Genomic DNA, 57,671 nt, shown 5'->3' on the forward strand with positions numbered 1-57,671 from the left:
GTCGGCACGGCGTGGTTGTTGGCTTGGTCGGGTGGTTGTTGGGCGGGTTGTGGTGGGGGCTGCTGCGGTGGGTTGGTGGTGCTGCCACCTACAGTGACATCGCCGCGAGGGGGTGGGGGCAGGCCGGGGGCGGTTTGTCGTCGGGCGGCGCCTGGTGGGCGGGCGCCGGTGTCCGCGTGAATGGCCGTCCGGTGGGAGCGTGTAATGGTGATTGCTTACCGTGACCATTTTCGGTTCGACCTGGAGGGATTGGCCGCCGCCGAAACTCGGTGCCGCGTGGTGTGACGGCGGGATGGGCGGCGCGTGGCGGGCACGGCCATTCGGGCGCGCGGCGGGATCATGAAAACTTGTCGGGTTTACCCGGCGTAGTGATCGGCGCGTGATAAAACGCGAACGTTATTCATGCCTGCGGTCGTGTGATCGTGGATGGCGCCTCTCATTACGGCCCCGGCGGCGCCTCGGGAACGGCGCGGGGAAACCGCTCGGTGGGAGGGTCGGAATGCCCGCGCCGACAGCGACCACGGCGGCGTCCGGCAGCGGGATCGGCGGCCGCTCCGGCTGCCGTGAATGTGCAGGAGCGGGTGCCCGGGCGCTCGGCGTCGCCAATGGCTAGCCAATGGCGCGTGGCCGTCGTCTGTGTGAACTCGACCTCGGGGGACGCCGGGCCCGCCCCGTCCCGGAATCGGCCTTACCGTGGATCGGCGTCGCGGAGCTGTTCCCATCAGACCAACCTCCCCCGCGGTGACGCCTGCGTCCCGGCCGCCCCTTGCCTGCGTCCTCCCAAAGGGAGACGCGTGCGCGCTGACCTCCGCCGATGCGCTGGCCGGTCCCGGCCACACGGGCCCGCGGTAAGCCCGCCGACACGCCGTCCGGGCGCACAAATCCCCTGGTCACAGGCCTGTCGCATGTCGGCGGCGGTACTCGGCCGCGGCCGTCGCGGTCAGCGCACGTGGCCCGGAGGTTAGCGACCGGTAAGCGGATGTCGGAGACGATGACCGCATGCTCCCCGGCCACAGACGTCATCGCCCAGATGCGCTCGCGCTCGCCGCGAGGCGCCGGCGGCGTCCATCGCCCCCGCCCGGTCGCCCACGGGCGTGTCCCGGCGCCAGGACCGACGGAGCCTTCCGCCCACCGCACATGTAAACGGCCGACCCCCGCGCGGCGCAACCAGATCCTGGGAAGTCTGTGAACGGGGGTTGATATGCGGACCGCAAAGGCTCCGCACCAGCGATGCACCACGATAGTGCGTCGCTTTTACGTGTTTCCGCGATAAATCACAAGCGCGCACCCCCGCAACCACCGCGCGCAATATTTCACCTGCTATTTAATCGACCGTTCCCTGACCGCACCGACCGTCCGCACGCACCCGCTAATTCGTAGATGCGCGAATACCGAACGTAATGCCTACCGGCCGGTTTTCACGCCGTGCGAATGCCTGCTCACGGGTCGTGCAGACCCAATCAGCGACGGCAAAGCAAACGCACTTGCCAGCAGTCGTGATCACGTTCTAGAAAATAGGACTAGGGGGAGTGTAGGGGTCCCCACGGATTAGGGGTCCCAATAGGCTGGCCGCGATGCCGTGCCCGGAATGTCCCGAGGGCTCCGGGGCGCCCGGCCAGAGATCCAAAAGTACGAACGACAGCCGAGCGAAAGTGAAAGCAACGGGGATGTGGACTCTGGCGGGACGGACGGGCCGAGCGCCGGCACCCGGCGCGCGCGACGCGCGCGCCGCGGCCGGACGACGACACCGGCACGCCGCGGGGCAGACCGGCCTCGCGGCGCCGCAGCTTACAAAGGGGGAAGCTCAGCGGATGTTGGTCAGAAGAGCAGAGACTCTTGAGAACCTCAACGACCTACTGATCAGTTCCGCCCGGGGGGACGGGGCCGTCGCCGCGATCAGCGGCCCGACCGCGATCGGGAAGACCGCCCTGCTCAACGCCGTCGCGGAACGGGCGGCGGGGTCGGGGAGCCTGGTGCTCAGCGCGCTCGGCTCATGGGACGAGCGCCATGTGCCCTACGGCGTGCTCGGCCAGCTGTTCCCTTCGCTGGAACTGGGCCGCCCGAAGGCGCGGCGTCCGGCGGAGCCGTGCTCGGGGGCGCGCACGCCGGACGCAGGCGACGACGACACGGCCGACGAGGGGCCGACGGCCCCCGGCACCGGCGGTCCGAACACCGATGCCCTGGACACTGGCAGCAAGGCCACCGGGGGCAAGGAGGCGAGCGACGGGGACCCGCTCACGGTCGCCCGCGCCGCGCACGAGATCATCACGCGGCTGACGCAGCAGCACCATCTGCTGATCACCGTGGACGACGTCCAGCACGCCGACGCCGCCTCCCTCTGGTGCCTGCGGTACGTGGCGCAGCGCCTGTCGCCGCTCTCGCTCGCGCTGGTGTTCACGCACGGCGCGTCCATCGAGGAGAAGCCGCCGAGCATCCTGCACGACCTGCTCTACCGGCCGAACGTCCGGCGCTTCCACCTCGAACCGCTGTCGCTGGACGACATCGCCCACCTGGCCGAGGACGAGGGCCGGACGTCGTGCGGCCACACGTCCGAACTCGTCACGGAGATCCACGCGCTCACCGCCGGGAACCCGCTGCTGGTCGAGGCGCTGCTCGAAGAGCACCGGTTCTGCGGCGAGCCGGGCGGCGCCGCGGACGAGCCGCGCGAGGTCGGCCTCGGCGCCGGGCCGGGTCTGCCCACCGGGCACGTCTTCCACCAGGCGGTGCTCGCGTGCGTGCACCGGCTCGGCCCGAGCGCGGTCCGGCTCGCGTACAGCATCGCGCTCCTGGAGGACTCGGCCAGCACCCTCCTGCTCAGCAGGCTGAGCGGCATCGACCCGGACCTCGTGGACCGGCTCGTCCGGATGCTCACCAAGATCGGCGTGCTGGACGGCCCCCGGTTCCGCCGCGTCGCCGTCCGGCAGGCGGTCCTGCACGAGATCCCGCCGGGCGACGGGGCGGGCCTGCGGCACCGCGCCGCCCGGCTCCTGCACGAGGCCGGGGCGCCCGCCCGGGTCGTCGCGCCGCACCTGCTCAGCGCGAGCCCGCTGCGGGAGGACTGGGTGCTGCCGGTGCTTCAGGAGGCCGCGCACGAGGCGCTCGTCGAGAACGACGTGACGCGGGTGATCCGGTACCTGGAGCTCGCCAACGAGTGCTGTACGGACGAGGCGCAGCGCACGGCGGTCAAGGTGCAGTACGCGGGCGTCCAGTGGCAGCTCAGGCCCGCCGCGTCGGCGCAGCACTTCGCCGCGCTGAAGGCCCCGCTGCTCGCCGGGCGGCTCCCCGCCGACGACACGCTGCAACTCGCGCAGGGGATGCTGTTCCACCTCGACTTCGACGACGCCCTCGCGGTCATCGAGCATCTCGGCACCGGGAAGCACGCCGACTGGGAGTCCGACATCGAGCTGCACGGCACCCGGCTGCTGCTCGCCGCGGAGTATCCCGGCGTGCTGGAGCGGATGAGGCGTCCGCTGCCCGGGGTCGAGGTGTCGGTGACGTCGCCGTCCGGGCTGCGCGCCTGGCACGCCCTCGTGCGGATCCTCGAACGGGGCGCCGACGAGTACGCGATCGCCATGGCCGAGCAGGTGCTGCAGAGCACCGAGAAGCGGCCCCCGGCGATGACCAGGGGACGCCGCCTCTCCGCGCTGCTGTCGCTGATCTACGCCGACCGGCTGGACGCGGCGGGCGACTGGTGCGAGCGGCTCACCGCCGAGGTCGGCGAGCACGACGCGCCCGCCGGGCGGGCGGTCATGGACTGCGTGAGCGCGCTCGTCGCGCTGCGCCGCGGCCGCCTCGCGCACGCGGTGGAGCAGGCGACCACGGCGCTGGCCGTCCTGTCCGGGCAGAAGTGGAACGTCAGCGGCGCGATGGCGGTCGCGATCCTGGTCGAGGCGCACACCGCGATGGGCGATCACCAGGCGGCGGCGCGGCAGCTGACGTTAGAGGTTCCGCCGGAGCTGTTCCTCACCCGGGCCGGGCTCCACTACCTGTACGCGCGCGGACGCCACCTCCTCGCCACCGACAACACCTACATGGCGCTGTCGGACTTCATGAAGTGCGGCGAGCTGATGCGGCGCTGGAACATCGACACGCCGGCGCTCGTCCCGTGGCGGCTCGGCGCGGCGGAGGCGTGGCGGCGGCTCGGCGACCACGAGCAGGCGACCCGGCTCGTCGAAGAACAACTCGCCCGGGCCGACTCCGGCCTGCGCCGGTCGCGCGGGATGGCGCTGCAGTCGCTCGCCTCGGTGCGGACGGCGGCGCAGCGTCCGACCATCCTGCAGGACGCGCTGCAACTGCTGGAGGCCAGCGGCGCCCGGTACGAGACGGCCGGGGTGCTCGCCGACCTGAGCGGCGCGTACCAGAAGCTCGGCGACAAGGCGAAGGCCCGCCGGACCGCGCGCCGCGCCTGGCGGATCGCGAAGAGCTGCAACGCGGAGGCGATGTGCCAGGCGCTGCTGCCGACCGCGTCGCCGCAGCCCGCCGGGACGAGCACCACCGGCGGCGACGGCGCCGCCGCGGGGTTCGCCACCTTCGCGCGGCTGAGCGACTCCGAACGGCGCGTCGCGATGCTCGCGGCCCAGGCGTACACGAACCGTGAGATCGCCGACAAGCTGTTCATCACGGTCAGCACGGTCGAGCAGCACCTGACCCGCGTCTACCGCAAGATGGAGATCAGGAACCGCGAGCAGCTCCTCGCGGCCATCCACATCGACAACTCCCAGGCCGTCTGACGGCCCGGACCCCCTGGTTCCCGACCCCAGCCGCCCAGCCCGCCGATCGCAGCCCCTGCCAGCGCCTCCCGAGCGCGGCGGGGGCCTTCCCATCGGTACCCCGCGCTCGTCGGGCCCTGCGCTCATCGGGACCCGCGCACATCAAGCCCCGCGCACGTCGAGCCCCGCGCACGTCGGGGGCCCGCGGTTACAGTCGGTTGTCGGGGTCGGCGTAGCGGCGGATGTCGATGACGTCCGCGCCGGAGACCTCCGCGTCGAAGAACGGCAGCAGGAAGTCGGTCACCGTGTTGACCACCTCGGCGAAATGGCCGTCCAGGATCGGCGGCCCGCCGGTGAGGATCTTCGTCTGGAACTCGCCGTCGGTGTGCGTTCCCCAGTCCAGGACGTCGCTAACCGGGACGCCGCGGTCGGCGTCCCCGCCGAGCGCGACGATGGCGGACCGCACCCGCGACCGCCGGGCGGGCACCCGCGACGCGACCGCGAACAGCGCGACCGGGTCGACGCCGTACTCCTCCTCCAGCCGCAGCGCCATCTCGAACGCGAGGACGGCGCCCGCGCCGTCCCCGAACAGCGCCACCGGGCGGTCGATGTACTCGCTCAGCCCCTCAAGGACGCAGTCCGCCTGCTCCCCCACGCTCTCCGGCGGGGACCGGCGGGGCGCGCCGCGAGGGGCGCGGTACTGCACGGCGAGGACGCCGACCGACGGGGCGAGCGCGTCGGCGAACGCCGCGAAGGAGTCGGGCCGCCCGTCCGCGCGCGGCAGGCACACCATCAGCACCTTGCAGCCGGTGAGCGGCCGGAACTGTCGGATCCAGAGTCGGGCGGGAGCTGGGCCGGGCATGTCGGCGCGATCCTCACATGGGATGGAGCCCGCCACGGCGGCGGTGGTCTCCGGGGAGGCCGGGCGGGGGGTCACCCCGACGTCCAGGCCCTCGGGGCACGGTACGGGCGCGGGACGCGGCGGCGCGGCGGACGGCGCACCCGCGCCGGTCCGGTCGCGGGATCGGTCGCGGGGGCGGCGCGGGCCGCCGCCCGGCCGCGCAGCACGGCGAGCAGCACCGCGGTGACGGCCGCGAGTTCCTCATCGGTCGGCGCGCCCCGCACGACGCGCAGGACGGGGGCGGTCGCATGGTCCACCGGGCACCTTCTCTCGGCGCCGCGCCTGTCGGCATGACATGGGCGGCGTCACATCGGCTGGTTGCCGTGCTTGCGGGACGGCAGCGGCGCGTCCTTCGCGGCGAGCATCGCGAGGGCGTCGATCAGGACCGCCCGCGTGTCGGCCGGGTCGATGACGTCGTCGACGAGCCCGCGCTCGGCGGCGTAGTAGGGATGCATCAGCTCCTGGCGGTACTCCTTGATCCGCTGCCGCCGGGCCTCGTCCGGGTCGGGCGCGGCGGCGATCTCCCGCCGGAACACGACGTTCGCGGCGCCCTCGGCGCCCATGACCGCGATCTCGTTGGTCGGCCAGGCGAACGACAGGTCGGCGCCGACCGACCGCGAGTCCATCACGATGTAGGCGCCGCCGTAGGCCTTCCGCAGGATCACCTGGACGCGCGGAACGGTCGCGTCGCAGTAGGCGTAGAGCAGTTTCGCGCCGTGCCTGATGATGCCGTCGTATTCCTGGTCCTTGCCCGGCAGAAAGCCCGGCACATCGACGAGCGTCACCAGCGGAATGTTGAACGCGTCGCAGAACTGGACGAATCTCGCGGCCTTTTCGGAGGCCTGGATGTCCAGCACCCCGGCGAGCGCGGCGGGCTGGTTGCCGACGATTCCGACGACCTGCCCGGCCAGCCGGGCGAACGCGCAGACGATATTCGGCGCCCAGCGGGAATGGATCTCGAAGAAATCGCCGTCGTCGACGAACTCGGCGATGACCGCGCGCATGTCATAGGACTGCCGGGGGTCCGGCGGGACGAGGTCGAGCAGCGCCTCGCAGCGCCGGTCGGGCGGGTCGCCGGACGGCTCCACCGGCGGCAGCTCCCGGTTGTTCGACGGCAGCAGGGACAGCAGGTGCCGGACGTCCTCCAGGCACTCCCGCTCGTCCGCGCAGACGATCGTCGCGGCGCCGGACACCGAGCCGTGCACGTCCGCGCCGCCGAGCTGCTCGTGGGTGATCGACTCGCCGGTGACGGACTTCACGACGTCCGGGCCGGTGATGTACATCTGCGCGGTGTCGCTGACCATGAACACGAAGTCGGTGAGCGCGGGCGCGTAGGCGGCGCCCCCGGCGCAGGGCCCGAGGATGACGCTGATCTGCGGGATCACGCCGGACGCGCGGACCGTCCTGCGGAAGATCCCGCCGTACCCGGCGAGCGCGGTGACGCCCTCCTGGATCCGGGCGCCCGCGCCGTCGTTCAGCGCGACCAGCGGCGCCCCGGCCGCCTCGGCGAGGTCCATCACCTTGTGGATCTTCTGCGCGTGCGCCTCGCCGAGCGAGCCGCCGAAGACGCGGAAGTCGTGCGCGAAGACGAACACGGTCCGGCCCATGACCTTGCCCCAGCCGGTCACGACGCCGTCGGTGGCGGGACGCTTGTCCTCCAGCCCGAAGCCGCTGGCCCGGTGCCGCCGCAACTGCTCGATCTCCCGGAACGTCCCGGGGTCGAACAGCAGGTCGAGCCGCTCGTGGACGGTCAGCTTCCCGCGGGCGTGCTGCCGCTCGGTCGCCGCCGCCGACGGCCCCTCCCGCGCCATGGCCCGGGCCTGGAGCAGCTCGGCCACGTTCGACCGCATGTCGGCGGGCCCCGGGCGGCCCGCGGCCGGGTCCTCCCCGGCGGATTCGCCTTCCCCGCTCCCGTTCCCGTTCCCGGTCACGGTCCCGGCCGCGGCCGCCGAGTCCGGGCGAGCAATTATCGTCATACCGCCGCTCCTCCGCGATCTCTTGTCGCTGACAAGGTCACCCGGAGCGGCCGGAGAATTCAACCCCCGCGGATTCTCTTAGGGGAGCCTAGGGGTTGGGGCCAATTACCGCGCGGCGGCATCATGATCCGATGCCACTCTCCTTTCATTCGCGGGGAAGATGACGACGATGGCCCATTCGACCACCACCGGTTCCGGCACGGCCCGTTCGAACACGGCGGGCGACGCCTGGGCCCGGGCCTTTCACCCGGCGCCGGACGCCGCCGCGCGGCTCGTGTGCTTTCCGCACGCGGGCGGCGCGGCCAGCTTCTACTTTCCGGTCTCGGCGGCGCTGCGGCCGGGGACCGAGGTCCTCGCCGTCCAGTACCCGGGCCGCCAGGACCGCCGCGCCGAGGACCCGATCACCGACCTCCAGGTGCTCGCCGACCGGGTGTTCGAGGCGCTGCGCCCCCGGCTCGCCGACCGGCCCGCGTTCTTCGGGCACAGCATGGGCGCGGTCGTCGCGTTCGAGGTCGCCCGCCGGATGGAGCGGGAGGACGGCGTCTCCCCCGCCGTCCTCGTCGCGTCCGGGCGGCGGGCGCCGTCGCGGCGCCGCGCCGAGTCGGTGCACCTGCGGGACGACGACGGGATCGTCCGGGAGCTGAAGCGCCTGAACGGCACGGGCAGCGTCCTGCTGGAGGACGCGGAGCTGCTCCGCACGTTCCTGCCCGCCGTCCGCGGCGACTACCGGGCGATCGAGACCTACGAGTGCCCGCCGGGACCGCCGCTGACCTGCCCGATCACGGTGTTCACCGGGGACGACGACCCGCACGTCACGCTCGACGAGGCGCGGGCGTGGCGCGACCACACGACCGGGGCGTTCGACCTCCAGGTCTTCCAGGGCGGGCACTTCTACCTGACCGCCCGGCCGAAGGAGACCCTCGCCCGCCTCACCGACGTGCTGTCCCGGTTCGCCTAACCCCTTCCCAGCCCCTTTCCCAGCCCGGTTCCTTTCCCATTCCTTTCACAGTGAGGGAGGCGCTCGGCGCCATGCCCAGTCAGTCCGGGACCAGTCAGTCCGGCCGTGCCCCGTCCGGCGCTCCGGCGGCGGACCGCGCGGCCGTCGCGATCATCGGCATGGCGTGCCGGCTTCCGGGCGCGCCGAGCCCCGCCGCGTACTGGCGGCTGCTCCGCGCGGGGGCGGACGCCGTCACCGAGGTCCCCGCCGGACGCTGGGCGGCCGACGCGCCGGGGCTCGACCGGCCCGGCGTCCGGTTCGGCGCGTTCCTGGACCGGGTGGAGGAGTTCGACCCGGGCTTCTTCGGGATCTCGCCGCGCGAGGCGGCGGCGATGGACCCGCAGCAGCGGCTGGCGCTGGAGCTGGCCTGGGAGGCGCTGGAGGACGCGGGCGTCGTCCCGGCGTCGCTGCGCGACAGCGGGACCGGAGTGTTCGTGGGGGCGATGTCGAACGACTTCGCGTCCCTCGTCCAGGACCCGGACGCGATCAACGCGCACACGCTGACCGGCGTGCAGCGCGGCATCATCGCCAACCGCGTGTCCTACGCCCTCGGCCTGCGCGGGCCGAGCCTCACGGTCGACGCGGCGCAGGCGTCCGCGCTGGTCGCGGTGCACCTGGCCGCCGAGAGCCTGCGGACGGGGCAGGCCGACCTCGCGCTCGCGGGCGGCGTCGACCTGAACCTCGTGCCCGGCGGCGCGGTGACGGTGGCCGAGTTCGGCGCCCTGTCGCCGGACGGGCGCTGCCACACCTTCGACGCCCGCGCCAACGGCTACGTGCGGGGCGAGGGCGGCGGGGTCGTCGCGCTGAAGCTGCTGTCCCGGGCGGTCGAGGACGGCGACGACGTCCGCGCCGTGATCCTCGGCACCGCGGTGAACAACGACGGCGCGACGGAGGGGCTGACCGTCCCGAGCGCGGCGGCGCAGGCCGACGCGATCCGGCTGGCGTGCGGCCGCGCTGGGATCGACCCGGGGACGCTCCAGTACGTCGAGCTGCACGGCACGGGCACGCCGGTCGGCGACCCGCTGGAGGCGGCCGGGCTCGCGGCGGCGCTCGGCGACGCGGCGCGGCGCCCGCCGGTCGCGGTCGGCTCGGCGAAGACCAACGTGGGCCACCTGGAGGCGGCGGCGGGCATCGCCGGGCTGATCAAGGCGGTGCTGAGCATCCGGCACCGCGAGGTCCCCGCCAGCCTGAACTTCGAGACGCCGAACCCGCGCATCGACCTCGACGCGCTGGGCCTGCGCGTCCAGACCGAGACGGGTCCGTGGGCGCGGCCCGGCGAACCGCTGCTCGCGGGGGTGAGCTCGTTCGGGATGGGCGGGACGAACTGCCACGTCGTGCTGTCGGACCCGCCGCCGCCCGCGCCGGTCGCCGGAGGCTCCGAGCCGGTTTCGGCGGAGGCCGTGCCGCTCGTCCCGTGGACGCTGTCGGGCCGGACCCCCGCGGCGCTCCGCGCCCAGGCGGAGCGGCTGCGGGAGCGGCTGCTCGACCGGCCGGAGGACGCCGCCGACGTCGGCTGTACGCTCGCCACCGCCCGCACCCATTTCGAGCACCGCGCCGTCGCGCTCGGCGCCGGCGGCGACGACCTGCTCGCCCGCCTCGACGCCATCGCCTCCGGTGCGGACCAGGCGGGCGTGGTCCGGGGCGAGACCGGCGACGGGGCGGGCGGCGTCGCGCTGGTCTTCCCGGAGCCGGGCGATGGGGCGCGCTGGGACGTGGCGGCCCGCGACCTGCTGGGGTCGTCCGCCGTGTTCCGGGAGCGAATCGACGCGTGCGCCGCCGTCCTCGACCCGCTCACGGGCTGGTCGCTGCTGGACGTCCTGACCGGCGAGCCGGGCGCGCCGGAGGCGGCCGACGCCGCCCCCGTCCGGTTCGCGGTCATGGTCGCGCTGGCCGGGGTGTGGGAGCGGCTCGGCGTGCGGCCGGACGCCGTCCTCGGCCGGGGGACGGGGCGGCTCGCCGCCGACTGCGCCGCGGGCACGGTGACGCTGGACGAGGCCGCGCGGCTCGTGGTGTCCGGGCGGGGCGACGCCGCCGATCCGGTGCCGTTCGAGGACGCCGTGCGCGCCCTCGTCCGGGACGGTCACGAGACGTTCGTCGAGGTCAGCCCGCATCCCGTCCTCGACGGGATCGTGCGGGGGGTGTCCGCGTCGCCGGTGGTCGTGGGGTCGCTCGGGCGCGGGGGCGGTCCCTGGGCGGCGCTGCTGGAGGCGATGGCGGAACTGCACGTCCGCGGCGTCCCGGTGAACTGGGCCGCCGTGTTCGCGGGACGGCGCCCACGTCGCGTCGACCTGCCCACGTACGCGTTCCAGCGCGAACGCCACTGGCCGGACGGCGAACCCGCACCGGTCCCCGCCGCCCCGGCCTCCTCAGGGGCCGCCGAGCCTGCCGAGCTGCTCGGACTCGTGCGGGCGCACGCGGCCGACGTCCTCGGCCACGCCACGGCGGACGCGGTCGACACCCGCCGGACCTTCAAGGACCTCGGCGTCGACTCCACGCTCGCCGTCGAGCTGAGCGAGCGCCTCGCGGACGCCACCGGCCTGCCGCTGCCCGCCACGGCCGTCTACGACCACCCGACCCCGGCGAAGCTGGCCGGGCACCTGCGCGACGCGCTCGCGTCCGGCGGACCCGTCGCGGTGACCGCCGCCACGGCGGCCGACGAGCCGATCGCCATCGTCGGCATGGGCTGCCGGTACCCGGGAGGCGTGGCCTCCCCCGCCGACCTTTGGCGCCTCGTCGCGGACGGCGTCGATGCCATCACCGGCTTCCCGGACGATCGCGGCTGGGACATCGACGCCCTGTACTCGCCCGAGCCGGGCGTGCCCGGGAAGACCTACGCCCGGCACGGCGGGTTCCTGGACGGCGCCGACCGGTTCGACGCCGCGTTCTTCGGGATCAGCCCGCGCGAGGCGGCGGCGATGGACCCGCAGCAGCGCGTCCTGCTGGAGGTCGCCTGGGAGACCCTGGAACGCGCGGGCATCGACCCGCTGGCGCTGAACGGCACCGCGACGGGCGTGTTCGTCGGCGCGACGGCCCAGGAGTACGGGCCGCGCCTGCACGAGTCGCCCGAGGACGTCGGCGGATACCTGCTCACCGGCAACACGGCGAGCATCGCGTCCGGGCGGATCGCGTTCACGCTGGGGCTTGAGGGTCCGGCGGTGACGGTCGACACGGCGTGCTCGTCCTCGCTGGTCGCGATCCACCAGGCCGCCCAGGCGCTCCGGCAGGGCGACTGCGCGCTGGCCTTGGCGGGCGGCGTCACGGTCATGGCGACCCCGGGCATGTTCGTGGAATTCAGCCGCCAGCGCGGATTGGCGGCGGACGGGCGCTGCAAGGCGTTCTCAGCGCAAGCGGATGGAACAGGTTGGAGCGAAGGCGCGGGAATGCTGCTCTTGGAGCGGCTTTCCGATGCCCAGCGCAATGGCCACCATGTCGTGGCGGTCATCTGCGGCAGTGCGATCAATCAGGACGGCGCCTCGAATGGGCTCACCGCGCCGAACGGGCCGTCGCAGCAGCGCGTCATCCGGCAGGCGCTCGCCAACGCGCGGCTGACCGGTGGCGACGTCGATGCAATCGAAGCCCACGGCACTGGAACGACGCTGGGCGACCCGATCGAGGCGCATGCTCTGATCGCCACTTATGGGCAGCGCGACGCCGAGAACCCGTTGTGGCTGGGGTCGCTGAAATCCAACATCGGCCACACCCAGGCCGCCGCCGGGGTGGGCGGGATCATCAAGATGGTGCAGGCCATGCGGCACGGTCTGCTGCCGCGCACTTTGCACGCCGAGGAGCCGTCGCCCCATATCGACTGGTCTGGCGGGGCCGTCCAACTCCTTACGGACGCGATGCCTTGGCCTGAGAGCGGGCGTCCTCGGCGCGCCGCCGTTTCCTCCTTCGGCATTTCCGGCACCAACGCCCATGTGATCATCGAGCACGCGCCCGCCGCCGTCCCGCGGGCGGGCGCCTCTTCGCCGCTGCTGCTGTCCGGCAGGACGGAGACGGCGGTCCGAGCCCAGGCCCAGCGGTTGCACGACGCTCTGGCGGGCGAGGTCGAGCCGGACGTCCCGGGTGTCGCGTCTACGCTGGCCACGGCCCGCGCGACGTTCGATCACCGGGCCGCCGTCACGGGTGAGTCCCGTGGCGAGTTGCTGGACGGGTTGCGGGCGCTGGCGTCCGGGCAAGCTCCCGTCCGCCATGTCGCGGGTCCTGGGAAACTGGCGTTCTTGCTGACAGGGCAGGGCGCTCAACGCGCCCGGATGGGGCGGGAGCTTTATGACGCCTATCCGGTCTTCGCCGAGGCTCTCGACGAGGCCGTCCGTCATCTCGACCCACATCTCCCCCACCCGCTCAAGCCCATTCTGTTCGCCGAACCCGACAGCCCCCAAAACCACCTCCTCCACCAAACCCTCTACACACAAACCTCACTCTTCGCCCTCCAAACCGCGCTTCACCACCTCCTCCAGACCTACGGCCTTGCGCCCGACTATCTCCTCGGACATTCCCTCGGCGAACTCACCGCCGCCCACCTCTCCGGGATCCTCACGCTCCCCGACGCCGCCGCGCTCATCGCCACCCGCGCCAAACTCATGCAGCGGCTTCCCGCCAATGGCGCGATGCTGGCAGTGGAGGCGAGCGAGCAGGAGATCCGGCCGCTTCTCGGGAACGGGGACGGCGTTTCGGTCGCGGCGGTGAACGGCCCCCGATCCACCGTCATCTCCGGCGACAGCGACACCGTTCAGGCGATCGGCGCCGCGTTGGCGGAGCGGGGTCTCAAGACGCACCGGCTCCGGGTCAGTCACGCGTTCCATTCCCCGCACATGGACGCGATGCTCGACGAATTCCGCCGGGTCGCGGAAAGCCTTGAATACCGCGCGCCCCAAATCCCGATCGTCTCCAACCTCACCGGAGCCCTCGCCGGACCAGAGATCACCACACCCGACTACTGGGTCCGCCACGTCCGGCAAGCCGTCCGGTTCCACCAAGGCGCACAAACGCTCCACCGCGAAGGCGTCACCGCGTATCTCGAACTGGGGCCGGACGCGGTGCTGAGCGCGCTCGTCCGGGAGGCGCTCCCGGACGCCGCCGCCGTCCCCGTCCTGCGGCGCGACCGGCCGGAGGCGGCGACGCTCGCCGCCGCGCTCGCGCGCCTCCACGTCGCCGGGACCCCGGTCGACTGGACGTCCCATTTCCCGCCCGCGCGGCCGTCCGACACGCCGACCTATCCGTTCGAGCGGCAGCGCTACTGGCTCGACGCGCCGTCCTCCGGCGCGAGCGCGGGCGCGGACGCCCATCCGCTGCTCGGCGCGGAGGTGGCGCTCGCCGACGACCGCACCGCCTTCACCGGACGGATCTCCCGGCGCGCCCACCGCTGGGTCGCCGACCACACCGTCGCGGGGACGGTGCTGCTGCCGGGCACCGCGATCGTCGAACTCGTCCTCGAAGCGGCGCGGCGAACCGGCCGCGACCGGATCGACGAGCTGGTGCTGCACGCCCCGCTGCCCGTCCCGGACGGGGCCGGAGTGGACGTGCAGCTCATCGTGACCGCGCCGTCCTCCGGGGGCGCGCGGGAGTTCACCGTGCATTCGCGGCCGGTGCCCGGTGAGGGCCTGCCGTGGACCCGCCACGCGACGGGCACGTTCAGCGAGGCCGCAGACGACGTCCCGGACGGCCTCGGCCCCTGGCCTCCGAACCACGCGGAGCGCCTCGACCCGGACACCCTCTACGACACGCTCGCGGACCGCGGCCTGGAGTACGGCCCGGCGTTCCGCGTCCTGAGGGAGGGGTGGCGGGACGGCGACGACGTGTTCGCGGAGGTCGCGCTGTCCCCGGAGGAGGAGGCGACGGCGGGACGGTTCACCGTCCACCCCGCCCTGTTCGACGGCGTCCTCCACGCGGCGCTCGGCGTGGACGGGACGTCCACGCTCCGCCTCCCCTTCTCCTGGACGGGCGTCCAGGTGCACGGCACGGGCACCTCGGCGTCGCGCGCCAAGGTCACCCGCACCGGTCCGGACACGGTGACGCTGACCATGACCGACGGCACCGGAGCGCCGGTGGTCTCGGTCGCCGGGTTGACGCTGCTCGCCGCCTCGGCGGACCGGATCTCGGCGGCCGCGAACGCCGACGGCACGGCGCTGTTCGAGGTGCGCTGGCCGGTGGTCGACGCCGGCGGCGTCCCGGCGGAGGGGTGGGCGGCGGTCGGCGCCGACCTGGCCGAGGCCGCCCCGGCCGGCGGGGTCCATGGCGATCTCGCCTCCGTCGCGGACGGCGGCTCGGTGCCGGAGGTCGTCGCCGTCGCGCTGGCATCCGGCGCGGACGATCCGGCCGAGGGCGTCCACGCGTACGCGCGCCAGGCGCTCGACCTCGTGCGGGAGTGGCTCGGCGACGGACGGTTCGCCTCGTCCCGGCTGGCCGTCGTGACCCGGGGCGCGGTCGCGACCGGGGACGGCGGCCCCGCCGACCCGGCCGCCGCCGCGTGCTGGGGGCTGGTGCGATCGGCGCAGTCGGAGAACCCGGACCGGATCGTCCTCATGGACGTCGACGGCCGTCCCGCCTCGTACCGCGCGCTGCCCGCCGTCCTCGCCGGGAGCGAGCCGCAGGTCGCCCTCCGCGACGGCCGGGCGCACGTGCCCCGGCTCGCCCGGACCACGGTCGCGGCGGGCGGCAGGCCGCTCGACCCGGACGGGACCGTGCTGATCACGGGCGGCACCGGGGGCCTCGGACGCCTCGTCGCGCGGCGTCTCGTCGAGCGGCACGGCGTCCGGCGGCTGCTGCTCGCGAGCCGTCGCGGGCCGGACGCGGACGGCGCCGCCGAGCTGGCGGCCGAGCTGGCCGCGCTGGACGCCGACGTGACGTTCGCCGCCTGCGACGCCGCCGACCCCGCCGCGCTGGCCGGGCTGGTCGCCGCCGTGCCCGCCGCGCACCCGCTGACGGCGGTCGTGCACGCGGCGGGCGTGCTCGACGACGGCGTGGTCACCGGGCTGACCGGGGAGCGGCTCGACGCCGTCCTGCGGCCGAAGGCGGCGGCGGCATGGCGCCTGCACGCGCTGACCCGCGACCTGGACCTCGCGGCGTTCGTCCTGTTCTCCTCGATCGCCGGGACGATCGGCAGCCCCGGCCAGGGCAACTACGCGGCGGCCAACGCCTCCCTCGACGCCCTGGCCCGGCACCGCCGCGACCTCGGCCTGCCCGCCGCCTCCATCGCCTGGGGCCTCTGGGACGGCGGCATGGCGGACGGCCTGGACGACGCCGAGAAGGCACGCTGGTCACGTGGCGGGGTTGTCCCGCTGGCCGCCGACGAGGGGCTGGCGCTGCTCGACGCCGTCCTCCTCGGCGGGGGCCCGGCCTCGGTCGTCGCCGCGCGCCTCGACCTCGCCGCGCTCGGACGCGCGGGCACGCCCGGTCCGCTGCTGCGCGACCTGGTCCGCTCGCCCGTCCGGCCGGCCCGCGCGAAGGGCGGCGCGTCCCTGCGCGGGCTGGACGGCCTGACCGACGCCGAGCGCCGCGCGCGCGTCCTCGACCTCGTCCGGACGAGCACCGCCGCCGTCCTCGGGCACGGCCGCGCCGACGACATCGACACCGAGCGCGCGTTCAAGGAACTCGGCTTCGACTCGCTGACCGCCGTCGAGCTGCGCAACGCCCTGAGCGCCGCGACCGGGCTCAGCCTCCCGACGACGCTGCTGTTCGACCATCCGAGGCCCGGCGTCCTCGCCGACCACATCCTCGGCGAGCTGTCCGGCGGCGACGCGGAGGCGCGGGCCGCCGAGCCGTCACGTACGGGCGGCGACGCCGACGACGACCCGATCGTGATCGTCGGGATGGGCTGCCGCTACCCGGGGGACGTCCGGTCGCCGGAGGCGCTGTGGCGGCTCGTCGCGGACGGCGCCGACGTGATCTCCGGCTTCCCGGACGACCGCGGCTGGAACCTCGACGAGCTCTACGACCCGGACCCGGACCGCACCGGCACGTCCTACACCCGCCAGGGCGGGTTCCTGTACGACGCGGCCGACTTCGACCCGGCCTTCTTCGGGATCAGCCCGCGCGAGGCCCTGGCGATCGACCCGCAGCAGCGGATCCTCCTGGAGGTCGCCTGGGAGACCCTCGAACGCGCGGGCATCGCGCCCGGCACGCTGCGCGGCAGCCGCACCGGCGTCTTCACCGGGATCATGTACGACGACTACGGCGCGCGCCTCAACCCGGCGCCCGGCGAGTTCGAGGGGTATGTCGGGAGCGGCAGCATGCCGAGCGTCGCGTCCGGGCGCGTCTCCTACACCTACGGTTTCGAGGGCCCGGCGGTGTCGGTCGACACGGCCTGCTCGTCCTCGCTCGTGGCGCTGCATCTGGCGGCGCAGGCGCTGCGGAACGGCGAATGCGAGCTGGCGCTGGCCGGGGGCGTCACCGTCATGGCGACGCCGACGACGTTCGTCGAATTCAGCCGGCAGCGCGCGTTGGCGGCCGATGGACGATGCAAGGCGTTCTCGGCCCAGGCCGACGGCACCGGATGGGGCGAGGGCGCGGGGCTGCTGCTCCTGGAACGGCTCTCCGACGCCCGGAACAACGGCCACCGCATTCTGGCCGTCGTCCGGGGCAGCGCGGTCAACCAGGACGGCGCCTCGAATGGGCTGACCGCACCTAACGGGCCGTCGCAGCAGCGCGTCATCCGGCAGGCGCTCGCCAATGCGCGGTTGACCGGTGGCGACGTCGATGTCGTCGAAGCCCACGGCACTGGAACGACGCTGGGCGACCCGATCGAGGCTCAGGCCCTCATCGCCACCTACGGGCGGCAGCGCGACGCCGAGAACCCGCTGTGGCTGGGGTCGCTGAAATCCAACATCGGCCACACCCAGGCCGCCGCCGGGGTCGGGGGAATCATCAAAATGGTGCAGGCCATGCGGCACGGTCTGCTGCCCCGCACTTTGCACGCAGAGGAGCCGTCGCCCCATATCGACTGGTCCGATGGGACCGTCCAGCTGCTCAATCACCCGATGCCTTGGCCCGACACCGATCACCCGCGCCGGGCCGCCGTCTCCTCATTCGGGATTTCCGGAACCAACGCCCACGTCATCATCGAGCAGGCCCCGCCGGCGGAGGCCGCACGGGTCGATGGCGCGGATCCGGGAGAACCGCTGCCCTGGATCCTGTCGGCCAAGTCGGCGGAGGCGTTGCGGAGCCATGCCGCGCGCCTGCACGAGCACGTTTCCGCTCGTCCCGAGCTTGAGGCGGCGGACGTCGCCCACACGCTCGCCGCCACCCGGACGACGTTCGACCACCGCGCGGTGGTCAGCGGCGAGACCCGCAACGACCTCCTGGCCGGGCTGCACGCGCTGGCCTCCGGGCAAGCGCCCGTCCGCCATGTCGGCGGCAATGGCGGACTGGCGTTCCTGCTGACCGGGCAGGGCTCCCAGCGTCCTGGCATGGGACGCGGGCTTTACGACGCCTACCCGGTCTTCGCCGAGGCTCTCGACGAGACCATCCGTCATCTCGACCCGCATCTCCCCCACCCGCTCAAGCCCATTCTGTTCGCCACACCCGACAGCCCCCAAAACCACCTCCTCCACCAAACCCTTTACACGCAAACCTCACTCTTCGCCCTCCAAACCGCGCTTCACCGCCTCCTCCAGGCCCACGGCATCGCGCCCGACTATCTCCTTGGGCATTCCCTCGGCGAACTCACCGCCGCCCACCTCTCCGGAATCCTCACGCTCTCGGACGCGGCCGTCCTCATCACGTCCCGCGCCAAACTCATGCAGCAACTCCCCTCCTCCGTCGGCGCGATGGTCTCGATCCGCGCTGCCGAGGACGACGTGGCGGCGACCCTCCGCGGTGACGTCTCGATAGCGGCGGTTAACGGCCCTCGGGCGACCGTCATCTCCGGCGACGCGGAGACCGTCCAGGCCATCGCGGCGGAATGGAGGGAACGCGGCGTCAAGACGCACAAGCTCCGTGTCAGCCACGCGTTCCATTCCCCGCACATGGACGCGATGCTCGACGAATTCCGCCAGGTCGCGGAAAGCCTTGAATACCGCGCGCCCCAAATCCCGATCGTCTCCAACCTCACCGGAGCCATCGCCGGACCAGAGATCACCACACCCGACTACTGGGTCCGCCACGTCCGGCAAGCCGTCCGATTCCACCAAGGCGCGCAGACGCTCCACCGCGAAGGCGTCACCACCTACCTCGAACTCGGACCGGACGCGGTGCTGACCGCGCTCGCGCAGACCGCCGTGGCGGACGCCGACCCCGAGGCGGACGCGGTGATGCTGCCGCTGCTGCGGCCGGGACGGTCCGAGCCCGGCACGCTGCTCGCCGCGCTCGCCCTCGTGCGCGGCGACGCGCACCGGCCCGCCGCCCTCCCCGCCGGGGGGCGCCGCGTGGACCTGCCGACCTATCCGTTCGAGCGGCGGCGCTACTGGCTGGAGGCGCCCGCCGCGACCGGCAGCGCCACCGGCCTCGGCCTGGACCCGGCGGGGCATCCGCTGCTCGCCACGGCCACCGAGCTGCCGGGCGGCGGCCGCCTCCTCACCGGGCGGATCTCCCTGGACGCCCAGCCCTGGCTCGCCGACCACACGATCATGGACGAGGTGCTGCTGCCCGGCACGGCGCTGGTCGAGCTGGCGATGCACGCCGCGTCCCTGACCGGGTGCGACGAGATCGAGGAGTTCGTCCTGCACACGCTCGTCACGTTCGACGCGCGCGGGGCCGTCCTGCTGCACGTGGCGGTCGGCCCGGCGGACGGGACGGGCCGCAGGTCCGTCACGGTCCGGTCGCGCGGGGAGAACGACACGTCCTGGACGCAGAACGCCGAGGGCACCCTCGCCGCGACGTCCGCCAGGGAGCCGGTCGCCTGACTGTGACACGCGTCCGCCCCGGCCGGAGGGAGATCCGGCCGGGGCGGACGTCTGTCGGCAGGCGGGCGGTCAGGCGAAGCGGTGCGGGGTGAAGGGCTTCGCGACGTCGGGCAGGGCGCCGGTCGTCAGCGCGCCGACCATGGCGTCGGCGGTGGCGGGCGTGAGCTGGACGCCGATCCGGAAGTGCCCCGTGCACAGCAGCAGCCCGGGGACGGTGGTCTCGCCGAGCACGGGGAGGTCGTCCGGCGCACCCGGCCGCATGCCGACGCCCGCCTCGGCGAACTCCAGCGACGCGGCGTCCGGCAGGACGGTCGCGGCCCGGCCCAGCAGGTCGCGGACGCCTCCGGCGGTGACGGTCATGTCGTCGCCGACGTCCTCGTAGGTGGCGCCGACCGCCAGCTCACCGTCCAGGCGCGGGATGAGGTAGACGGCCCGGCCGTCCACGACGGCGCGGGTCGTGCGCGCGAGGAACGGCGCGGCGGAGCGCAGCCGGAGGATCTGCCCCTTGACCGGCCGGATCTCCGGGACGGCGCCCGGCGGGAGCCCGCCGATGCGGCGCGTCCAGGAGCCCGCCGCGAGGACGACGCGGTCGCCGGACACGGTCCCGCCCGAGCGGAGCCGGACGCCGGTCGCGCGCTCTCCCGCCGTGACCACCTCGGTGACCGCGTCCGCGACCAGCGTCCCGCCGCGCCGCTCGATCGCGGCGGTCAGCGCGGCCGTCATCCGGCGCGGGTCGATCGCGCCGTCGTCCGGGGCGAGCAGCCCGCCGCGGACGGACGGCGCGAGCCGCGGCTCAAGCGCGCGGCAGTCGGCGGCGGTGAGCGCCTCCGTCCGGATGCCGAGCGACTCCTGGAGGGCGCGCAGCCGCTCCAGCGCGGCGAGGTCAGCGTCGGTGAACGCGGCGTCGAGGACGCCGTCGCGGCGGTGGCCCGCGTCCTGGCCCGCGTCCTCCTCCAGCTCCGCGACGAAGGACGGGTAGCGGTCCCGCGAGGCGAGGTAGAACCCGCGCAGCGGGCCGTCCTCGTGGACCTGCTCGGTGAGGGGCGGCAGCATGCCGCCCGAGACGTGCGACGCGCGGCCCGGCTCGGCCGGGTCGACGACGGTCACCCGCAGCCCGGCGGCCAGCGCCCGCCAGGCGGTGGCGAGGCCGACCACGCCGCCACCGGCGATCACCACGTGCATGGAGGGGTCCCTTCGGTCAGGAGAGCAGCCGGTGCAGGTGCCCGGCCAGCCGGGCGGCGCTCGGATGGTCGAACGCGACGGTCGCGGGGAGCCGCAGGCCCGTCCGGGCGGCGAGCCGCCGGTTGAGCTCGACGGTGGTGAGGGAGTCCATGCCGAGCTCGCCGAACTCGCGGGCGGGGTCGAGACCGTCCGGGGACCGGTGGCCGAGGACGTCCGCGACCTGCGCCCGCACGAACTCCAGGACGGCGTCCTCCCGTTCGGCGCCGGACAGGTGCGCGAGCCGCTCGCGCAGGTCCGGGCCGCCCGAGGGGCGGGCGGCGCGGCCGGGGACGGCGAGGTCGGCCATCACCTCGGGCAGCGCGCCCGGTCCCGCGCGCAGCGCGGACTCGTCGAGCCGGACGGGCGCCAGCACGGCCCGGTCCTGGCGGAGGGCCGCGTCCAGCAGGTCGAGGCCCTGGTCGGCGGTGAGCGCGGCCAGGCCGGAGCGGCGGAGGCGGGTGAGGTCGGCGGTGCTGAGGCCGGTGCCCATGCCGTCCTCCCACAGGCCCCAGGCCAGGGACAGGCCGCGCAGCCCGGTCGCGCGGCGGCGGTGCGCGAGCGCGTCGAGGAACGCGTTGGCCGCCGCGTAGTTGGCCTGGCCCGCGCCTCCGGCGGTGCCGGACACGGAGGAGAACAGGATCAGCTCGCAGCCCGGCAGGTGCTCGGTGAGCTCGTGGAGGTTCAGCGCGGCGTCGGCCTTCGGCCGCAGCACCCGCTCGAACCGGCGGGGGGTGAGCGCGGTGACGGTCCCGTCGTCCACGACGCCCGCCGCGTGCACCACGGCGACGAGCGGGCGGTCCGCCGGGATCGCGGCGAGGACGCGTTCCAGCGCGGGACGGTCCGCCGCGTCGCAGGCGGCGACGTCCACCTCAGCGCCGAGGCCGGTCAGCTCGGCGGCCAGTTCGGCCGCGCCGGGGGTGGCGTCGCCGCGGCGGCCGAGGAGCAGCAGCCGCCGCACGCCGTGCGCGCGGACGAGGCGGCGCGCGACCAGCGCGCCGAGGGCGCCGAGCCCGCCGGTCACGAGCACGGTCCCGGCCGGGTCCCAGCGGGGCGCCGCGGCGGACGGCGCGGCGGGCGGCACGCGGACCAGCCGGGGCTTGGCCGGCCGCCCGTCCCGGACGGCGAGCTGCGCCTCCCCGGTGTCCACGGCGGCGGCGAGCGCGGGCCCGGACGACCCGGGGTCGTCCAGGTCGACCAGCGCGAAGCGCCCCGGGTGCTCGGACTGGGCGGACCGCACCATCCCCCACACGGCGGCGCCCGCGAGGTCGGGGACGTCGTCCCCGTCCCGGACGGCGACCGCGCCCCGGGTGACGAACACGAGCCGCGACCCGGCGAGCCGCTCGTCGGCGAGCCACTCCTGGACCAGCACGAGCGCCCGCTGCGTCGCCGCCCGGACCTCGGCCGCCTCGTCGGTGCAGGACACGACGACGGTGCCGGGGACGGCGTCGCCCGCGCGCAGCCCGTCGTCCAGGGCGCGCAGCGACGGGTACAGCTCGACCCGGCGGCCCGCCGCCTTGAGCGCCCCGGTGACGCCGAGGTGGTCGGTGCCGAGGAAGGCGAGCGCGCCGGTGCCGGAAGCGCCCGGCCGGGTCAGCGCCGTCCAGTCGAGGCGGAGCAGCGCGGCGCCGCCGGCCCGGCCGCCGCCCGGCGCGCGCAGCGCGAGGGACGCGACCGAGGCGACCGGCCGCCCCGCGCCGTCGGTCACGGTCAGCGACACCGCGTTCGCGCCGTCCGGCGCCATGCGGACGCGCAGCTCGCGCGCCCCGGACGCGCCGCCCAGCCGGACGCCGCGCCACACGAACGGGACGCGCGGCGCGTCCGGCCCGGTCGCCGCGGGCAGCAGCGTCGTGTGCAGCGCCCCGTCGAACAGGGCGGGGTGCAGCAGGTAGGAGGCCGCCGCGCCGGACAGGCCCGGGTCGAGGGCGATCTCGGCGAACAGCTCGTCCCCGCGCCGCCACGCGGCCCGCAGCCCGCGGAACGCGGGCCCGTAGCGGAAGCCGCGCTCGGCGAGCCGGGCGTAGAGGTCGGCGGTGTCGACCGGCTCGGCGTCCGGCGGCGGCCATGCCCCCGCGGTCTCGGTGATGACAGGCGTCGTCTCGTCCATCGCTGCCTCCGGATCAGCCGCCGGACGGCGGCGGGTTCAGGATCGCGGCGGTGACCTCGCCGTGGCTGTCGCCGCCGTGCTCGTCCCAGAAGCGGCAGGTGGAGCGGATCACGACCAGGGCGTCGCGGATGTCGCTGGCGTCCCACTCGGCGACGTCCGCGATCTGGATCTCGCCCTCGAACAGCCGCCCGCGCATCTGCGTGCGGAACGCGCTGCGCAGGTCGGTGATGAGGATCTCGCCGAGCTGGCGGGTCCAGAAGTCGTCCATGTCCCAGCGGGAGAAGGGCGCGACGACGCGCTCCTTCACCGCCTTGGCGACCAGGTAGTAGAACATCTGGTTGAAGCAGATGTTGAACTCGACCGCGTTGAAGTGGCCGGTGTCGTCGATGTAGCAGGACTCGGGGATCTCGAACGTGCAGGCCGCGCCGACCCGGACCTGGTCGGCGGGCCCGGCCGGGTCGCGCTCGACGGTCAGCTCGGCCGACGTCAGGTACTCGCAGCGCTTCGCCCGGTACGGCCGCAGGACCTGGGTGAGCAGGTCCGGGTCGTCGGGGTAGCGGGCCGGGGCCGGCGCGCCGCCCGGCCGCTCCATCACTTCCGCCATCTCGGTGTCTCCCTCGGGTTCGCAGATGTCCGTTGGCCGGCGCGGGGACGGTCAGCCCGGCGTCGCCCGGCGCGCGGCCCGGAGCAGGTCGTCGACGCCCATGCTCCGGATCGCCTCGGCGGGGTCGCCGGATTCGGCTTTGGGGGGCGGCGGCGGTGCGGCGTCGGCGAGGCCGAGTAGCGTGTCCAGGATCCCCGCCGCGCGGAGCCGGTCCAGCGGGATGCCCGCGAGTGCCGCCCGCACCGCCGCCTCGCCGCTGGGCGGCTCCGGGTCGTCCGGGAGCAGCTCGGCCAGCAGGAACTTCGCCAGCAGCGCGGGCGTCGGGTGGTCGAAGATCAGCGTCGCCGGGAGCCGGAGCCCGGACGCCGCGCCGAGCCGGTTCCGCAGTTCCACGGCGGCGAGCGAGTCGAGCCCGAGGTCGCCGAACTGCGCGCCCGGGTCGATGGACGCCGGGTCCTCGTCGTGCCGGACGGCGGCGACCTCGGCGCGCACCGCGTCCAGGGCGGCGCGCTCCCGGTCGTCCGGGGGCAGCGCGGCGATCCGCTCGGCCAGCCCGGGGCCGCCGGTCGCGGCGCCGGACGCGGGACCGGACGCCTGGCGGCGCGGCGCCGCCGGGACGATCCCGCGCAGCATCGCGGGCGGCTCCCCGCCGCGTGCGCGCAGCGCCGCCGGGTCGAACCGGACGGGCACCAGCGCGGGCGCGTCCGCGGCCAGCGCGGCGTCGAACAGGGCGAGGCCCTCGTCCGGCGGCAGCGCGGGCATCCCGGACTCGGCGGCGCGGCGCAGGTCGGCGTCGCCGAGTCGGCCGCCCATGCCGTCCTTCTCGTCCCAGAGGCCCCAGGCGAGCGACGTCGCGGGCAGGCCGAGCGCGCGGCGGTGCGACGCGAGCGCGTCGAGGAACGCGTTGGCCGCCGCGTAGTTGCCCTGGCCCGCGCCGAGCAGCACGCCACTGGCGGACGAGAACAGGACGAACGCCGACACGTCCGGCAGGTCGCGGGTCAGTTCGTGCAGGTGCCAGGCCGCGTCCGCCTTGGGCCGCAGCACCGCGTCCACGCGGCCGGGGTCGAGCGAGCCGATCACGCCGTCGTCCAGGACGCCCGCGAGGTGCACCACACCGGTCAACGGGCGGTCCGCCGGGATCGCGGCGAGGAGGGCGGACAGCGCGTCCCGGTCCGCGACGTCGCAGGCGGCCAGTTCGACGGCGGCGCCGAGGCCGGTCAGCTCGGCGGCGAGCGCGGCGGCGCCGGGGGCGGACGGTCCGCGCCGTCCGGCCAGCACCAGGCGGCGCACGCCGTGCGCGGTGACGAGGTGCCGGGCGACGAGGGCGCCGAGGCCGCCCGTCCCGCCGGTGATGAGCACCGTCCCGTCGGACGACCACGGCGAAGTCCCGCCGGGTGGGGCGGGTGTCTCGGTAAGACGGGGGACGTGAGGCGTGCCGTCCCGCAGCGCCGCCTCCGGTTCGGACGGCGACAGCGCGGCGGGCAGGGCGCGGAGGGAGGCGTCCAGCCCGTCCAGGTCGAGGAGGGCGAACCGGCCCGGGTTCTCCGCCTGCGCCGCGCGGACCAGGCCCCATACCGCCGCCTGCCCCGGCTCGACGCGCCCGTCTCCGGTGTCGACCCCGTGTCGGGTGACGACGGCGAGCCGCGACCCGGCGAGGCGCTCGTCCGCCAGCCACGCCCGCACCGCCTCCAGGACGGCGGCCGTCGCGGTGCGGGCGTCGTCCAGGGGGTCGGCGGTCGCGGCGGGGCAGGCGAACACCGCCAGGCCGGGCGCGGGCATCGCGCCGGAGCCGACCGCCGCCGCCAGCGCGGCGACGTCGCCGAACGCCGGGACGGCGTCGTCCAGGCCGAGCCGGTCGCCGCCGACGACCGCGCCGACCTCGACCGGGGACGCCGCGCGGGACGCGCCCCACCCGACCCGGTACAGCGTCGGACGCCGTCCGCTCACCAGCTGGCCGGCCGACACGGGACGCGTGACCAGCGCCTCCACCGTGGCGACCGGGCGTCCGGCCGGGTCGGCGAGGTCGATGGCGAGGGTCCCGGAGGCGTCCGTCCGGCGGGTGCGGACGCGGACGGCCGACGCGCCCTCCGCGTGAAGCGTGACCCGCGTCCACTGGAACGGGACGCTGGCGGCGGCGCCTTCCTCCCCCGCGTCGCCGCTCAGGGCGTCGGCGTGCAGGGCGGCGTCGAGCACGGCCGGATGCAGCCCGTAGCGCGCCGCGTCGCCGCGCGCGCCGTCCGGGAGGGCGACCTCGGCGAAGACCTCGTCGCCGCGCCGCCACGCCGAGCGCAGCCCCTGGAAGACGGGGCCGTAGCCGTAGCCCATGCGGGACAGCCGGTCGTACGCGCCGTCCAGGTCCAGGGCGGTCGCGCCGTCCGGGGGCCACTGCGCGAGGTCGGCGGCCGTTTCGCCGGGGTCGGGGGCGAGGACGCCCGACGCGTGCCGGGTCCAGCCCGCCGTGTCGCCGTCCGGCCGCGAGTACACGGCGACGGCGCGCTCGCCCGCCTCGTCCGGGCCGTCGACGACGACGCGGACGGCGTGCCCGGCGCGGCCGTCGAGGACGAGCGGCGCCTCCAGCGTCAGCTCCGCGAGCGCGCGGCAGCCGACCTGGTCACCGGCCCGCAGCGCCAGCTCCACCAGCCCGGTGCCGGGAAGAAGCACCGAGCCGAGCACCGCGTGGTCGGCGAGCCACGGCTGCGTCCCGGCGGACAGGCGGCCGGTGAGGACCACCTGGTCGGAGCCGGGCGCGGCGACGGCGGCGCCGAGCATCGGGTGCCCGACCGGGTCCAGGCCGGCGCGGACCGGGTCGCCCGCGGGCACGCCCGCGTCGAGCCAGTACCGGCGCCGCTGGAACGCGTATGTCGGCAGCTCCACGGGCGGCCGCCCGGAGACGTCGGCGAAGAAGGCGTCCCAGTCGACGCGGGCGCCGCGCGTGAACGCGGCGGCGATCCCGGAGAGCAGCCCGCGCTCCTCCGCCCGGTCGCGGCGCAGCAGCGGGACGAACGCCGCGTCGCCGCCCGCGCAGTCCCGGCCCATGGCCGACAGGACGGCGTCCGGGCCGACCTCGACGAACGTCGTCGTCCCGACCGACTCCAGGAAGCGGATGCCGTCCGCGAACCGGACCGGCTCCCGGACGTGCCGCACCCAGTACTCGGCCGATCCCTGGTCGGCGGGCTCGCCGGTCAGGTTGGACACGACGGGGATCTCCGGGCGCCGGTAGTCCAGCCCTTCCGCGACGCGCCGGAACTCGGCGAGCATCGGCTCCATCAGCGGCGAGTGGAAGGCGTGCGAGACGGTGAGCGCGCGGGTCCGGCGGCCGTCGCCCGCCAGGCGGGAGGCGAGGGCACGCACCGCGTCCGCGACGCCGGACAGCACGACCGCCGAGGGTCCGTTGACCGCCGCGATCGCCACCCCGTCGGTCAGCAGCGGGACGACCTCGTCCTCCGCCGCCTGGACCGCGACCATCGCCCCGCCCCCGGGCAGCGCCTGCATCAACCGGCCGCGCGCCGCGACGAGGGTGGCGGCGTCGTCCAGCGACAGCACTCCGGCGGCGTGCGCGGCGGCGATCTCGCCGACCGAGTGCCCGGCCAGGTGGTCCGGGCGCAGGCCCCACGACTCCAGGAGCCGGAACAGCGCCACCTCGACCGCGAAGAGCCCGGCCTGGGTGTAGGCGGTCTGGTTCAGGAGGTCCGCGTCGTCCCACACCACGTCGCGGAGGGGGCGCTCCAGATGCTCGTCGAGGCGGGCGCAGACGGCGTCGAACGCGTCCGCGAACACGGGGAACCGGGTGTGGAGCTCGCGGCCCATCCCGGCGCGCTGCGCTCCCTGCCCGGTGAACAGGAACGCGACGCCGCCGCCGGTGACCTGGCCCACGACCTCGGTGGCGTCCCGCCGGGCCAGAGCGTCCAGGCCGCGGACGAGTTCGCCGTGGTCCGCGCCGATCAGGACCGCGCGGTGGTCGAGCGCGGCGCGGGTCGTCGCGAGCGCGCGGCCGACCGCCGCCGGGTCGCCCTCGGGACGCAGGTGCGCGCGGAGCCGTTCGGCCTGGGCCCGCAGCGCGTCGGCGGTCTTCCCGGTGACGACCCACGGCACGAGCCGCGCCGTCTCCGGCCGGGGCTCGGCGGGCACGGCGTCCGCGGGGGCCTGCTCGATGATGACGTGCGCGTTGGTGCCGCTGATCCCGAAGGACGAGATCCCGGCCCGGCGCGGGCGTCCGTTCTCCGGCCAGTCGCGGGCCTCGGTGAGCAGCTCGACGCGTCCGGCCGTCCAGTCGACGTTCGGGGTCGGCGCGTCCACATGCAGGGTCTTGGGGAGGACGCCGTGTCGCATCGCCTCGACCATCTTGATGATCCCGGCGACCCCGGCGGCGGCCTGCGCGTGCCCGATGTTCGACTTGATCGACCCCAGCCACAGCGGACGCCCTTCCGGACGGTCCTGGCCGTAGGTCTCCTGGAGGGCCTGCGCCTCGATGGGGTCGCCGAGCGTCGTGCCCGTGCCGTGCGCTTCGACGGCGTCCACGTCGCCGGTGCCGAGCCCGGCGCCGGCGAGCGCCTGCCGGATCACCCGCTGCTGCGACGGCCCGTTCGGCGCGGTCAGCCCGTTGGACGCGCCGTCCTGGTTGACCGCGCTGCCCTTCACGACCGCGAGCACCCGGTGGCCGTTGCGTTCGGCGTCCGAGAGCCGCTCCAGCAGGAGCATGCCCGCGCCCTCGCCCCAGCCGGTCCCGTCCGCGGCGGCGGCGAACGACTTGCAGCGGCCGTCCTTGGCCAGGCCGCGCTGGAGGCTGAAGTCGACGAAGGTGTCCGGGGTCGCCATCACCGTGACGCCGCCCGCCAGCGCGAGCGTGCACTCGCCCTGCCGGAGCGCCTGCATCGCCCAGTGCAGCGCGACCAGCGACGACGAGCACGCCGTGTCCACCGTCACGGCCGGGCCCTCCAGGCCGAGTGCGTAGGCGACGCGGCCGGTGGCGATGCTGCCCGCGCTGCCGTTGCCGAGGTATCCGGCGAGGTCCTCGGGCACCTCGGCGAGCCGGGTGGCCCAGTCGTGGTACATGATCCCGGCGAACACGCCGACCGGCGCGCCGCGCACCGACAGCGGGTCGACGCCCGCGCGTTCCAGCGACTCCCAGCAGACCTCCAGCAGGAGGCGCTGCTGCGGGTCCATGGCGAGCGCCTCGCGGGGGCTGATGCCGAACAGGTCGGCGTCGAAGTCGGCCGCGTCGTAGAGGAACCCGCCCTCGCGGATGTAGCTCTTGCCGGGCACGCCGGGTTCCGGGTCGTAGAGGTCCGCGACGTTCCAGCCCCGGTCGTCGGGGAACTCGGCGATGCCGTCGCGCCCGGCCGCGACCAGCCGCCAGAGGTCCTCGGGCGCGGCGACGCCGCCGGGGTAGCGGCACGCCATGCCGACGATGGCGATCGGCTCGTCCGCGGGCGCGGCCACCCGCACGGCTCGCGGGCCGGACGCGGTGTCGAGCGCCTTGTCCGCGATGTGGCGGGCCAGGGCGCGCGGGTTCGGATGGTCGAAGACGAGGGTCGTGGACAGCCGCAGGCCCGTCGCCGTGCTCAGCGCGTTGCGCAGCTCGACCGCCGCGAGCGAGTCGAACCCGATCTCGTTGAAGGCGCGTCCGGGGTCGATCTCGGCCGCGCCGCCGTGGCCGAGGACGGTCGCCACCTGGGTGCGCACGAGGTCCAGGACGACGCGTTCCCGCTCGGACTCCGGCAGGTCCGCGAGGCGGGCCGCCAGCCCCCCGGCGGGCGCGCCCGCGCGGCGGCGGGACGGCCCGCGCGCCAGCCCGCGCAGCACCGCCGGGACGGCGTCCGTCCGCGCCCGCAGCGCCGCCGCGTCCACGCGGACCGGGACCAGCTCGGGTTCCTCCGTCCGCAGCGCCAGGTCCATGAGCGCGAGGCTCTCGTCCGCCGGCAGCGCCGCCAGGCCGGACCGTTCGGCGCGGCGCCGGGTGACCTCGTCCAGGCGTCCGCCCATGCCGTCGTCGCCCGCCCACAGGCCCCAGGCCAGGGACGTCGCCGGGAGGCCCGCCGAGCGGCGGTGCCGGGCCAGCGCGTCGAGGAAGACGTTGGCGGCCGCGTAGTTGCCCTGCCCGGCCGCGTCCATGACGCCCGCCGCGGACGAGAACAGCACGAACGCCGACAGGTCCGGCAGGTCGCGGGTCAGCTCGTGGAGGTTCCAGGCCGCGTCCGCCTTGGGACGCAGGACGGCGTCCACCTGCTCGCGGGTCAGCGACCCGACCAGGCCGTCGTCCACGACGCCCGCCGTGTGGACGACGCCGCTCAGCGGATGCTCGGACGGCACCGCCGCCAGCACGGCGGCGAGCGCGCCCGCGTCGGCGGCGTCGCACGCGACCACGGTGACGTCGGCTCCGAGCCCGGCCAGCTCCGCGCGGAGGTCGGCGGCGCCGGGGGCGTCCGGGCCGCGCCGGGACGCGAGGACCAGGCGGCGGACGCCGTGCGCGGCCACCAGGTGCCGCGCGACCCGCGCGCCGAGCCCGCCGGTGCCGCCGGTGATCAGCACGGTGCCGTCGGCGCGCCACGGCGCGGAACGTCCGGCCCCGGTCACGCGGGCGAGGACGGGGACGTGCGGCACGCCCGCGCGGACCGCGACCTGCGGCTCGCCGGTCGCGAGCGCCGTCCGCAGCGCGCGGACGGCGTCGGCGGCGCCGTCCAGGTCGACGAGCGTGAAGCGGCCCGGGTGCTCCGCCTGCGCGGCGCGTGCCAGGCCCCAGAGCGGGGCCGTGCCGAGGTCGGGCGCCTCGTCGGCTCCGGCGGCGACCGCCCGCCGCGTCACCACGACCAGCCGGGACGCGGCGAACCGCTCGTCGGCCAGCCAGCCTTGGAGGAGGTCGAGAAGGCGCAGCGTGGCGGCCCGCGCGGCTTCGGGCGGCGGCGTCCCCTCCGCCGGGAGGAACGGCGCCACCACGACGTCGGGCACCGCCGCGAGGTCGTCGATGCCGGGGTGGACCGTCCCGGCGTTCTCCAGTTCGGGCGCTCCCGCGAGGACGGCCCAGCCGTCCCCGGCCGCCGGTTCCGGCGCCGGAACCGGCTCCCACCTGACGACGTGCAGGGGCTCGCGCCCGCGCTCGACGCGTCCGGCGGGGAGGGCGCGCGTCACGATCGAGCCGATGGACGCGACCGGCGCGCCCGCGGCATCCGCCACCGCGACCGTCACCGCGCCGCCGGAACCGGCGGGCGCGATCCGCACCCGCACCGACGCCGCGCCCGTGGCGTGGAGGGTGACGTCCGTCCAGGCGAAGGGGAGCCGGATCTCGTCCTCGGCGGCGTCTCCGGCGAGGTCGGCGGGACGCAGCGCCGAGTCCAGCAGCGCCGGGTGCAGCCCGAACCGCTCCGGGCCGGGCCGCGCGTCCTCCGGCAGGACGGCCTCGGCGAAGATCTCGGCGCCCCGCCGCCAGACGGCGCGCAGGCCCTGGAACATCGGGCCGAACTCAAGGCCGGGGGTGTCGAGGGCGGCGGGGTCGACCGGCTCGGCGCCGGGCGGCGGCCAGGCCGTGAGGTCCGGGGCGGCCGGGTCGGGCGCGTGTGCAGACAGGACGCCGCTCGCGTGCCGGGTCCACGGCTCGTCCGGGAGGGCGTCGCCGGGACGGGAGTAGATCTCCACCGTCCGGCCGTCGTCCTCGCCGGGCTCCCCCACCACGGCCTGCACCGCGACCTCGGTGTCGGCGGGCAGGGCGAGCGGCGCCTCCAGCGTCAGTTCCCGGACGGCGCCGCAGCCCGCCTCGTCCCCGGCGCGCACCGCCATCTCGACGAACGCGGTCGCGGGCAGCAGCACGGTCCCGGCGACGACGTGGTCGGCGAGCCACGGCTGCGTGCGCGTCGACAGGCGTCCGGCGAGGACCGTCCCGCCGCCCCCGGCCAGCCCGAGGACGGTGTCGAGCAGCGGGTGCCCGTCGCGGCGCCCGGCGGAGGCGGAGCCCATGTCCAGCCAGTAGCGCCGACGCTGGAACGGGTAGGTCGGCAGGTCGACGCGGCGGGCGCCGCTGTCGGCGAAGAGCCCGTCCCAGTCGACGGGGACGCCGTGCGCGTGGGCGAGGCTCACGGCGGAGACCAGCTCGCGTTCCTCGTCGCGGCCGGCGCGCATGACGGGCACGAAGAGCGCGTCCTCGTCGTCGGCGGCGAGGCAGTCGCGGCCCATCGCCGAGAGGACGCCGTCCGGGCCCAGTTCCAGGAACCTGGTGACGCCCGCCGAGCGCAGCCAGCGCACGCCGTCCCGGAACCGGACGGCCTCGCGCACGTGCCGCACCCAGTACTCGGCGTCGGGCTCGACGGGCCGCCCGGTCACGTTCGACACGATCGGGACGCGCGGCGGCGCGTACGCCATCACGTCCGCGATCCGGCGGAACTCCGCGAGCATCGGCTCCATCAGCGGCGAGTGGAACGCGTGCGACACGCGGAGGCGGCGCGTCCGGCGCGGCGCCCCGACCTCGCCGTCGGCGAAGAGCGCGGCGACGCGGGTCACGGCCTCGTCCTCGCCGGAGATGACGAGCGCGGACGGGCCGTTGACGGCGGCGAGGCCGACCCGTTCGTCCAGGTGGGGGGCGATCTCGTCCTCGGTGGCGGCGACGGCGACCATCGCGCCGCCGGGCGGGAGCTCCTGCATGAGGCGTCCGCGCGCGGCGACCAGCAGGGCCGCGTCCTCCAGCGACAGGACGCCCGCGACGTGCGCCGCGACCAGCTCGCCGACCGAGTGGCCCGCCACGTGGTCCGGGGTCACGCCCCACGACTCCAGCAGGCGGAACAGCGCGACCTCGACCGCGAACAGCGCGGGCTGCGCGTAGGCGGTCCGGTCGAGCAGGGCGCCGGCGTCCGGGGCGGTGCCGAACAGGACGTCGAGCAGCGGCACGTCGAGCTGGAGGTCGAGGTGGTCGGCGGCCTCGTCCAGGGCGTCGGCGAAGGCGGGGAACGTCTCGTAGAGGCCCAGCCCCATGCCGGGGCGCTGGCTGCCCTGCCCGGTGAACAGGAACGCCGTCCCGCCGGGCGGGGACGCGACGGTCCCGCGCGGCACACCGGCCGCCGCGTTCCCGTCGGCGAGGGCGTCCAGGCCGCGCAGCGCCTCGTCGCGGTCCCCGGCGACGACGACCGCGCGGTGGTCGAAGGACGCCCGCGTCGTCGCCGCCGAGAACGCGGCGTCGAGCAGGGAGGGCGGCTCGTCCGCCGCGAGCGCCGCCCGCAGCAGGCGGGCCCGGTCGCGCAGCGCGGGCTCGGTCTTCGCCGACAGCGGCAGCGGCGTGATCCGCTCCTTGGCCGGCTCGGGCCCCGCCTCGGCCTCGACCTCCGGCGGCTGCTCGATGATCACGTGCGCGTTGGTGCCGCTGGCCCCGAAGGAGGAGATCCCGGCCCGCCTCGGCTCGGCGGCGCCCTCGGGACGCGTCCAGGGAACGGCCTCGGTCAGGAGCCGGACCGTCCCGGCCGACCAGTCGATGTGCGGGGACGGCTCGTCCACGTGCAGGGTCCGCGGCAATACCCCGTGCCGCATCGCCATGATCATCTTGATCATCCCGGCGGCTCCGGCGGCGGCGCCGGAGTGCCCGATGTTCGACTTGACCGAGCCGAGCCACAGCGGCCGGTCCGGGGCGTGCTCGCGCCCGTAGGCGGCGATCAGCGCGCCCGCCTCGATCGGGTCGCCGAGCCGGGTCCCGGTGCCGTGCGCCTCGACCGCGTCGACCTGGCCCGCCGAGAGCCCGGCGTCGGCCAGCGCCGCGCGCAGGACCCGCTGCTGCGACGGCCCGTTGGGCGCCGTGAGACCGTTGCTCGCGCCGTCCTGGTTGATCGCCGACCCGCGCACCAGCGCCAGGACGGGATGCCCCGCGCGGCGCGCCGCCGACAGCCGGGCCAGGACGAACACGCCGACGCCCTCCGAGAAGCCGGTGCCGTCAGCCGAGGCGGCGAACGCCTTGCACCGGCCGTCCGGGGCGAGGCCGCGCTGGCGGCTGAACGTCGTGAACGTCCCCGGCCCGGACATCACCGTCACGCCGCCCGCGAGCGCGAGCGAGCACTCGCCGCGCCGCAGCGACTGCACGGCGAGGTGCAGCGCGGTCAGCGAGCCGGAGCACGCCGTGTCGACGGTCAGCGCGGGCCCCTCCAGGCCGAGGACGTAGGCGACGCGGCCGGACACGACGCTCGGCAGCGTGCCGAGCATCAGGTGCCCGTCGAGCCCGTCCGGCGCCTCATGGGTCTTCGGGCCGTACTCGTGCGGCTCCATCCCGACGAACACGCCGGACGCGGAGCCGCGCAGGTCGGCCGGGTCGATGCCGGCCCGCTCCAGCGCCTCCCAGCAGGTCTCCAGCAGGACCCGCTGCTGCGGGTCCATCGCGAGGGCCTCCTTCGGGCTGATGCCGAAGAAGGCGGCGTCGAAGTCGGCGGCGCCGTCCAGGAAGCCGCCCTTGCGGACGTAGCTGGTGCGCGGCGCGTCCGGGTCCGGGTCGAAGAGGGCGTCGAGGTCCCAGCCCCGGTCGGCGGGGAAGTCGGAGATGACGTGGACGCCGTCGTCGACGAGCCGCCACAGGTCGTCCGGGGACGCGACGCCGCCGGGGAACCGGCAGCCGATGCCGACGACGGCGATCGGATCGTCCGCCGCCCCGGGAGCGCCTCCCGGCACGGCCGGGGCGGCGCCGGTCTCCTCGCCGCCCGCGAGGGCGCGCAGGTACTCGGCCAGCCGTTCCGGCGTCGGGTGGTCGAACCCGACCGTGACCGGCAGCGCCAGGCCGGTCGCCGCCGTCAGCCGGGCGTGCAGGTCCACCAGGCCGAGGGAGTCCAGCCCGAGCTCCAGGAAGGGGCGGTCCCCGGTGACGGCGTGCCGGCCGTCCGGGTCGACCTTCCGCAGCACGGCGAGGGTCTCGGAGATCACCACGTCCAGCGGCGGACGTCCCGCCGGCGCGCCGGGCTCACTCATTCGCGCACTCCACCATCTCTCTCGTTCCGGCCCGCGGCCGTCCGGCGGGCCCTAGCGCGTCGACGCGAGCAGCGCGCGGTCGACCTTGCCGTTCTCGGTGAGGGGCAGCTCGCCGACGACGTGGATCTCGCCCGGCACCATGTAGTCGGGCAGCGCCTCCGCGCAGAACGCGCGGACCGCCATCCGGTCCGGGTCGCCCCCGCCCGGCGCGCCGACGACGAACGCGCACAGCACCGGGTCGGCGGAGCCGCCGTCCGCGACCGTCACGGCCGCGGCGCCGACGCCGGGGAACTCGGCGATCCGCCGCTCCACCTCGGTCAGCTCGACCCGGTTGCCGCGGATCTGCACCTGCGAGTCGACGCGGGCGCGGAAGTACAGCTCGCCGCCCGGGCCGCGGTGGGCGAGGTCCCCCGTGCGCAGGACGATCTGCCCCGACGCCGGGTTGAGCGGGTCGCGCACCAGCGCCCGCGCGGTCGTCTCCGGGTCGTCCCAGTAGCCGCTGAACAGCGCGGGGGCGCGCAGGTAGATCTCGCCGGGGACGCCGGGCCGCTCGATCGGCCGGCCGCGCTCATCGGCGATCATCATCTCGGCGCCCGGGTAGGCGTGCCCGATGGACAGCAGCTCCAGGTCGTCCGGGATGGGGTCGGGGACGTCGGTGAACGAGCACGCCATCGACTCGGTCGGCCCGTAGCAGTTGATGATCCGCGCGCCGGGCGCGAGCGACCGCAGTTCGCGCAGCTCGTGCATCGGGAACTGCTCGCCGGAGAACAGGACGCCGCGCAGGCCGAGCGTCGCCAGCTCGTCCGGCTCGTTCCGCAGCACCGGCCGCCAGATGGACGGGACGCCGTGCACGTGCGTGGCGCCCGCGTCCCGCAGGAACCCGACGAAGCGGCGCGGCCAGCGCAGCCGCTCGCGCGGGATGGGCAGGAGGGTCGCGCCGCTGCCGAGCGTGATGCCGATGTCGAACAGCGCGAAGTCGAACTGGAGCGGCGACGCGCTGGCGACGCGGTCCCCCGGCCGGAGGATGCCGAGCCCGTGCACCGCGCGGAAGAAGGCCGTGCTGGCGCGGTGGCTCATCACGACGCCCTTCGGGCGGCCCGTCGTCCCGGACGTGAAGATGATGTAGGCCGGGTCGGTGCCGACGACCTCGCGCCGCCGCCGCGTCCGCGGCTCCGGCGCGCGCTCGACCCGCAGCCCGGCCGGGCCGAACCGGGCGGCGCCGACGCCGGGCGGGATTCCGTCCCGGCCGCCGTCCTCGTGCTGCAGGTACAGGGCGGGACGCGCCGAGTCGATGATCGCGAGCAGCCGCTTGGCGGGCGTCTCCGGGCTCACCGGGATGAACGGCAGCCCGAGCACGCAGCACGCCAGGTAGACGGCGATCGCCGTCGACGAGGTGTGCGACTCCAGGATCACCCGGTCGCCGACGTCGAGGCCGAGCGCGCCGATCGCGTCCGCGTACTCGTCGACCCGCTCGCGCAGCTCGCCGTAGGTGACGACGGTCAGCTCGCCGGTGGGGCCGGGCTCCACGACCGCCGGCGCGCCCGGGGCGTCGCCGGCGGTCTGGAGCATGAAGCCGTGCAGGTTGTCCACCGAGTCCCGCACGCGGGCGGTGGGCACGGTGGCGGGTACGGCGGTGGGCGTGGCGGTGGCACTCATCTCAGGACGCCTTCTCGATCATCTTGGAAAGGGTCGTCCAGAGGACGCCCGGGGTGGCGAAGTTCGCCATGTCGAGCGCGTCGTCGACGAACCGCACCGAATAGGCGGCCTCCAGCGAGGCGAGCAATTCGACGGCGCCCATCGAATCGAGCCCGAAGTCCCGCAGACTGAGGTCCTCGCCGACCTTTTCCTCCTCTTCGAGGAACGGCAGCCTGCCGCGCAGAATCTCCTCGAAGCGCGAATCCCACATGATGGCTCCTGAGCGTGTCGTGAGCGGGCGGCGGCCGATCAGGATTTCCAGGCCGCGGCCGTCTCCTCGGCGAATTCGGTGAAGGAGCGCGGCGGGTGGCCGAGCAGCTTCGTCGCGCGGACGACGTCGTCCTCGGCGGCGACGTGGCCGTGGTGGTCGTAGTGCTCGTACATCAGCCAGATGTCGCGGGCGATGTGCGAGGGCATCATCTGGTTGAGGATCTGCCAGCACGAGTCCAGGTCGTCGCCCACGTAGGCGACCTCGCTGTCGAGCACGCGCTTCCAGGTCTCGGCGACGAACCGGCCGGTCACGGGCTCGGGGCCGGTGACGGTGTAGGTCTCGCCGAGATGGCCGGGGGTGGTGAGGACGATCGCCGCGGCCTCCGCGACGTCGCGCACGTCCACCCGGGACACGCCGATCTCGCCGAACGGGATGCCGTAGATCCCCATGTCGAGCATCTGCTTGGCGCCGATGTCGTTCTGCATCAGCTCGCCCCGGCGGATGATCGTGTACGGGACGCCCGAGTCCTTGAGCGCCTGCTCGATGGTGGCCTTCCCGGCGCAGTACGGCGCGGTGACCATCGTCTCCACGTCCTGCGCGGAGAGGTAGACGAGGTGCTTGACCTCGGCGCGCTTCGCGGCGTCGACGGCGAGGATTCCCTGGTAGAGCTCCTCCGCGCCGACGGGCAGGTTGAGGAAGACCGCGTCGGCCGCGGCGAACTCGGTGCGGACCAGCTCGAAGTCGAGCAGGTCGCCGACGACGCCGCGCACCCCGGCGGGCAGCGCCGCGGCCTTGTCCGCGTCGCGGGTGAGGACCGAGACCTCGGCTTCGCGCGACCTCAGCTCGGCGGTGAGGGCGGTGCCGACGACGCCCGTCCCGGCGGTGACGAATACCTTCATCGAATTTCCTCCACTGGCGCACCGCCGGACTGGGAATGGAGTGGTCGACCGCGCCTGGTGAATCGCGGGAACCGACGGTTTTCACGCCTCTTTCCGCTGGACGCTATCGGCGCCGTCGACACCCCCCAACCCTTATGCACCCCTAGCGGCCGGACCCTCCGATCCGTTAGGGGCGCTTAGGGGTACAGGGGCCGCCGGCGGCGCCGCCAAACTCGGGAATCAATGGATCGGCGGCAGCCGCGAGGCGAGGGGGAAAGAACGACATGGACACCGGCCCCCGGGCGGAAGCCGCGCTCGTCTTTCCCGCGATCAGCCCGTCGAGTTTCGGCGACGTCGGCAAATTCATGCTGATGCACCCGGCCGCGCGGCGGCTCGTCGCGGCGGCCGACGACGCGCTCGGCTACTCCCTCGTCGACCGGTTCCGCGCGAGCGACGGCGCGTACACCGAGCCCGCCCGCGTCGCGTTCCTCGTGAACTGCCTCGCGATGGCCGGGTGGGCGGCGACGGCCCTGGACGCGGACCCGGTGGCGTGCGCGGGGCCGAGCTTCGGCGGGACGCCCGCGGCCGTCCACTCCGGCGCGCTCGACTTTGCCGACGCGGTGCGGCTCACCGCCGCCGCGGGCCGCCACATCGAGGAGTACTTCCGGCGCGAGCACCGGGGCGTCGTCACCCAGTCGTTCGCCCGCACCCCGCCGGAGGCGCTGGCCGAGGTGCTGGCCGACCTCGACGAGCGGGGCGCCTGGTACGACGTCTCCTGCTACGTCGACCACGACTTCTACATGCTGTCCGTGCACGAGGACAGGCTCGACTGGCTGACCGGTCGGCTGCGCCGCGTCGGCGGGCTTCCGCTCGCCGTGATGCGTCCGCCGATGCACTCCAGCGCCTTCGGGCCGCTGCGCGACTCCCTCGAACGCGACGTGTTCGCGGGCGTCGAGTTCCGCGACCCGTCGCTGCCCGTCGTGTCCGACCACGACGGGACGCCGCTGCGGTCCGGCGAGGAGCTGCGCACGCTCCTCCTGGACGCGGCGGTCCGCCCGGTCCGCTGGCCGGGCGTCATGGAGGCTCTCAAGGGCCTCGGCGTCGGCCGCCTCTACGTCTGCGGTCCGGACAACCTGTGGGGGCGCGTGCGGTGCGCGACCGACCAGTTCGACGTCGTCTCGCTGCGTCCCGAGCTGGCGATGCGCCCGCGCGCCCGGCGCACGCCCGCACGCGCCACCCGGGCGGGCCGCTAGGGCGGGCCACTAGGGCGGCGGACGGCCCGGCGGGGGCGGCGGCGTTCCTTCCGAATCGACCCTCTTCCGGGATGGCATCACGATGAACGAGATCCCCGAGCACGCGCTGCACGGCCGCTTCCTGCGCGGCCTCGCCGTGTCGCCTTCGCGCCCGGCCTTCCACGTGGACACATCGTCCATGACGTACGAGGCGCTGCACGAGCGGGCGCTGGCGTGGGCGGGCGCGCTGCTCGCCGCGCCGGGCGGGCCGCCGTCCGCGGTCGCCGTGCTGGCCGACAAGGGCCCGGCCGCGTACGGGGGGCTGCTCGCGGCGCTGTACACGGGCGCGACCGCCGTCCCGCTGAGCCCGGACTTCCCCGCCGCCCGGACGCGGCGGATGCTGGCGGACGCGAAGGTCTCCGCCGCCGTCGCCGACGCCGCCGGGATCGCCGCCCTGGAGGCGGCCGAGCTGGAGGTGCCGGTGCTGGCGGACGGCGCCGCCGCGCCCGGTCGGCTGCCGGTGATCCCGCCCGCCCGCGACGCCCTGGACGCGCCGCGCCCCGTCCGCCCGGAGGACGTCGCCTACCTGCTGTTCACGTCCGGCTCGACGGGGCGGCCGAAGGGCGTCAAGATCACGCACGCGGCCACGCACCACTACTTCTCGCTGCTGGACAAGCGGTACGACTTCGGCCCGGACGACGTCTTCTCCCAGACGTTCGGCCTCAACTTCGACTGCGCGATGTTCGACCTGTTCTGCGCGTGGGGCGCGGGGGCGAGCGTGCGGACCGTCCCGGTGCGGGCGTACACGGACCTGCCGTCGTTCCTGTCCGAGCGGGCGATGACGGTGTGGTTCTCGACGCCGTCGGCGATCGCGCTCGTCCGGCGGATGGGCGGGCTCGCGCCGGGCGCGATGCCGTCGCTGCGCTGGAGCCTCTTCGCCGGTGAGGCGCTGCGCCGCGCGGACGCCGCCGACTGGCAGGACGCGGCGCCCGCGTCCGCCGTGGAGAACCTGTACGGGCCGACCGAGCTGACCGTCACCGTGTCCGGGCACCGGTGGTCGGCGGAGACGTCGCCCGCGCTGTGCGTGAACGGGCACGTCCCGATCGGGACGGTCCACGAGGGCCACGACCACGTCCTCCTCGGCCCGGGCGACGCGGTGTCGGACGGCGCCGAGGGCGCCGAGGGCGAACTGTGCGTCGCGGGCCCGCAGATGACGCCCGGCTACCTCGACCCCCGCGACGGCGAGGGCCGCTTCCTCGTGCACGCCGGGCGCCGCTGGTACCGGACCGGCGACCGGGTCCGCCGCCTGCCCGGCGGCGAGCTCGCCTACCTCGGCCGCCTGGACGCCCAGGTGCAGATCCAGGGCTGGCGGGTGGAGCTGGCGGAGATCGACGACGCCGTCCGCGACTGCCCCGGCGTCGAGGACGCGGTGACCGTGACCCGCCCGGCCGACGCCGGGGGCCTGGAGCTCGTCGTCTTCTACACCGGCGCGCCCGTCTCCCCCGCCGTGCTCGCGGGACGGCTCCGGCAGGTGCTCCCCGAGGGGATGCTGCCGCGGGCGTTCCGGCACATGGAGTCCTTTCCCCTCAACCCCAACCGGAAGATCGACAGGGCCGGTCTCGCCGCGACCGCGGCGGCCGGGACAGCGGCGCGCGGATGAAGCGGCCGCCTTACGGAGGATCATGTCCACCTCAGCATCACCGCAGCGCGCCGGCCGGAGGGAGTGGGCGGGACTCGCCGTCCTGGTCCTCGCGAACCTGCTCGTCTCGATGGACGTCTCGGTGCTGTACCTCGCCGTCCCGTTCATCACCGCCGACCTGGAGCCGAGCGGCGCGCAGCAGCTCTGGATCCTCGACGTCTACGGGTTCCTGCTGGCCGGCCTGCTCATCACGATGGGCGTCCTCGGCGACCGGTTCGGGCGCCGCCGGATGCTCCTGCTCGGCGCGGCGCTGTTCGGCGCGGCGTCGGTCGCGGCGGCGTACTCCGCCAGCGCGGAGGCGCTGATCGGGGCGCGGGCCGCGCTGGGCGTGGCGGGCGCGGTGCTCGCGCCGTCGACGCTGGCGCTGATCCGCAGCATGTTCCGGGACGGCGACCAGCGCCGCACCGCGATCGCGATCTGGACGGCCGGGTTCTCCGGCGGCGCGGCGCTCGGCCCGCTGGTGTCCGGCGTCCTGCTGGACCATTTCTGGTGGGGTTCGGTGTTCCTGCTGAACGTCCCGCCGATGGTGCTGCTGCTGGCCCTCGCGCCGCTGCTGATCCCCGAGTACCGCGATCCGCGTCCGGGACGGTTCGACCTGGTCGGCGCGGTGCTGTCACTCGGTGCCGTGCTGCCCGCCGTCTACGGGATCAAGGAGCTGGCGCAGGACGGGGTGAGCGCCGTCCCGGTCGCGGCGGTCGTCGCGGGGCTGGTGCTCGCCGCGCTGTTCGTCATGTGGCAGCGGTCCCGCCGCGACCCGATGATCGACCTCGCGCTGTTCCGGGTGCGGACGTTCGCGGTGCCGATGGCGGTGAACCTGGTGGCGTTCTTCGCGCTCGTCGGGTTCGCGCTGTACTCGACGCAGTGGTTGCAGCTCGTGCGCGGGATGGGGCCGATGGAGGCGGCGCTGTGGTCGCTGCCCGCCCCGGCGGCGGTGGCGGTGGCGACGTCGGTGGCGAGCGGCCTCGCGCGGACGGTCCGCCCCGCCTACATCATCGGGACGGGGCTGCTGATGACGGCGGCCGGGTTCCTGGTGGTGACGCGGGTCGGCGTCCATTCGTCGCTGGCGGTGCTGGTGACCGGCGTGGTGCTGGTCGCGGCGGGCCTCGGGGTGGCGATGACGCTGACCGCCGACATGATCCTCACCGCGGCGCCGGCGGAGCGGGCGGGCGCGGCGTCGGCCCTCTCGGAGACCGGCAACCAGCTCGGCGGCGCGCTCGGCGTGGCGATCATGGGCAGCATCGGCGCGGCGATCTACCGGGACCGGATGGGCGACGCCGTCCCGGCCGGGCTGCCGCCGCGCGCGGTCGAGGCGGCGGAGAAGACGCTCGGCGGCGCCGCCGAGGTCGCCAAGGGCCTGCCGGGCGGCGCGCGCTCCGGGCTGCTGGAGACGGCGCGGGACGCATTCGTCCACGGCCTGAACGTCAACGCGGGCATCGCCGCCGGGGTGGTCGCGGTCGTCGCGGTCGTCGGGACGGTGCTGCTGCGCAACCATGGCGGTAAGCAGACCGGCCCCGAGGAGGGTCCCGAGGCCGCCGTCGAGAAGACCCCCGAGCCCGCCGGGGGACGCTGACCCTCGCCGGGCCGCGTCCCCCGGGGGCGCGGCCCGGTCAGGCGGACGACTCCAGCTCGCCGTCCAGGATCTCGAACATCTCGCTGGCCGACACCGCCGCCAGGTCGTCCGACCCGGCGGCGGTGTCGCCGTCCGGGCGGGACGCGGCGGCCCACGCGGCGGTGATCTCGCGGAGCCGGGCGGTGACGCGGGCCCGCGCGTCCGGGTCCGCGGCGGTCGACTCCAGCGCCAGTTCCAGGGCGCGCAGGTGCTCGTCCACGGCGGGGGCGGTGGGCGGCTCGGCCGGGTCCAGCTCGGCGTCGAGCAGCGCGGCGACCGCCGCCGCGTTCGGGTGGTCGAACACCAGCGTGGACGGCAGCCGCAGCCCGGTGGCGGCGTTGAGCGCGTTCCGCAGCTGGACGGCCGTGAGCGAGCTGAACCCGAGCTCGCTGAACGCGCGCTCCGGCTCGACCGCGTCCCGGTCGTCGTGCCCGAGGACGGCGGCGACCTGCGCCCGCACCAGCTCCAGCAGGAACCGGTCGCGCTCCGGCCCGGCCAGCTCGGCGAGCCGCCGCGCCAGGACGGCGGCCCCGCCGTCCCGCGCCGACTGCCGCGCGGGCACCTTGACCAGGCCGTGCAGCATCGCCGGGATCCCGCCCGACGCGGCGTGCGAGCGCAGCGCGGCCAGGTCGAGCCGGACGGGCAGCGGCGCCGGGGCGCCGTCCCGCAGCGCGAGGTCGAACAGTCCGAGCGCGTCGGCCGTGGCCAGCGCGGGTATGCCGGAGCGCTCGTGGCGGCGCAGGTCGGCGTCGCCGAGGCGGCGGGCCATGCCCGCCTCCGCCCACGGCCCCCACGCGAGCGACGCGGCGGGGAGGCCGAGACCGCGCCGGTGCACGGCGAGCGCGTCCAGGTAGGCGTTGGCCATCGCGTAGTTGCCCTGGCCGGGACCGCCGAGGACGCCGGACACCGACGAGAACAGCACGAACGCCGTCAGCTCCATGTCGCGGGTCAGCTCGTGGAGGTGCCAGGCCGCGTCCGCCTTGGGGCGCAGCACGGCGTCCAGGCGGTCAGGGGTGAGGGACGAGACCACGCCGTCGTCGAGGACCCCGGCGGCGTGGACGACGCCGGTCAGCGGACGGCCGTCGAGGAGCCGCGCCACGGCGTCCCGGTCGGCGAGGTCGCAGGCGGCGATCTCGGCGTCCGCGCCGAGCGCGGCGAGGTCGGCGCGCAGCTCGGCCGCGCCCGGCGCGTCCGGGCCGCGGCGGCTCACCAGCAGCAGCTTCCGGACGCCGTGCGCGGACACCAGGTGCCGGGCGATCAGCGGGCCGATGCCGCCCGTCCCGCCGGTGATCAGGACCGTCCCGGCCGGGTCCCAGGGCGCGGGCCCCGAGGGCGGCGCGGCCGACCGCGCGAGGCGGGGCACGCGCGGCTCGCCCGCGCGCAGCGCGACCTGCGGTTCGGGCAGCGCGGCGGCGGCGGGCAGCGCCCGCGCGGACTCGCCGGTGCCGTCGGTGTCGAGCAGGACGAACCGTCCGGGGTTCTCCTCCTGCGCGGATCTGATCAGCCCCCACAGCGCGGCCCCGGCGAGGTCGTCCGGCTTCTCGTGCGGCGCGGCGGCGACGGCGTTCTCGGTGACGACGGCGAGCCGGGACCCGGCGAACCGCTCGTCGGCGAGCCACTCCCGCGCGAGCGCGAGCACCTCGTGCCCGGCGCGCCGCACCTCCGCCGGGCCGGCACCGGACGGCGCGGGCGCGAACACCACGTCCGGCACCGCGGATCCGGCGAGTGCCGCGAGGTCCGGGACGCCCGGCAGGCCGTAGCGGTCGCCGCCGAGGACGACGCAGTCCGGGACGGGAGCGGCGGCGAGCCGCGTGCCGGTCCACTCGACGTGGAACAGCGCGTCGCCGCGGACGCCCCCCGCCGCCTCCAGCCGTTCGGCGGACACGGGCTCCAGCGTGACCGACGCCGCCGACAGCACGGGCCGTCCGGCCGCGTCGGCGAGTTCGAGCGCGTGCCCGCCACCGGTGGCGGACGTGATCCGCACCCGGACGGCCTCCGCGCCCTCGGCGTGCAGCCGCACCCCGCTCCACGCGGTGGGAAGGCTGACGTGGTCGGCGTCCTCTTCCAGCAGGACGAGATGGGTCGCCGCGTCCAGCAGCGCCGGGTGGATGCCGAACCCGCTGGCTCCGGCCGCGCCCTCGGGCAGCGCGATCTCGGCGTAGAGGTCCCGCCCGTGCCGCCAGGCCGCGCGCAGCCCCCGGTAGAGGGGGCCGTAGGCGTAGCCGCGGGCGAGGAGGCGCTCGTAGGCGTCCCCGACGTCGATCGCGGCGGCGCCCTGCGGCGGGGACGGCGACGGCGCGGGCGGCGGCCCGCCGTCCGCGGCGAGGCGTCCGGTGGCGTTGCGGGTCCACGGGACGTCCGGGGACGCGTCGGCTTGCCGGGAGAAGACGCTCACAGGCCAGCCGCCTGACCCGTCCCGCTCCCCCACGACGACCTGGAGCGCGAGCCCGCTTTCGGGCGGCGCCATCGGTTCGTGGACGGCCAGCTCCTCGACCAGGTCGGCGCCGACCTCGTCGGCGGCGCGGACGAGCAGGTCCACGAACGCCGCGCCCGGCAGCGGCGTGGCGCCGAGCACCTCGTGGTCGGTGAGCCACGGCCGGGACCCGGCCGCGAGCCGCCCGGTGAGGACGACGCCGCCGGACCCGGGCGCGGCGACCACGGCGCCGAGCAGCGGGTGCCCGGCCGGTTCGAGCCCGGCCGCGCCGACGTCCCCGGCCGCCCCGGCGGCGGCGTCGGGCCAGTGGCGCTTCCGCTGGAAGGGGTAGGTGGGCAGGTCGACGGCCCGGGCGCCGCGCCCGGCGAACACCGCGTGCCAGTCGACGTCCGCGCCGTCCGCGTACAGGGCGCCGACCGCGGTGAGGAGCGCCGCCGCCTCGCCGCCGTCGCGGCGCAGCACGGGCACGACGACCCGGCGCCCGCCGGACGCGGCGTCGAGGACGCCTTCGGCGAGGGCGGTCAGGACGGCGTCCGGCCCGACCTCCACGAACCGGGTGACGCCCTCCGACTCCAGGTGGCGGACGCCGTCGGCGAACCGGACGGCGTCCCGCGCGTGCCGCACCCAGTACTCGGGCGACCGGTGGTCGGCCGAGCCGTCCCCGGTGACGTTCGAGACGATCGGGATGGACGGCTCCGCGTGGTCGAGCCCGGCGGCGACGCGTCCGAACTCGGCGAGCATCGGGTCGAGCAGCGGCGAGTGGAAGGCGTGCGAGACGCGCAGCCGGTTCGTCCCGCGGCCGAGCGCGGCGAAGTGCGCGACGACGCGCTCGACCTCGGCCTCCGGGCCGGAGACGACGACCGAGTCGGGGCCGTTGACGGCGGCGATCGCGGTGTTCGCGGCGTTCGCGGTGTCCGGGCCGAGGGCGGCGGACGCCTCGTCCTCGGTCGCCCGCACGGCGGCCATCGCGCCGCCCGCCGGGAGCGCCTGCATCAGCCGCCCGCGCGCGGCGACGAGCGCGGCGGCGTCCGGCAGCGTCCAGACGCCCGCGACGTGCGCGGCGACCAGCTCGCCGACGGAGTGCCCGGCGACGAGGTCGGGCCGCAGCCCCCACGACTCCAGCAGCCGGTAGAGGGCGACCTCCACGGCGAACAGCCCGGCCTGCGTGTGGACGGTCTGGTCGAGCCGCTCCCGGTCGTCGTCCCAGAGGACAGTCTTCAGCGGCACGTCCAGGTGCTTGTCGAGTTCGGCGCACGCGGCGTCGAGCGCGTCCGCGAACACGGGGAACGCCTCGTACAGCTCGCGTCCCATGCCGGGCCGCTGCGCGCCCTGGCCGGAGAACAGGAACGCCGTCAGGCCGGTCGAGGCGACGCCGCCGAGCACGTCCGGGCGCGGCTCGCCCGCGGCGACCGCCGCGAGCCCGGCGGCCCCGGCGGCGGTGTCGGCGGCGAGGACGACGGCGCGGTGCTCCAGCGCGGCCCGCCCGGTCGCGAGCGAGTACCCGACGGACAGGGCGTCGGCGCCGTCCAGTCCGGCCGCGACGCGTCCGGCCTGGGCGCGGAGCGTGGCGGCGTCCCGCGCGGACACCGGCCACGGCACCGGGGCGCCGTCCGGCCACGGCAGCGCCTCCTCCGTCCCTGGCTCCTCCTCGGGGGCCTGCTCGATGATCAGGTGGGCGTTGGTGCCGCTGACGCCGAAGGACGAGACGGCGGCGCGGCGCGGCCGGTCGTCGCCGTGCTCCGGCCATTCCCGCGCCTCGGTCAGCAGGCGCACGTTCCCCGCGTCCCAGTCGACGTGCCTGGACGGCTCCGTCACGTGCAGCGTCTTCGGCAGCAGCCCGTGCCGCATCGCCATCACCGTCTTGATGATCCCGGCGACCCCGGCGGCGGCCTGCGCGTGCCCGATGTTCGACTTGATCGACCCGAGCCACAGCGGCCGGTCGTCCGGGCGGTTCCGCCCGTAGGTCGCGAGGAGCGCCTGCGCCTCGATCGGGTCGCCGAGCGTGGTGCCCGTCCCGTGGCCCTCGACCGCGTCGACGTCCCCGGCCGCGAGCCGCGACTCGGCGAGCGCGTGCCGGATCAGCCGCTGCTGCGCCGGCCCGTTCGGCGCGGTGAGGCCGTTGGACGCGCCGTCCTGGTTGACGGCGCTGCCCCGCACGACGGCCAGTACCCGGTGGCCGTTGCGGCGCGCGTCGGACAGCCGCTCCAGCAGGAGGATCCCGGCGCCCTCGGCCCAGCCGGTGCCGTCCGCCGCGTCCGAGAACGCCTTGCAGCGGCCGTCCGGGGCGAGGCCGCGCTGCCTGCTGAACGCGATGAACGGCGCGGGCAGCGACATCACGAGGACGCCGCCCGCGAGCGCCAGGTCGCATTCGCGGCGGCGCAGCGCGTGCGCCGCGAGGTGCACCGCGACCAGCGACGACGAGCACGCCGTGTCGACGGTCAGCGCGGGGCCCTCCAGGCCGAGCGTGTAGGCGATCCGGCCGGAGATCACCGACGCCGCGTTGGCGGTGCTGAGGTAGGTCTCCGCGGCCTCGGGCAGGGCGTCCAGGACGTAGGCGTAGTCCTGCCCGCCGGACCCGACGAACACCCCGACCTGCTTCTCGCGGAGGGAGTGCGGGTCGATCCCAGCGCGCTCGCACACCTCCCACGACAGCTCCAGCGCGATCCGCTGCTGCGGGTCCATGCTGAGGGCCTCGCGCGGGGAGATGCCGAAGAACCCGGCGTCGAAGTCCCCCGCGTCGTACACGAACCCGCCCTCGCGGACGTAGCTGGCGCCGGGACGGTCGGGGTCGGCGTCGAACAGCCGCCCGGTGTCCCAGCCCCGGTCGTCCGGGAACGGGCCGACGGCGTCGGTCCCGTCCGCGACCAGCTTCCACAGCCCCTCCGGGGACCGGACGCCGCCCGGGTACCGGCAGCTCATCGCGACGATCGCGATCGGCTCCCGTTCCCTGGTCTCGACGTCCTGGAGCCGCCGCCGGGTCTGGTGCAGCTCCGCCGTGACCCGTTTGAGGTAGCCGAGCAGCTTCTCGTCGTTCGCCATGTCCGCCTCTCTCAGGCCATCCCGAGGTCTTTGTCGATGAAGTCGAAGAGGTCGTCGGCCGTCGCGTCCTCCAGGCGGCTCGCGACGTCCGCGCCGTCCCGCCCGGCGAGGGACTGGCTCAGCGACGCGACCAGCGCCTGGAGCCGCGCGGTGACGCCGGAGCGCTCGATCTCCTCGGCGGGGAGCGCCGCCACGGCCGCCTCCAGCCGGTCCAGCTCGGTCGTGATCGGGACGTCGCCCGGGACGGCCGCGTCGTCCGGGCGCATGAGCGACTGGAGGAACGCGGCGAGAGCGGCCGGGGACGCGTGGTCGAACGCCAGCGTCGCGGGCAGCCTCCGCCCGGTCGCGGCGCTCAGCCGGGTGCGGAGCTCCACGGCGGCGACCGAGTCGAACCCGAGCTCCTTGAAGGCGCGTCCGGGGTCGAGCGCGGCGCTGTCGCCGTAGCCGAGGATCACCGCGACGTGCGTGCGGACGAGGTCGAGCAGCGCGCGTCCGCGTTCGGCCTCCGGCATCGCGGCGAGCCGCGCCGCGAACTCGGACTCGGTGCCCGGGTCGTCCTCGTCGTCGCTCTGCGCGGCGAGGGCGGCGCGGGCTTCGGGCAGCTCGTCCAGCAGCGGGCGGGGCCGCGCGAGCGTGTACGCGGCGGTGAACCGGGACCAGTCGATGTCGGCCACCACGAGGTGGCTCTCGTCGTGGTCGAGCGCCTGCCGCAGCGCGGTGATCGCCGGGCGCGGCTCCATCGGCGCGAGCCCCAGCCGCCGCGCCGCCGCGCCCGCGTCGGCGTCGACCATCCCGGCGTTCCAGGTGCCCCAGGCGATCGCGGTCGCGGTGCGGCCCCGCGCCCGGCGGCGGTGGGCGAGCGCGTCCAGGTAGGCGTTGGCGGCGGCGTACGCCGACTGGCCCGCCCCGCCCCACGCGGCGGCCCCGGACGAGAACAGCACGAACGCGTCCAGCGGACGGTCCGCCAGGAGGTCGTCCAGGTGCGCCGCGCCCACGGCCTTCGGCATGACCGCCGCCAGCTCGTCCAGGGTGAGGCCGGACAGCGGGACGTTCGCGCCGAGCGTCCCGGCCGCGTGCATGACCGCCGTGAGGTCGTCGCCGACCGAGTCGAGCAGGCGGCGCAGGGCGTCGCGGTCGGCGACGTCGCACGCCGCGACCGTCACGCGGGCGCCGAGCGCGGACAGCTCCGCCTCCAGCTCGGCGGCCCCTTCGGCGGCCGGGCCGCGGCGGCTGGTGAGGACGAGGTGCTCGGCGCCGTCCGCGGCGAGGCGGCGGGCGACCTGCGCGCCGACGCCGCCGGTGCCGCCGGTGATGAGGACCGTCCCGCGCGGCCGCCACGTCCGCGCGGGCGTCCTGCCGTTGAGCCCGGCGTGGACCAGGCGGCGCACGGCCACCTTGCCCGGACGGATCGCCACCTGGTCCCCGGCCTCGCCGGACAGCGCCGAGGCGAGCAGGCGGAGGATCGTCTCGTCCAGGGCCGGGGTCGGGGCTGCGGGGAGGTCGATCATGCCGCCCCAGGTCCGGGGGCGTTCCAGGCCGAGGGCCGTGCCGAGGCCCCAGAGGGACGCCTGCGCCAGGTCGGTGATCTCGGCCGGGTCGTCCACGGCGACCGCGCCCCGCGTCACGCACCAGAGCGGCGCGTCGTGCCCGGCGTCGTCGAGCGCCTGCGCGAGCGCGATCGTCGCCGCGACTCCCCGGGTGATCGTCGGGTGGTGCGGGTGGGGGCGCGTGTCCAGGGCCAGCAGGGACAGGACGCCGTCGGTCGCCTTGGTGTCGCGGAGCCTGTCGACCAGCGCCTCCCGGTCGCCGTCGTCCACCTCCATGGGCACGAGCCGGGCGCCGTTGTCGGCGAGCGCCTCGGTGATCCGCGCGAGGTCGAGGCCGGACGGCGTCACGGCCAGCCATTCGCCGGACGCCGGAGTCTTAGGCGGCTCGGCCAGGGGCTTCCACGCGATCCGGTAGCGCCAGGAGTCGACGGCCTGGGTCTCGCGGCTGCGGCGCCGCCAGTCCGAGAGCGCGGGTGCGACGTCGCGGAGCGATTCGGGAGCCAGGTCGAGGCTTTCGGCCAGGGAGGAGAGGTCTCCCTGCTCCACCGCGTCCCAGAACGCGGCGTCCGCGGGGTCGGACGGGCGGGTGTTGGTGACGGGTTCCGTCCAGTAGCGGGTGCGTTGGAACGCGTAGGTGGGGAGTTCGACGCGGTGTGCGCCGTGGTGGGTGAACAGTGCGGGCCAGTCGATGGTGGTTCCGGTGACGTGCAGGTGGGCGAGTGCGGTGAGGAGGGTGGCGGTTTCGGGGCGGTCGCGGCGAAGCGCGGCGACGCTGACGCTCCCGTCGGCGGAGGCCATCGCGGTGAGGACGCCGTCGGGTCCGATTTCCAGGAATCGGGTGACGCCGTTGTCGTGGAGGTGGGTGAGGGTGTCATGGAACCGGACGGCCTCGCGGACGTGCCGCACCCAGTACTCGGGATCGGGTTGCGCACCCAGGATCGGGATCGCGGGCGGCTGGTAGGTGATGGATTGGGCGATCTGGCGGAAGTCGTCCAGCATCGGATCCATCAATGGGGAATGGAAGGCGTGCGAGACGCGTAGGCGGGTCGTCTTGCGTCCGAGTTCGGTGAAGTGGTCGATGATTCGGACGACGTCGTTCTCCGCGCCGGAGACGACGGTGGCCTGCGGGCCGTTGACGGCAGCGATCCCGATTTCATTCCCCAGCAGCGGGGTGATTTCCTCTTCGGTGGCCTGGATCGCGGCCATCGCTCCGCCGGACGGGAGCGCCTGCATCAACCGTCCTCGGGCAGCGACCAGTCTTGCCGCGTCCTCCAGCGAGAACATTCCGGCGACGTGCGCGGCGGCCAATTCACCGATCGAATGACCCGCCAAGAAGTCAGCCCGCACACCCCACGACTCCACCAGACGGAACAAGGCGACTTCGATCGCAAAGAGGCCGGTCTGAGTGAACGCAGTTTGATCCAGGAGGTCGGGATCCGACCAGATCACGTCACGCAGCGGACGGTCTAGGTGCTTGTCCAACTCCGCGCAAACGGTGTCGAGAGCGTCGGCGAACACCGGGAAGGTCTCATACAGCTCGCGGCCCATGCCCAGGCGTTGGGCGCCCTGGCCTGAGAACAGCAGCGCGGTCGAACCCGGAGACGCCGGGCCAGCGCCGACGACCACGTCCGGATGCGGTTTCCCCGCCGCCAACGCGGCAAGGGCGGATTCAGCGTCGCCGACCAAGACCACCGCGCGCCGCTCCAACAACGCGCGGTCGTGCGCCAGCGAGTAGCCGACGTCCAGGGGACGCAGGTCAGGCTCCGAACGGAGATATACGCGAAGCCGTTCCGCCTGGGCCTGGAGACCCGCTTCGTCACGCGCAGAGATCAGCCACGGAACCGTTGCGGGGGGATCGAGCGATACCTCCTCGGACTCCGCAGCGGGCGGCTCTTCCAGAATGAGGTGGACGTTGGTGCCGCTAATGCCGAACGAGGAGACTCCGGCTCGGCGGGGGTGACCGTTCTGCGGCCATTCGCGGGCTTCGGTCAGCAGTTCGACGGCTCCGGCCGACCAGTCGACATGCGGGGACGGCTCGTCCACATGCAACGTCTTGGGCAGCTTCCCGTGCCGCATCGCCTGAACCATCTTGATGATCCCCGCGACCCCGGCAGCCGCCTGCGCATGACCCATGTTGGATTTGATCGACCCCAACCACAGCGGCCGATCCTCAGGACGATCCTGACCGTAGGTCGCGATCACCGCCTGCGCCTCGATCGGGTCGCCCAGTCGCGTGCCCGTACCGTGCGCCTCCACCGCGTCCACGTCCGCCGTTGTCAGGCCGGAATTGGCGAGGGCTTGGCGGATCACGCGCTGCTGGGACGGGCCGTTCGGAGCCGTCAGACCATTGGAGGCGCCGTCCTGATTGACCGCACTCCCCCGCACCACCGCCAGCACCGGGTGACCATTACGGCGGGCATCCGACAGACGCTCCACCACCAGCACACCCACGCCCTCAGCCCAGCCCGCACCATCAGCCGACGCCGAGAACGACTTGCACCGCCCATCAGCAGCCAAACCACGCTGACGACTGAACTCCACAAACATCCCCGGCGTGGACATCACCGTCACACCACCAGCCAACGCAAGCGAACACTCACCCGAACGCAACGCCTGGCTTGCCAGATGCAAAGCCACGAGGGAGGACGAGCACGCCGTGTCCAGTGTTACCGAGGGTCCTTCCAGGCCGAAGACGTAAGAGACTCGGCCGGACGCGAGGCTGCCCGCGCTTGTGCTCGCGGCATCGACGTCCAGCGCGTAGTCGTGGTACATCAGACCGGCGAAGACACCGGTCGCGCTCCCCCGCAGCGACGACGGGTCAATACCAGCCCGCTCGAACGCCTCCCACGACGCCTCCAACAACAACCGCTGCTGCGGATCGGTATCCGCCGCCTCACGCGGCGACACACCAAAGAAATCAGCATCGAAATCCGCCGCATCGTAGAGGAACCCACCCTCACGGGCCACGCTCTTACCGGGGCGGCCAGGAACCGGATCGAACAAGCCCTCCACATCCCAGCCACGATCAACCGGGAAACCCGACACCGCATCCACGCCACCCTCGACCAACCGCCACAAATCCTCAGGCGAAGCCACACCACCCGGATACCGGCACGCCATCCCCACGATCACAATCGGATCGTCATCGACCTTCGCAGAGTTGGAGGTGACGATCGGCCCGCTCGTCGTCCCGGAAAGTTCGTCCTCCAGGTATTCGGCGACGGCCTGTGCGGTCGGGTAATCGAAGACCAGCGTCGCCGGGAGACGCAGACCCGTCTCGGCGCGCAGCGCATTCCGCAACTCCACCGCCGAAAGGGAATCGAAACCCAGGTCACGGAACGCACGGTCAGGTTGTACGGCATCTGCCGAGGCGTGGCCGAGTACGGCCGCGACTTGGGTCCGGACGATGTCGGAGAGGGCGTTGAGGCGTTCGTCCGGGAGCATCCTGATCAGGCGGTCGCTCAGTGAGCTTTCCGCCCGGCCGCGGACGGGCCGTCGTCCATTGCCGGAGAGGCCGCGTAGCAAGGCCGGGATCTCCTCGCCCTGGCGTGCCCGCAACACGGCCCGGTCCACGCGCAATGGAACGACCGTCGCCTCTTCGACGCCCAACGACGCGTCGAAGAGTGCCAGTGCTTCTTGCACGGACATCGGCGGCATGCCGAGTCGCCGCAGGCGGTCCGCGTCCGAGGCGTCGAGTTCGGCGGACATGCCCTCCGTGGTGTCCCAGAGCCCGAATGCCATGGACGTTGCGGCAAGCCCGAGCGAACGACGGTGCTCGGCCAACGCGTCCAGGAACACATTCGCCGCCGCGTAATTGCCCTGCCCCGCCGCCAGAACCATCCCACCAGCAGACGAGAACAACACAAACGCCGACAGATCCAGGCCACGAGTCAACTCATGCAGATGCCACGCCCCATCCACCTTCGGACCGAACACCGCATCAATCCGGTCGGGTGACAGCGAGCCGATCAGTCCGTTGTCCGCTACACCGGCGGCGTGCACAACGCCGGTCAGCGGATGCTCCACCGCGATTCCATCGAGCAGATCCGCCACGGCCTGACGATCCGAGACGTCACACGCCACCACCGAAACCTCAGCGCCCAGATCCGCCAACTCAGCGCGAAGCTCCGCAGCACCCGGGGCGTCCAGACCACGGCGACTGGTCAGCATCAAGTGCCGCACGCCATGAACCGACACCAGATGACGCGCCACCAACGCACCCAGACCACCCGTCCCACCGGTCACCAGGACTGTGCCGTCCGGGTCCCATTGGAAGGACGACGCCGCCTTGGCGGGGGTCAGACGAGGCAAGCGAACCTCGCCGCCATGAATCGCGATTTCAGGCTCGTCACCGGACGCCGCGACCCGTGCCAGGGCATTGGCCGACTCGGGCGCGTCATCCAGATCCACCAGAACGAAGCGACCCGGATTCTCCGCCTGCGCCGCACGCACCAAGCCCCGTACGGGAGCCTGCGCCAAATCTCCGCGAAGAACGACGGCAAGCCGGGACGCGGCGAACCGCTCATCGCCCAGCCATTCCTGAACCACACCCAACGCCGAAAAGGCCGCCGCACGCACATCCGCCAGAACGCCATCGCCAGCGGCAGAAGGCGACCACACCACCACATCCGGCACACCAGCGCCCGCCACACCAGCCAGATCCGCGAACACCGGAACATCCACGGAAAGGCCACACCGGTCCGAACCCAGCACCGCCAGGCTTGACGTGGGCTGCTGTCCGTCCATCGACGGGGCGGGCGTCCAGGCGACCGTGAACAATGCGTCGTTCAGTCCGCCGGACACGCTCAATTGCTCGGCCGACAATGCGCGTGACGCAAGCGACTCCACGTTGAACACCGGGCGACCCGTCTCGTCCGACGCGAGCAGGCTCACCACCGTGTCGCCCAACTGCGACACCCGTACCCGCAGCGTTGAGGCGCCGGAGGCGTGCAGGCTCACCCCGCTCCACTCGAACGGGAGCAGTGCGTCATCGCCGCCGTCCAGCAGGATCACGTGCATCGCGGCGTCGAGCAGGGCCGGGTGGATGCCGTAGGCCGTCGCCTGGTCACGGGCGTCGTCCGGCAGCGCCACCTCTGCGAACAGATCGCTACCGCGTTGCCAAGCGGCCCGCATTCCCTGGAAGACGGGTCCGTAGCCGAAGCCACGGTCGGCGAGGCGGTCGTAGGCGTCGTCGACGTCGAGCGCGGTCGCGTCGGCGGGCGGCCATTGCGCGAGGTCGGACGGCGGCTGCCCGGCACCCGTGGCCAGGACGCCCTCCGCGTGCCGCGTCCACTCGCCGTCGGTCGCCCCTCCCTCGGGGAGCGAATGGACGCTCACCGTGCGGCGGCCCCGCTCGTCGGCGGCGCCGACCGTCACGTGGATCGCCACGCCGCCGTGCTCCGGCAGGACGAGCGGCGCCTCCAACGTGAGCTGTTCCAGCACGCCGCAACCGACCTGGTCACCGGCCCGGACGGCCAGCTCCACGAACACCGCGCCCGGCAACAGGACACTGCCCAGCACTTCGTGCTCGGCCAGCCACGGCTGCGCGTCGGCCGAGAGCCTGCCGGTCAGCATCACCCCGTCCGATCCGGGGACCGGGACCACCGCACCCAGCAGCGGGTGTTCGGCCGGGCCGAGGCCGAGCGCCGATGGATCGTCGTTCGCCGTGGTGTCCACCAGCCAGTAGCGCTCGCGCTGGAACGCGTAGGTCGGCAACTCGACCAGGCGGGCCGCACGTCCGGCGAACACCGCACGCCAGTCGATGTCCAGGCCGTCCGCGTGGACGCGTCCCAGCGCCGTCATGACTTCCTGCGCCTCAGGACGGTCCCGGCGGAGGACGGGCGCGACGACCTCGGTGTCCGAGTCGCCCTGCACCATCGCTGCCAGCACGCCATCGGGCCCGATCTCCAAGAACCGGTTCACGCCCTGATCGCGAAGCTCGGCAACCGTGTCGTAGAACCGGACGGCGTCACGGACGTGCCGCACCCAATAGCCAGCGTCCGGCTGCGCACCCCCGATGGGAATGGCGGGTTCGTTGAAGGTGATGGTTTCGGCGACCTGACGGAAGTCGTCCAGCATCGGATCCATCAGCGGGGAATGGAAGGCGTGCGAGACCCGCAACCGGGTCGTCTTGCGCCCCAGCCCGGCGAAATGGTCAATGATTCGGGAGACCGCGTCTTCGGTGCCGGAGACCACGACCGACTCAGGGCCGTTCACCGCCGCGAGACCAACCACCGCCGAGTCCAGCAGCGGGACGACCTCATCCTCGGTCGCCTGCACGGCCGCCATCGCTCCGCCGGACGGGAGCGCCTGCATCAACCGACCCCGCGCCGCAACCAGCTTCGCGGCATCCTCCAATGAGAACATTCCCGCCACATGCGCGGCCGCCAACTCACCGATCGAATGACCCGCCAAGAAATCGGGCCGAACACCCCACGACTCCAGCAACCGATAAAGCGCAACCTCGACCGCGAACAAACCCGTCTGAGTGAAGGCGGTCTGGTTCAGCAACTCAGGCTCCGACCAGACCACATCCTTCAGCGGCCGATCCAGATGCTTATCCAACTCCCCGCACACCGCATCGAACGACTCAGCGAACACCGGGAACGCGGCATACAACTCACGCCCCATCCCCACACGCTGCGAACCCTGACCCGAGAAAAGGAACGCCGTCCGGCCCGGGCTGGCGGTTCCGCGGACGACGCCCTGCCCGCCGTTCCGCCCTTCGGCGAGGACGTCCAGGCCCGCCAGCAATTCGTCCCTGCCGCGCCCCACCACGACCGCGCGGTGTTCCAGGACAGCCCGGGAAGTGGCCAGTGTGAACGCCACGTCCAAGGGTTCCGCCTCGGAATGGGTGCGCAGGTGCGTGCGGAGCCGTTCGGCCTGTCCGCGAAGGCCCGCCTCGTCGCGCGCCGAGAGCAGCCAGGGAAGAACCCCGTCATCGGCGGACGGACGCTCCTGCTCCTCCGGCTCCGGAACCTGTTCGAGAATGACGTGCGCGTTCGTGCCGCTGATTCCGAACGACGAGATTCCGGCGCGGCGCGGGCGGCCGTTCCGCGGCCATTCCCGCGCTTCCGCCAGCAGTTCGACGCGTCCGGCCGTCCAGTCGACATGCGGGGTCGGCTCGTCCAGGTGCAGTGTCTTCGGCAGGACGCCGTGCCGCATCGCGTAAACCGTCTTGATGATCCCGGCGACCCCGGCGGCGGCCTGCGTGTGACCGATGTTGGATTTGATCGACCCCAGCCACAAAGGACGCCCCTCCGGACGACCCTGACCATAAGTCGCGAGCAATGCCTGCGCCTCGATCGGGTCGCCGAGCGTCGTCCCGGTGCCATGCGCTTCGACCGCGTCCACATCGGCGGCGTCCAATCCGGCGTTGGCCAATGCCTGCCGGATCACCCGCTGCTGCGACGGCCCGTTCGGCGCCGTCAGGCCGTTCGAGGCCCCATCCTGATTCACCGCGGTACCGCGCACGACGGCCAGCACGGGGTGGCCGTTGCGGCGGGCGTCCGAGAGGCGTTCGACCAGGAGCATTCCGGCGCCTTCGCCCCAGGACGTCCCGTCCGCGGCGGCGGCGAAGGACTTCGCGCGGCCGTCCCGCGCCAGGCCCCGCTCCAGGCTGAAGTCCACGAACGTGCCCGGCGTCGCCATGACGGCGACACCTCCGGCCAGCGCGAGCGAGCATTCGCCGGAGCGGAGCGCCTGCGCGGCGAGGTGAAGCGCGACGAGGGACGACGAGCACGCCGTGTCCACCGTTACCGCCGGGCCTTCGAGCCCGAAGGTGTAGGAGATCCGGCCCGAGACGATCGAGCCGGTGTTACTTCCCGCCGCGTAGTCGTGGTACATCGCCCCGGCGAAAACGCCGGTGGAACTGCCGCGCAGGGACGACGGGTCGATTCCGGCCCGTTCGAGCGCCTCCCACGACACTTCCAGCAGCAGCCGCTGCTGCGGGTCCATGGCCAATGCCTCGCGCGGGCTGATTCCGAAGAACCCGGGGTCGAATTCCGCCGCGTCGTGGAGGAAGCCGCCGGTCCGGACATAACTCTTTCCGGGCGTGCCGGGCTCGGGGTCGTAGAGGCCGTCGATGTCCCAGCCCCGGTCGGCGGGGAATTCGGAGACGGCGTCCACGCCGTCCGCGACAAGCCGCCACAGGTCCTCCGGCGCGGTGACGCCGCCGGGGAAGCGGCACGCCATGCCGACGATCGCGATCGGCTCGTCATCCACCCGCGCGGCGGCGACGACGGGGGCGTCCGACACGGCGCCCGTCACCTCGTCCAGCAGGTGGCGGGCGAGCACGACCGGCACCGGGTAGTCGAAGACGAGCGTCGCGGGCAGCCGGAGCCCGGTCGCCTCCGCCAGCGCGTTGCGAAACTCGACCGCCGACAACGAGTCGAAGCCGAGGTCGCGGAACGCCCGCTCGGGTTCGATGGCCGCCGGGCCCGGGTAGCCGAGGACGGACGCGGCCCGGCCGCGCACGATGTCCAGCAGCGCCTCCTCCCGCTCGGCCTCGGTCAGGCCGGACAGGCGCCGTCCGAGCGCCGCCGCGCCCCCCGCCCCGCCGTCGGCGGCGGCACGGCGGCGTGTGCCGCGGACCAGGCCGCGCAACACGTGCGGCACGTCGGCGCCGCCGGAGCCCAGCGTCCGGAGGTTCAGATGGACCGGGACGAGCATCGCCTCGTCCACCCGGCTCGCCGCGTCGAACAGGGCCAGGCCCTGGTCGTCCGGCAGCGCCTCCAGGCCGGTCCGGTCGAAGCTCTGCGCCCGCTCCGCCATGCCGGTGCTCCACAGGCCCCAGGCCAGCGACCGCGCGGGCAGGCCGTGGGCGCGGCGGTGCGCGGCGAGGCCGTCCAGGAACGCGTTGGCCGCCGCGTAGTTGCCCTGACCGGGCGAACCCAGGACGCCCGCGGCCGACGAGAACAGCACGAACGCCGACAGGTCCATGTCGCGGGTCAGTTCGTGCAGGTTCCAGGCGGCGTCCGCCTTCGGACGGAGCACCGCGTCCACCCGCTCGGGCGTCAGCGACGAGATCACGCCGTCGTCCAGGACGCCCGCCGC

General features: G+C 74.6%; 18 protein-coding genes (1 of these 18 running past the window's edge). 6 read left to right on the top strand and 12 right to left on the bottom strand.

Annotated features, from left to right (window positions below; translation table 11 throughout):
- Nucleotides 1-1,811 precede the first annotated feature (1,811 nt).
- Nucleotides 1,812-4,730 (top strand): ATP-binding protein, encoded by a 2,919-nt coding sequence (locus tag ACH01S_RS14000; protein WP_083980662.1) that lies wholly within the window; start codon nucleotides 1,812-1,814, stop codon nucleotides 4,728-4,730.
- A gap of 187 nt (nucleotides 4,731-4,917) precedes the next feature.
- Here the strand turns inward: ACH01S_RS14000 and ACH01S_RS14005 are convergent, their stop codons facing one another.
- From ACH01S_RS14005 to ACH01S_RS14015, 3 genes are all read right to left on the bottom strand, one after another.
- A complete protein-coding gene (locus ACH01S_RS14005) occupies nucleotides 4,918-5,571 on the bottom strand; it encodes a thioesterase II family protein (RefSeq protein WP_083980663.1) in 654 nt (217 codons plus the stop codon).
- Between the two features lie 71 nt (nucleotides 5,572-5,642).
- Nucleotides 5,643-5,867: an acyl-CoA carboxylase subunit epsilon gene (locus ACH01S_RS14010; RefSeq protein ID WP_067890581.1), complete on the bottom strand. Its 225-nt coding sequence runs from the start codon at nucleotides 5,865-5,867 to the stop codon at nucleotides 5,643-5,645.
- A 48-nt stretch (nucleotides 5,868-5,915) separates the two neighbouring features.
- Nucleotides 5,916-7,460 (bottom strand): acyl-CoA carboxylase subunit beta, encoded by a 1,545-nt coding sequence (locus tag ACH01S_RS14015; RefSeq protein WP_067890880.1) that lies wholly within the window; start codon nucleotides 7,458-7,460, stop codon nucleotides 5,916-5,918.
- Between the two features lie 295 nt (nucleotides 7,461-7,755).
- Between ACH01S_RS14015 and ACH01S_RS14020 the strand changes: the two genes are divergently transcribed.
- Together ACH01S_RS14020 and ACH01S_RS43490 are read left to right on the top strand one after the other, a co-directional pair.
- Nucleotides 7,756-8,544 carry a thioesterase II family protein gene (locus ACH01S_RS14020; RefSeq protein WP_067890584.1) on the top strand — a complete coding sequence of 263 codons (789 nt, stop codon included), beginning with the start codon at nucleotides 7,756-7,758 and terminating at the stop codon, nucleotides 8,542-8,544.
- 71 nt (nucleotides 8,545-8,615) lie between these two features.
- A complete protein-coding gene (locus tag ACH01S_RS43490; protein WP_067890587.1) occupies nucleotides 8,616-19,424 on the top strand; it encodes a type I polyketide synthase in 10,809 nt (3,602 codons plus the stop codon).
- A 69-nt stretch (nucleotides 19,425-19,493) separates the two neighbouring features.
- On the opposite strand, the gene thiO is transcribed toward ACH01S_RS43490, so the two are convergent.
- The 7 genes from thiO to ACH01S_RS14060 are packed head-to-tail and all read right to left on the bottom strand — an operon-like array spanning nucleotide 19,494 to nucleotide 37,078.
- Complete coding sequence (thiO, locus tag ACH01S_RS14030) at nucleotides 19,494-20,606, bottom strand: glycine oxidase ThiO (protein ID WP_067890590.1); 1,113 nt, start codon at nucleotides 20,604-20,606, stop codon at nucleotides 19,494-19,496.
- 16 nt (nucleotides 20,607-20,622) lie between these two features.
- Nucleotides 20,623-22,749 carry a type I polyketide synthase gene (locus ACH01S_RS14035; protein ID WP_067890593.1) on the bottom strand — a complete coding sequence of 709 codons (2,127 nt, stop codon included), beginning with the start codon at nucleotides 22,747-22,749 and terminating at the stop codon, nucleotides 20,623-20,625.
- 13 nt (nucleotides 22,750-22,762) lie between these two features.
- Entirely contained in the window at nucleotides 22,763-23,353 is a 591-nt protein-coding gene (locus ACH01S_RS14040; protein WP_218010251.1) for an FcoT family thioesterase, read from the bottom strand.
- A 51-nt stretch (nucleotides 23,354-23,404) separates the two neighbouring features.
- Nucleotides 23,405-34,273, bottom strand: coding sequence for a type I polyketide synthase (locus ACH01S_RS14045; RefSeq protein ID WP_067890596.1), 10,869 nt, complete (start codon nucleotides 34,271-34,273; stop codon nucleotides 23,405-23,407).
- Between the two features lie 51 nt (nucleotides 34,274-34,324).
- On the bottom strand, nucleotides 34,325-35,929 hold the full coding sequence (locus ACH01S_RS14050; protein ID WP_067890599.1) for an AMP-binding protein: 1,605 nt from the start codon (nucleotides 35,927-35,929) through the stop codon (nucleotides 34,325-34,327).
- 1 nt (nucleotide 35,930) lies between these two features.
- Nucleotides 35,931-36,179 (bottom strand): acyl carrier protein, encoded by a 249-nt coding sequence (locus ACH01S_RS14055; RefSeq protein ID WP_067890602.1) that lies wholly within the window; start codon nucleotides 36,177-36,179, stop codon nucleotides 35,931-35,933.
- A gap of 38 nt (nucleotides 36,180-36,217) precedes the next feature.
- Nucleotides 36,218-37,078 carry an SDR family oxidoreductase gene (locus tag ACH01S_RS14060; protein WP_067890605.1) on the bottom strand — a complete coding sequence of 287 codons (861 nt, stop codon included), beginning with the start codon at nucleotides 37,076-37,078 and terminating at the stop codon, nucleotides 36,218-36,220.
- 263 nt (nucleotides 37,079-37,341) lie between these two features.
- On the opposite strand from ACH01S_RS14060, the gene ACH01S_RS14065 reads away from it, so the two are divergent.
- The 3 genes from ACH01S_RS14065 to ACH01S_RS14075 all read left to right on the top strand — a co-directional run bounded on the left by ACH01S_RS14065 (nucleotide 37,342) and on the right by ACH01S_RS14075 (nucleotide 41,558).
- Complete coding sequence (locus tag ACH01S_RS14065) at nucleotides 37,342-38,310, top strand: ACP S-malonyltransferase (RefSeq protein WP_083980667.1); 969 nt, start codon at nucleotides 37,342-37,344, stop codon at nucleotides 38,308-38,310.
- Nucleotides 38,311-38,392: 82 nt separating this feature from the next.
- Entirely contained in the window at nucleotides 38,393-39,949 is a 1,557-nt protein-coding gene (locus tag ACH01S_RS14070; protein WP_067890608.1) for an AMP-binding protein, read from the top strand.
- Between the two features lie 22 nt (nucleotides 39,950-39,971).
- Nucleotides 39,972-41,558: an MFS transporter gene (locus tag ACH01S_RS14075; protein WP_067890611.1), complete on the top strand. Its 1,587-nt coding sequence runs from the start codon at nucleotides 39,972-39,974 to the stop codon at nucleotides 41,556-41,558.
- Nucleotides 41,559-41,595: 37 nt separating this feature from the next.
- Here the strand turns inward: ACH01S_RS14075 and ACH01S_RS14080 are convergent, their stop codons facing one another.
- A complete protein-coding gene (locus ACH01S_RS14080) occupies nucleotides 41,596-47,070 on the bottom strand; it encodes a type I polyketide synthase (RefSeq protein ID WP_067890614.1) in 5,475 nt (1,824 codons plus the stop codon).
- An 11-nt stretch (nucleotides 47,071-47,081) separates the two neighbouring features.
- Nucleotides 47,082-57,671 carry the 3' portion of a type I polyketide synthase gene (locus tag ACH01S_RS45935; RefSeq protein ID WP_067890617.1) on the bottom strand. Its footprint extends 9,297 nt past the window's final position, so 10,590 of the gene's 19,887 nt are visible here — the last part of the coding sequence; the start codon falls outside the window, past its right edge; it ends in the stop codon at nucleotides 47,082-47,084.

This window comes from Actinomadura chibensis NBRC 106107 (assembly GCF_001552135.1).
Taxonomy (GTDB): domain Bacteria; phylum Actinomycetota; class Actinomycetes; order Streptosporangiales; family Streptosporangiaceae; genus Spirillospora; species Spirillospora chibensis.

Excerpts from the sequence above, each read along its gene's own strand:
- ACH01S_RS14000 (WP_083980662.1), top strand. The coding sequence starts at position 1,812 with ATGTTGGTCAGAAGAGCAGAGACTCTTGAGAACCTCAACGACCTACTG.
- ACH01S_RS14005 (WP_083980663.1), bottom strand. The coding sequence starts at position 5,571 with ATGCCCGGCCCAGCTCCCGCCCGACTCTGGATCCGACAGTTCCGGCCG.
- ACH01S_RS14015 (WP_067890880.1), bottom strand. The coding sequence starts at position 7,460 with ATGCGGTCGAACGTGGCCGAGCTGCTCCAGGCCCGGGCCATGGCGCGG.
- ACH01S_RS14020 (WP_067890584.1), top strand. The coding sequence starts at position 7,756 with ATGGCCCATTCGACCACCACCGGTTCCGGCACGGCCCGTTCGAACACG.
- ACH01S_RS43490 (WP_067890587.1), top strand. The coding sequence starts at position 8,616 with ATGCCCAGTCAGTCCGGGACCAGTCAGTCCGGCCGTGCCCCGTCCGGC.
- thiO (WP_067890590.1), bottom strand. The coding sequence starts at position 20,606 with ATGCACGTGGTGATCGCCGGTGGCGGCGTGGTCGGCCTCGCCACCGCC.
- ACH01S_RS14035 (WP_067890593.1), bottom strand. The coding sequence starts at position 22,749 with ATGGACGAGACGACGCCTGTCATCACCGAGACCGCGGGGGCATGGCCG.
- ACH01S_RS14040 (WP_218010251.1), bottom strand. The coding sequence starts at position 23,353 with ATGGCGGAAGTGATGGAGCGGCCGGGCGGCGCGCCGGCCCCGGCCCGC.
- ACH01S_RS14045 (WP_067890596.1), bottom strand. The coding sequence starts at position 34,273 with ATGAGTGAGCCCGGCGCGCCGGCGGGACGTCCGCCGCTGGACGTGGTG.
- ACH01S_RS14050 (WP_067890599.1), bottom strand. The coding sequence starts at position 35,929 with ATGAGTGCCACCGCCACGCCCACCGCCGTACCCGCCACCGTGCCCACC.
- ACH01S_RS14055 (WP_067890602.1), bottom strand. The coding sequence starts at position 36,179 with ATGTGGGATTCGCGCTTCGAGGAGATTCTGCGCGGCAGGCTGCCGTTC.
- ACH01S_RS14060 (WP_067890605.1), bottom strand. The coding sequence starts at position 37,078 with ATGAAGGTATTCGTCACCGCCGGGACGGGCGTCGTCGGCACCGCCCTC.
- ACH01S_RS14065 (WP_083980667.1), top strand. The coding sequence starts at position 37,342 with ATGGACACCGGCCCCCGGGCGGAAGCCGCGCTCGTCTTTCCCGCGATC.
- ACH01S_RS14070 (WP_067890608.1), top strand. The coding sequence starts at position 38,393 with ATGAACGAGATCCCCGAGCACGCGCTGCACGGCCGCTTCCTGCGCGGC.
- ACH01S_RS14075 (WP_067890611.1), top strand. The coding sequence starts at position 39,972 with ATGTCCACCTCAGCATCACCGCAGCGCGCCGGCCGGAGGGAGTGGGCG.
- ACH01S_RS14080 (WP_067890614.1), bottom strand. The coding sequence starts at position 47,070 with ATGGCGAACGACGAGAAGCTGCTCGGCTACCTCAAACGGGTCACGGCG.